General features: G+C 61.9%; 50 protein-coding genes and 1 tRNA gene (1 of these 51 running past the window's edge). 30 read left to right on the top strand and 21 right to left on the bottom strand.

Translation table 11 applies throughout. The features are described 5' to 3' along the window. Positions 1-267 precede the first annotated feature (267 nt). From LQK83_RS05540 to LQK83_RS05510, 7 genes are all read right to left on the bottom strand, one after another. A complete protein-coding gene (locus LQK83_RS05540; RefSeq protein WP_230836333.1) occupies positions 268-3,453 on the bottom strand; it encodes an efflux RND transporter permease subunit in 3,186 nt (1,061 codons plus the stop codon). A 95-nt stretch (positions 3,454-3,548) separates the two neighbouring features. After that, positions 3,549-4,517: an efflux RND transporter periplasmic adaptor subunit gene (locus LQK83_RS05535; RefSeq protein WP_230836231.1), complete on the bottom strand. Its 969-nt coding sequence runs from the start codon at positions 4,515-4,517 to the stop codon at positions 3,549-3,551. Between the two features lie 12 nt (positions 4,518-4,529). Beyond that, on the bottom strand, positions 4,530-4,730 hold the full coding sequence (locus LQK83_RS05530; protein ID WP_230836230.1) for a YgaP family membrane protein: 201 nt from the start codon (positions 4,728-4,730) through the stop codon (positions 4,530-4,532). 140 nt (positions 4,731-4,870) lie between these two features. Beyond that, positions 4,871-5,638: an SDR family NAD(P)-dependent oxidoreductase gene (locus tag LQK83_RS05525; RefSeq protein ID WP_230836228.1), complete on the bottom strand. Its 768-nt coding sequence runs from the start codon at positions 5,636-5,638 to the stop codon at positions 4,871-4,873. 116 nt (positions 5,639-5,754) lie between these two features. Beyond that, entirely contained in the window at positions 5,755-7,062 is a 1,308-nt protein-coding gene (purB, locus tag LQK83_RS05520) for an adenylosuccinate lyase (protein ID WP_230836227.1), read from the bottom strand. A 108-nt stretch (positions 7,063-7,170) separates the two neighbouring features. Continuing rightward, on the bottom strand, positions 7,171-7,845 hold the full coding sequence (gene rpe / locus LQK83_RS05515; RefSeq protein ID WP_230836226.1) for a ribulose-phosphate 3-epimerase: 675 nt from the start codon (positions 7,843-7,845) through the stop codon (positions 7,171-7,173). A 148-nt stretch (positions 7,846-7,993) separates the two neighbouring features. Then, a complete protein-coding gene (locus LQK83_RS05510; RefSeq protein ID WP_230836225.1) occupies positions 7,994-9,097 on the bottom strand; it encodes an ABC transporter substrate-binding protein in 1,104 nt (367 codons plus the stop codon). Positions 9,098-9,261: 164 nt separating this feature from the next. Between LQK83_RS05510 and LQK83_RS05505 the strand changes: the two genes are divergently transcribed. The 8 genes from LQK83_RS05505 (at position 9,262) to LQK83_RS05470 (ending at position 16,527) form a co-directional block, all read left to right on the top strand. Further along, the gene (locus tag LQK83_RS05505) at positions 9,262-9,756 is read left to right on the top strand and encodes a flavin reductase (RefSeq protein ID WP_230836224.1); all 495 of its coding nucleotides are present in this window, start codon (positions 9,262-9,264) and stop codon (positions 9,754-9,756) included. Positions 9,757-9,791: 35 nt separating this feature from the next. Continuing rightward, entirely contained in the window at positions 9,792-10,721 is a 930-nt protein-coding gene (locus tag LQK83_RS05500; RefSeq protein WP_230836223.1) for an AAA family ATPase, read from the top strand. Between the two features lie 4 nt (positions 10,722-10,725). Then, positions 10,726-11,964, top strand: coding sequence for a vWA domain-containing protein (locus tag LQK83_RS05495; RefSeq protein WP_230836222.1), 1,239 nt, complete (start codon positions 10,726-10,728; stop codon positions 11,962-11,964). 247 nt (positions 11,965-12,211) lie between these two features. Continuing rightward, complete coding sequence (locus LQK83_RS05490; RefSeq protein WP_230836221.1) at positions 12,212-12,541, top strand: XdhC family protein; 330 nt, start codon at positions 12,212-12,214, stop codon at positions 12,539-12,541. Beyond that, positions 12,541-13,236, top strand: a complete 696-nt coding sequence (locus LQK83_RS05485; RefSeq protein ID WP_230836220.1) for an XdhC family protein — start codon at positions 12,541-12,543, stop codon at positions 13,234-13,236. Before LQK83_RS05490 ends, LQK83_RS05485 begins: the two co-directional genes overlap by 1 nt. Next, complete coding sequence (locus LQK83_RS05480) at positions 13,233-14,846, top strand: NTP transferase domain-containing protein (protein ID WP_230836219.1); 1,614 nt, start codon at positions 13,233-13,235, stop codon at positions 14,844-14,846. Before LQK83_RS05485 ends, LQK83_RS05480 begins: the two co-directional genes overlap by 4 nt. Positions 14,847-14,850: 4 nt before the next feature. Continuing rightward, positions 14,851-15,171: a TfoX/Sxy family protein gene (locus LQK83_RS05475; RefSeq protein ID WP_230836218.1), complete on the top strand. Its 321-nt coding sequence runs from the start codon at positions 14,851-14,853 to the stop codon at positions 15,169-15,171. 135 nt (positions 15,172-15,306) lie between these two features. Next, positions 15,307-16,527 (top strand): MFS transporter, encoded by a 1,221-nt coding sequence (locus LQK83_RS05470; RefSeq protein ID WP_230836217.1) that lies wholly within the window; start codon positions 15,307-15,309, stop codon positions 16,525-16,527. On the opposite strand, the gene dgcA is transcribed toward LQK83_RS05470, so the two are convergent. Next, positions 16,479-17,462 carry an N-acetyl-D-Glu racemase DgcA gene (dgcA, locus tag LQK83_RS05465; RefSeq protein ID WP_230836216.1) on the bottom strand — a complete coding sequence of 328 codons (984 nt, stop codon included), beginning with the start codon at positions 17,460-17,462 and terminating at the stop codon, positions 16,479-16,481. The two genes, LQK83_RS05470 and dgcA, sit on opposite strands and share 49 nt — an antisense overlap. Before the next feature lie 150 nt (positions 17,463-17,612). On the opposite strand from dgcA, the gene LQK83_RS05460 reads away from it, so the two are divergent. The 4 genes from LQK83_RS05460 (at position 17,613) to LQK83_RS05445 (ending at position 21,590) form a co-directional block, all read left to right on the top strand. Further along, entirely contained in the window at positions 17,613-18,749 is a 1,137-nt protein-coding gene (locus tag LQK83_RS05460) for an MlaE family ABC transporter permease (protein WP_230836215.1), read from the top strand. A gap of 8 nt (positions 18,750-18,757) precedes the next feature. Beyond that, positions 18,758-19,555 carry an ABC transporter ATP-binding protein gene (locus LQK83_RS05455; protein WP_230836214.1) on the top strand — a complete coding sequence of 266 codons (798 nt, stop codon included), beginning with the start codon at positions 18,758-18,760 and terminating at the stop codon, positions 19,553-19,555. A gap of 37 nt (positions 19,556-19,592) precedes the next feature. Continuing rightward, the gene (locus tag LQK83_RS05450; protein WP_230836213.1) at positions 19,593-20,963 is read left to right on the top strand and encodes an MlaD family protein; all 1,371 of its coding nucleotides are present in this window, start codon (positions 19,593-19,595) and stop codon (positions 20,961-20,963) included. 72 nt (positions 20,964-21,035) lie between these two features. Next, complete coding sequence (locus LQK83_RS05445) at positions 21,036-21,590, top strand: ABC-type transport auxiliary lipoprotein family protein (RefSeq protein ID WP_230836212.1); 555 nt, start codon at positions 21,036-21,038, stop codon at positions 21,588-21,590. A gap of 38 nt (positions 21,591-21,628) precedes the next feature. Here the strand turns inward: LQK83_RS05445 and LQK83_RS05440 are convergent, their stop codons facing one another. Then, the gene (locus LQK83_RS05440; protein ID WP_230836211.1) at positions 21,629-22,864 is read right to left on the bottom strand and encodes a glycosyltransferase; all 1,236 of its coding nucleotides are present in this window, start codon (positions 22,862-22,864) and stop codon (positions 21,629-21,631) included. A gap of 244 nt (positions 22,865-23,108) precedes the next feature. Between LQK83_RS05440 and glyA the strand changes: the two genes are divergently transcribed. The 4 genes from glyA to LQK83_RS05420 are packed head-to-tail and all read left to right on the top strand — an operon-like array spanning position 23,109 to position 26,646. Beyond that, complete coding sequence (gene glyA, locus LQK83_RS05435) at positions 23,109-24,401, top strand: serine hydroxymethyltransferase (RefSeq protein ID WP_230836210.1); 1,293 nt, start codon at positions 23,109-23,111, stop codon at positions 24,399-24,401. A 60-nt stretch (positions 24,402-24,461) separates the two neighbouring features. Further along, entirely contained in the window at positions 24,462-24,938 is a 477-nt protein-coding gene (gene nrdR / locus LQK83_RS05430) for a transcriptional regulator NrdR (RefSeq protein WP_230836209.1), read from the top strand. A 3-nt stretch (positions 24,939-24,941) separates the two neighbouring features. Further along, positions 24,942-26,039 (top strand): bifunctional diaminohydroxyphosphoribosylaminopyrimidine deaminase/5-amino-6-(5-phosphoribosylamino)uracil reductase RibD, encoded by a 1,098-nt coding sequence (gene ribD, locus LQK83_RS05425; RefSeq protein ID WP_269065236.1) that lies wholly within the window; start codon positions 24,942-24,944, stop codon positions 26,037-26,039. A gap of 1 nt (position 26,040) precedes the next feature. Continuing rightward, positions 26,041-26,646 (top strand): riboflavin synthase, encoded by a 606-nt coding sequence (locus LQK83_RS05420; RefSeq protein WP_230836207.1) that lies wholly within the window; start codon positions 26,041-26,043, stop codon positions 26,644-26,646. Between the two features lie 84 nt (positions 26,647-26,730). On the opposite strand, the gene LQK83_RS05415 is transcribed toward LQK83_RS05420, so the two are convergent. Beyond that, positions 26,731-27,138, bottom strand: a complete 408-nt coding sequence (locus LQK83_RS05415) for a hypothetical protein (protein WP_230836206.1) — start codon at positions 27,136-27,138, stop codon at positions 26,731-26,733. A 433-nt stretch (positions 27,139-27,571) separates the two neighbouring features. On the opposite strand from LQK83_RS05415, the gene ribH reads away from it, so the two are divergent. From ribH to LQK83_RS05395, 4 genes are all read left to right on the top strand, one after another. Further along, the gene (gene ribH / locus LQK83_RS05410) at positions 27,572-28,027 is read left to right on the top strand and encodes a 6,7-dimethyl-8-ribityllumazine synthase (protein ID WP_230836205.1); all 456 of its coding nucleotides are present in this window, start codon (positions 27,572-27,574) and stop codon (positions 28,025-28,027) included. A 2-nt stretch (positions 28,028-28,029) separates the two neighbouring features. After that, positions 28,030-28,503: a transcription antitermination factor NusB gene (nusB, locus tag LQK83_RS05405; RefSeq protein ID WP_230836204.1), complete on the top strand. Its 474-nt coding sequence runs from the start codon at positions 28,030-28,032 to the stop codon at positions 28,501-28,503. 72 nt (positions 28,504-28,575) lie between these two features. Then, complete coding sequence (locus LQK83_RS05400) at positions 28,576-29,802, top strand: MFS transporter (RefSeq protein WP_230836203.1); 1,227 nt, start codon at positions 28,576-28,578, stop codon at positions 29,800-29,802. A gap of 206 nt (positions 29,803-30,008) precedes the next feature. Beyond that, positions 30,009-32,144: a sodium-translocating pyrophosphatase gene (locus LQK83_RS05395; protein ID WP_230836202.1), complete on the top strand. Its 2,136-nt coding sequence runs from the start codon at positions 30,009-30,011 to the stop codon at positions 32,142-32,144. A gap of 89 nt (positions 32,145-32,233) precedes the next feature. Here the strand turns inward: LQK83_RS05395 and LQK83_RS05390 are convergent, their stop codons facing one another. Continuing rightward, on the bottom strand, positions 32,234-32,686 hold the full coding sequence (locus tag LQK83_RS05390) for an outer membrane protein assembly factor BamE (protein ID WP_230836331.1): 453 nt from the start codon (positions 32,684-32,686) through the stop codon (positions 32,234-32,236). Positions 32,687-32,882: 196 nt separating this feature from the next. Between LQK83_RS05390 and LQK83_RS05385 the strand changes: the two genes are divergently transcribed. From LQK83_RS05385 to LQK83_RS05355, 7 genes are all read left to right on the top strand, one after another. Next, positions 32,883-33,431 (top strand): ubiquinol-cytochrome C chaperone family protein, encoded by a 549-nt coding sequence (locus LQK83_RS05385; RefSeq protein WP_230836201.1) that lies wholly within the window; start codon positions 32,883-32,885, stop codon positions 33,429-33,431. 2 nt (positions 33,432-33,433) lie between these two features. Further along, positions 33,434-33,997 (top strand): YceD family protein, encoded by a 564-nt coding sequence (locus LQK83_RS05380; protein ID WP_230836200.1) that lies wholly within the window; start codon positions 33,434-33,436, stop codon positions 33,995-33,997. A gap of 274 nt (positions 33,998-34,271) precedes the next feature. Beyond that, positions 34,272-35,327: a phosphate acyltransferase PlsX gene (plsX, locus tag LQK83_RS05375; RefSeq protein ID WP_230836199.1), complete on the top strand. Its 1,056-nt coding sequence runs from the start codon at positions 34,272-34,274 to the stop codon at positions 35,325-35,327. A gap of 5 nt (positions 35,328-35,332) precedes the next feature. Beyond that, on the top strand, positions 35,333-36,304 hold the full coding sequence (locus LQK83_RS05370; RefSeq protein ID WP_230836198.1) for a beta-ketoacyl-ACP synthase III: 972 nt from the start codon (positions 35,333-35,335) through the stop codon (positions 36,302-36,304). Positions 36,305-36,507: 203 nt separating this feature from the next. Further along, positions 36,508-36,846, top strand: coding sequence for an integration host factor subunit alpha (locus LQK83_RS05365; RefSeq protein ID WP_109857889.1), 339 nt, complete (start codon positions 36,508-36,510; stop codon positions 36,844-36,846). Between the two features lie 67 nt (positions 36,847-36,913). Continuing rightward, positions 36,914-37,444: a MerR family transcriptional regulator gene (locus tag LQK83_RS05360; RefSeq protein ID WP_230836197.1), complete on the top strand. Its 531-nt coding sequence runs from the start codon at positions 36,914-36,916 to the stop codon at positions 37,442-37,444. A 108-nt stretch (positions 37,445-37,552) separates the two neighbouring features. Beyond that, positions 37,553-37,629: transfer RNA gene (locus LQK83_RS05355), tRNA-Pro, on the top strand. 39 nt (positions 37,630-37,668) lie between these two features. Here LQK83_RS05355 and LQK83_RS05350 read toward each other — a convergent pair. The 5 genes from LQK83_RS05350 to LQK83_RS05330 form a co-directional block, all read right to left on the bottom strand. Then, complete coding sequence (locus tag LQK83_RS05350; protein ID WP_230836196.1) at positions 37,669-38,820, bottom strand: glycosyltransferase; 1,152 nt, start codon at positions 38,818-38,820, stop codon at positions 37,669-37,671. Next, complete coding sequence (locus tag LQK83_RS05345) at positions 38,813-40,078, bottom strand: O-antigen ligase family protein (protein WP_442966705.1); 1,266 nt, start codon at positions 40,076-40,078, stop codon at positions 38,813-38,815. The genes LQK83_RS05350 and LQK83_RS05345 overlap by 8 nt, the downstream gene beginning before the upstream one ends. Beyond that, on the bottom strand, positions 40,075-41,631 hold the full coding sequence (locus LQK83_RS05340; RefSeq protein WP_230836195.1) for an undecaprenyl-phosphate glucose phosphotransferase: 1,557 nt from the start codon (positions 41,629-41,631) through the stop codon (positions 40,075-40,077). The genes LQK83_RS05345 and LQK83_RS05340 overlap by 4 nt, the downstream gene beginning before the upstream one ends. 108 nt (positions 41,632-41,739) lie before the next feature. Further along, on the bottom strand, positions 41,740-42,891 hold the full coding sequence (locus LQK83_RS05335; protein WP_442966704.1) for a glycosyltransferase family 4 protein: 1,152 nt from the start codon (positions 42,889-42,891) through the stop codon (positions 41,740-41,742). A 3-nt stretch (positions 42,892-42,894) separates the two neighbouring features. Further along, positions 42,895-43,470, bottom strand: coding sequence for a polysaccharide biosynthesis/export family protein (locus LQK83_RS05330; protein WP_230836193.1), 576 nt, complete (start codon positions 43,468-43,470; stop codon positions 42,895-42,897). 213 nt (positions 43,471-43,683) lie between these two features. Here LQK83_RS05330 and LQK83_RS21730 point away from each other — a divergent pair, with 213 nt between their 5' ends. Then, entirely contained in the window at positions 43,684-46,290 is a 2,607-nt protein-coding gene (locus LQK83_RS21730) for an exopolysaccharide transport family protein (RefSeq protein ID WP_230836192.1), read from the top strand. A gap of 3 nt (positions 46,291-46,293) precedes the next feature. On the opposite strand, the gene LQK83_RS05320 is transcribed toward LQK83_RS21730, so the two are convergent. Next, positions 46,294-47,496 carry a GNAT family N-acetyltransferase gene (locus tag LQK83_RS05320; protein ID WP_230836191.1) on the bottom strand — a complete coding sequence of 401 codons (1,203 nt, stop codon included), beginning with the start codon at positions 47,494-47,496 and terminating at the stop codon, positions 46,294-46,296. Positions 47,497-47,670: 174 nt separating this feature from the next. Then, positions 47,671-47,889: a DUF2842 domain-containing protein gene (locus tag LQK83_RS05315; RefSeq protein ID WP_230836190.1), complete on the bottom strand. Its 219-nt coding sequence runs from the start codon at positions 47,887-47,889 to the stop codon at positions 47,671-47,673. A 138-nt stretch (positions 47,890-48,027) separates the two neighbouring features. Here LQK83_RS05315 and LQK83_RS05310 point away from each other — a divergent pair, with 138 nt between their 5' ends. Together LQK83_RS05310 and LQK83_RS21605 are read left to right on the top strand one after the other, a co-directional pair. Continuing rightward, positions 48,028-49,110 (top strand): COX15/CtaA family protein, encoded by a 1,083-nt coding sequence (locus LQK83_RS05310; protein ID WP_230836189.1) that lies wholly within the window; start codon positions 48,028-48,030, stop codon positions 49,108-49,110. Positions 49,111-49,496: 386 nt separating this feature from the next. Next, positions 49,497-49,622, top strand: coding sequence for a hypothetical protein (locus LQK83_RS21605; RefSeq protein ID WP_269065234.1), 126 nt, complete (start codon positions 49,497-49,499; stop codon positions 49,620-49,622). A gap of 34 nt (positions 49,623-49,656) precedes the next feature. Here LQK83_RS21605 and LQK83_RS05305 read toward each other — a convergent pair whose 3' ends face one another. From LQK83_RS05305 to argC, 3 genes are all read right to left on the bottom strand, one after another. Further along, positions 49,657-50,472 (bottom strand): DODA-type extradiol aromatic ring-opening family dioxygenase, encoded by an 816-nt coding sequence (locus tag LQK83_RS05305; protein WP_230836188.1) that lies wholly within the window; start codon positions 50,470-50,472, stop codon positions 49,657-49,659. Between the two features lie 196 nt (positions 50,473-50,668). Beyond that, positions 50,669-51,058, bottom strand: a complete 390-nt coding sequence (locus LQK83_RS05300) for a VOC family protein (RefSeq protein WP_230836187.1) — start codon at positions 51,056-51,058, stop codon at positions 50,669-50,671. 36 nt (positions 51,059-51,094) lie between these two features. Then, positions 51,095-51,874 carry the 3' portion of an N-acetyl-gamma-glutamyl-phosphate reductase gene (gene argC / locus LQK83_RS05295; RefSeq protein ID WP_230836186.1) on the bottom strand. The gene runs 153 nt beyond the window's last position, so only the last 780 of its 933 coding nucleotides appear in the window; its start codon lies beyond the right edge, outside the window — the gene reads right to left on this strand; the stop codon is at positions 51,095-51,097.

The following is a 51,874-nucleotide window of genomic DNA, read 5'->3' as shown; positions in this document are numbered from 1 at the left end:
CGCCTAGAAACACCCAAAGCCAACCCAAACGACCAAAAACCCGGCCAAAACAGAGGCCGGGCTCGATAAGGCACGTCTAACAATCTCCCAGCCGCGAAGACATCGCATTATGCAACGGTCCCCTTGAGGGGGAGATGTCAGCGAAGCTGACAGAGGGGGGTGCCATAGAGGAGAATGCCAATGGACGCAGAGACTGCTGCCGCGCCACACCCCCCTCTGCCCTGCCGGGCATCTCCCCCTCAAGGGGGGAGATTGAAGGAGGCACCCTCACGTCCTCAAAACCCGATAGATCGCCGGGATCACCAGCACCGTCAGCGCGGTCGAGGACGCCAGCCCGAACAGCAGCGAGATCGCCAGCCCCTGGAAGATCGGGTCGGTCAGGATCACGGCCGCGCCGATGATGGCGGCGAGAGCCGTGAGCAGGATCGGTTTGAAGCGGATTGCGCCAGCCTCGATCAGAACGTCGGTCATCGTTCGGCCCGTCATGTCGCTGTTGCGGATGAAATCCACCAGCAGGATCGAGTTGCGCACGATGATGCCGGCAAGCGCAATGAAGCCGATCATCGAGGTGGCCGAGAAGGGGGCGCCGAACATCCAGTGACCGGCGAGAATGCCGATGAAGGTCAGCGGCACCGGCGTCAGGATGACGAGCGGCAGCTTGAACGAGCCGAACTGCGCGACGACGAGGATGTAGATCCCGAGGAGAGCGATCATGAAGGCGGCCCCCATGTCGCGGAACGTGACCCAGGTCACCTCCCATTCGCCATCCCAGAGCAGGGTGGGATGACGCTCGTCCTCCGGCTGGCCATGCAGCGCGATGACCGGCTTCGGCAGGTCCTTCCAGTCCATCCTGTCGAGAGCATCCTGCACGGCGAGCATGCCGTAAAGCGGCGCCTCGAACTGGCCTGCAAGCTCCGCCGTCACCATCTCGGCGCTGCGGCCATTATGGCGGAAGACGGGATAGGAGGAGAGCTCGTTGGTGACCTTCACGACATCGCCCAGCTCGACCACGCCATTGCCGCCGGGAAGAACATTGGCCGGGATCGGCGTCGTGAGAAACGCTTCGCCCAGCGTCTGGTCGCCCTTGGCGCGCTGAACCCGGATCGGGATTGGCGTGCGGCCGTTGCCGCGATGCGAATAGCCGACCGTCTGCCCGCCGTTGAGGATCGAGATCGTGTTAAACACGTCGCTCTCTTCGACATGGAAGAATTCGGCCTTGTCGGTGTCCACTGTCATACGCATCCGCTGCGCCTGCGTCCCATACGAGTTGTCGATATCGACAATGTAGGGAACGCTGCGGAAGGCCTCCTCGACACGGGCCGCGACCTTGCGGCGCGTCTCCGCATCGGGACCGTAGATCTCGGCGAGCAGCGTCGCCATGACCGGCGGACCCGGCGGCGGCTCGACGACCTTCAGGCTTGTGCCGGCGGGCACGGCGAGCTTGGAGATGCGTTGCCGGATATCGAGCGCGATCTGATGCGAGGAACGGTCCCGCTCGCCCTTGCCGGTGAGGTTGACGGCGACGTCACCCATATAGGGCTGCGAGCGCATGTAGCTGTGGCGCACGAGCCCGTTGAAGTTGAAGGGCGCCGCCGTGCCGGCATGCGTCTGCACCGAGACGACTTCCGGCAGGCCGACGACGATGCGGGCGATGTCCTGCGCCACCCGGTCGGTCGCCTCGACGGAGGAACCTTCCGGCAGGTCGATGGTGACGGACAGCTCCGACTTGTTGTCGAAGGGCAGCAGCTTCACGGTCACATGCTTGGTGTAGAAGAGACTGAGCGAACCGAGCGTGAGTGCGCCGACGGCCAGAAGGAAGATCCAGCTGCGCGTCTTCGTCTTCAGGATCGGCCGGGCGACGGACGCATAGATCTGCCCGAGCCTGCCGCCATGCGCCTCGTCGTGATGAACGACCGGCGCCTTGCCGCTGACCTTCAACATCAGATAGGGCGTGACGATCACGGCGACGAAGAACGAGAAGATCATCGCGGCCGAGGCATTGGCCGGGATGGGGCTCATATAGGGCCCCATCATGCCGGAAACGAAGAGCATGGGGAGCAGGGCCGCCACCACGGTCAGCGTTGCAACGATGGTCGGATTGCCGACTTCCGCCACGGCCTCGATGGCCGCGCGGCGGCGCGATCGCCCGTCATGCATGCCCCAATGCCGCGCCGTGTTCTCGATGACGACGATGGCGTCGTCGACCAGAATGCCGATGGAGAAGATCAGCGCGAAGAGCGAGACGCGGTTCAGCGTGTAGCCCATGACATTCGAGGCGAAGAGCGTCAGCAGGATCGTCACCGGAATGACGATGGCGACCACCAGCGCCTCGCGCCGCCCGATGGCGAGCCAGACGAGGAGAATGATCGAAACGGTCGCCAGCCCCAGATGATAGAGCAGCTCGTTCGCCTTCTCGTTGGCCGTTTCGCCATAGTTGCGGGTGACTTCGAGATGCATGTCGCCGGGGATCAGGTCGCCCTTGAGCAATTCGACGCGCTTCATCACCGCTTCGGCCACAGTGACCGCGTTGGAGCCAGCACGCTTGGCCACCGCCAGCGTCACGGAGGGGACGCGCTCGATACCCTTGTCGGTCTTGGTGACGGTCGAAACCCGAAGGTCAGCCGTGTCGGTCGCCAGCGAAATATCAGCGACATCGCGGACATAGACCGGCCGGCCGTCGCGCGAGGTCAGCAGCAGATTGCCGATGGCAGCGGGCGTCGACAGCGTCTCGCCGGCAATCAGGCCGATCTCCTGGTTGTCCTTCCGGACTGTGCCGGCCGGGAAGGCGCTGTTGGCGCTCTGAACCTTGGCCGAAAGCTGCTGCAGCGTCACGCCATAGAGCGCGAGCTTGGCCGGATCGGGCGCGATGCGGATCTGCTCGCCCGTCTCGCCGACAAGATAGGTCAGGCCGACATTGTCGATCTTCGACACTTCGGTGCGCAGCTCCCGCATGATGCGGGTGAGGTCGTTGGGCGTGATGCGATCGGCGGCGTCCGGCTTGGGCGACAGCGTCAGCGAGACGATCGCGACATCGTCGATGCCGCGACCGACGATCATCGGTTGCGGAATGCCGAGTGGGATCTTGTCCATGTTCGCCATGACCTTGTCATGGACGCGCAGCACTGCCGCATCGGAGGAGGTGCCAACCTTGAAGCGGGCCGTGACCATGACATTGTCGTCACCGGACTGCGAATAGACATGCTCGACGCCGTCGATGCTCTTCACCACCGTTTCCAGCGGCTCGGTCACCAGCTTGACCGCATCCTCCGCCTTCAGGCCCGGCGCCTGGACGAGGATGTCGACCATAGGCACCGAGATCTGCGGCTCTTCCTCGCGCGGCAGGCTGATCAGCGCGACCAGACCGAAGGCGAAGGCGGCGAGCAGAAAGAGGGGGGTGAGCGGCGACTTGATGAAGGCCTTGGTGAGACGCCCGGCAATGCCGAGATCGGTCATGCCCGCGTCTTCGGTCGCCTCGTGATGGTGCTCGACCGGCCCTTGTCCGAGCTCGTCTTGGCCCGCGTTCGCCGGATTCTTGTTCTTCTCGTCAGTCATTTCGGTGTCACCACGGCATCGCCAGCCTTGAGGCCGGTCAGAACTTCGACCATGGGCGCATTGCCGTCTTCCAGCGTCTCGCCCAGAATCACGGCGCGCTCGACCGGCTTGCCGTCTTCCTCAACGGTGACGAAATCAATGCCGGAGCGGGTGGTGACTGCGGCCTGTGGCACGAGAAGCGCCTTGCGCGTCGCCACGGGGATTTCCACGAGGACGCGGGCATTGACGAAATCCGAATTCAACGTCGAAACCTCGACATCGGCGGCGACGCGGCCATTGGTGATCTCGGGGTAGATCTTGACCAGCTTGCCCGTCTCCTGTTTGCCGCCCGCAGAAATATGGATGCTCGCGCCCTGTTTCAGCGAAGCCGCATGCCGCTCCGGAATGGCAAGCCGCAGGAAGAAGCCTCCGCCGCCGATGGTCGCGACGGGTTCGCCGCCCATGATGACCGCGCCTCTGGTGACCGGCACCTGCAGCACGCGGCCACTGGCTGGCGCCAGCACATCGCCCTCCTTCTGCTGCTCGACCGAGACCGAGCGCTGTGCCTGAAGCGCTGCGATCTGACTGCCGAAAACGTCGACGCTGGTCTTGAGTTGATCGAGCTGCTGCTGAGTCGTAATGCCCTTGCCGACCAGCGTCATGCCGCGCGCAAGCTCGGATTGTGCATTGGCAAGCTGCGTCTCAAGCGCCTTCAGCTGGGCATCATAGGCGGCCAGCTGGAAGTCGATCTTGTCGTCACGGACGACGGCGATCTTCTGCCCGGCTTTCACAACATCGCCTTCGGTCACGGCAAGCTCGGTGATGACGCCGCCGATGCGGGCACGGGCCGGAACCGTGTCCTTCGCCTCGACCTGACCGTAGACGGCCTTCCACTCGGTCATGTCGGTCGGCTGCAGGGTAAGCGAACCGGCGAATGCCGGCTGGGCCACAGCCAGCAGGAGCGCGGCCGTCAATGTCTTGTGCATCGGATCAACCCTTCAGAACGCGCAACCGGCCTTGATGCCGAAACGCTTGAAGATCATCGCCGCCGGGCAGAAGCCGGTAAAGGCGGATTGCAGCAGGTTCGCGCCGATGAAGATGGTGAACCAGAGGAAGTAAGGTGAGACGAACATGGTCAGCAGGACCGAAAGAAGGGTCATGATGCCGGCAAAGGCGAATACGGCGCGATCAAGTGTCATGGCAAGGGCTCCAGTCTGATTTGAATTCAGACTATAATATATATTATGTTATATATGTTTCAAGCCCTGCGTTCTGATCACCGTCATTTTCCGGGCGCTCCGATCATGGTTCAGAGAAAAACGGGGCGCGTTGTCGCCGATCAAAGCGCCGTAAATCCGTTATCGACAAAGAGATGCGCGCCATTGACGAAGCTGGCATCGTCGGAGGCGAGGAAGAGGGCGGCCTTGGCCACTTCCTCCGGCTCGCAGATGCGCCCCTGCTGGGCGGCGAGCGCCGCTTCCGACACATCGACGCCGAGCGCCTGCAGATCTTTGACTTCCCGAAGCCCATGCGGCGTGCGCACGAAGCCGGGGCAGACGGCGTTGCAGCGGATGTTGCGGTCGCGGAATTCGACCGCGATGGCGCGGGCGAACATATGCACCGCGCCCTTCGTCGTGTCGTAGAGCACTTCCATCGGCGTTGCCGCGACGGCTGAGATGGAGGAGGTGCAGACGATCGAGCCGCCACCTGCCGCAATCATGCCCGGAAGGACCGCCTTGGTCATCAGATACATGGACTTCACGTTGACATCGTGCAGCCAGTCCCATTCCTCCTCTGTCGTTTCCAGGAACGGCTTGATGACGATCGTGCCGGCATGGTTGAACAGCACCGTCACAGGGCCAAACGCCGCCTCGATCGCCTTCACCGCGGCACTGACCTCATCGGTCTTCGACACATCCGCCTGCTGGAACATAGCCACGCCGCCGGCTGCTTCGATCTCCGCAACCTTGGCCGCACCGGCCTCCGCATTGCGGTCGATGATCGCGACCTTCGCGCCCTCCGCCGCAAACAGGCTGGACGAGGCCCCGCCCATGCCCGTGGCTCCGCCTGAAACGATTGCGACCTTGCCTGCGAGACGTCCTGCCATGTCAGTGACTCCGTCTTGAACTGAACGGCACGATAGGAAGTTCAGACGAGTCGTCAAACGAAAGAAGCCGGCAGCTTGGCGCTACCGGCTTCATATTCTAGCGTCGATGCAAGAGATTACGCTTCGCCGAAAACCCGGCGGAAGATCGTGTCCACATGCTTGGTGTGATAGCCGAGGTCGAACTTCTCGCGGATTTCTTCTTCCGACAGCGCCTTACGAACCTCTTCGTCACCGAGCAGTTCTTCCAGGAAGTCCGCACCCTTTTCCCAGACCTTCATGGCGTTGCGCTGAACGAGGCGATAGCTGTCCTCGCGCGAAACGCCGGCCTGGGTGAGGGCCAGAAGAACGCGCTGGCTCATGACCAGGCCCTTGAACTTGTTCATGTTCTTGAGCATGTTTTCCGGATAGATCACCAGCTTGTCGATGACGCCGGCGAGCCGGTTCAGGGCGAAGTCCAGCGTAATCGTCGTATCCGGGCCGATGCCGCGTTCGACGGAAGAGTGCGAGATGTCGCGCTCATGCCAGAGCGCCACGTTTTCCAGCGCCGGAACGACCGACATGCGCACGAGGCGGGCGAGACCCGTCAGGTTCTCGGTCAGCACCGGGTTGCGCTTGTGGGGCATGGCGGACGAACCCTTCTGGCCGGGCGAGAAGAACTCTTCCGCTTCCAGAACTTCCGTGCGCTGCATGTGGCGGATTTCAATGGCGACGTTTTCGATCGAAGAGGCAATGACGCCAAGCGTCGCGAAGAACATGGCATGACGGTCGCGCGGGATGACCTGCGTCGAGATCGGCTCCGGCTTGAGGCCGAGCTTCTCGCAGACATGTTCTTCCACGCTCGGATCGATATTGGCAAACGTGCCGACGGCGCCGGAGATCGCGCCGGTCGCGACTTCGGCGCGGGCGGCAACCAGGCGGTCGCGGTTGCGGCTCATCTCGGCATAGAAGCGGGCAAAGGTCAGGCCCATCGTCGTCGGTTCGGCATGAATGCCATGCGAGCGGCCGATGCGAACCGTGTCCTTGTGCTCGAAGGCGCGCTTCTTGAGTGCGGCGAGAACCTTGTCCATGTCGGCGATCAGGATGTCGGCGGCGCGCACGAGCTGTATGTTGAAAGTCGTGTCCAGCACGTCCGACGAGGTCATGCCCTGATGCACGAAGCGCGAGTCAGGGCCGATGAATTCGGCTAGATGGGTCAGGAAGGCGATGACGTCATGCTTGGTGACGGCCTCGATCTCGTCGATCTTGGCAACGTCGAATTCGGCGGCCGAACCCTTGTCCCAGATGTTCTGCGCGGCTTCCTTCGGGATCACGCCGAGGTCGGCGAGTGCGAAACAGGCATGCGCCTCGATCTCGAACCAGATGCGGAACTTGGTCTCCTGCGACCAGATGGACACCATTTCGGGGCGGGAATAGCGCGGGATCATCAGCCTTCGCCTTTGCGTGTTGGAAATTCGTTGGCCGCGCCATAGCAAACATGGCCGGCAATCTCAACGGATGCCGGCCGCTAGGCACAAACTATCGGTGTGGGACGCTTACGCGCGGCCCTTTTCTGCGGCTGCGCGGATGGCCGAAATGTTGGCGCGATAGCTCTCGACGCTGCCGCCCTTGAAGACGGCCGAGCCGGCGACGAAGGCGTTGACGCCGGCCGCTGCCACGGCCGGCGCCGTTTCCGGCGTGATACCGCCATCGACTTCCAGCTCGATCGGCCGGTTGCCGATCATGGCATGGATGCGCTTCGCCTTTTCGGTGACGGCAGGAATGTATTTCTGTCCGCCGAAGCCGGGGTTCACGCTCATCAGCAGGATGAGATCGACGTCGTCGAGAATGTATTCCAGCACGCTCTCATGCGTCGCCGGGTTGATCGAAACGCCGGCCTTCTTGCCGAGCGCCCGGATAGCCTGCAGCGAACGATGCAGATGCGGACCTGCCTCGGCATGCACGGTGATGTAATCGCAGCCGGCCTTGGCGAAGGCTTCGAGATAGGGATCGGCCGGCGAGATCATGAGGTGGCAGTCGAACACCGCATCCGTGTGCGGGCGCAGCGACTTGATGACATCCGGCCCGAAGGTGATGTTCGGGACGAAATGCCCGTCCATGACGTCGAGATGGATCCAGTCGGCACCTGCGGAAACGACGTCGCGCACTTCCTGCCCGAGCCTGGAAAAGTCTGAAGCCAGGATCGAAGGGGCGATACGAATGGGTTTCATGAGACTGCCTCCTGAAGCATGTCGCGCTACGCCGGGCGTAGTCGTGTTGCGAGACATGAGATAAAGTAACGTCGGTTGTCGCGCCCCTAACATCGCGCGGCAGGCGCGGCAATGGTACGCGGCAGGCCCCGGTCCGTTTAAACCGATATTATTGTGTCTTGCCGGATTTCGCGGCCGGTTGCCCCGCCGGAGGAACGGGCGGCTGAAACGCGCCGTTCCGCCATTCCATCAGCCGGTATGTGTCCTCGGCGCGGAAATGGTCCTTACCGAAGCTCACCGTTCCGACTGCCGTTTCGAAGGTCCCGCCGGCAATCGTGGCAGCCAGATCCTGCTTGTCATTGACTGCTGCTTCCGCCTTGTCGATGATCTGGGCGGCGGCATGCGCCGGAAGCACATATCCCTCTGCCACGATATCCTGTTCCGCCAGCGCATGGACCAGGCCGGATGCACCGGGCTGCTCGCGCCAGCTTTCCGGAAGCACGGCCAGAACGCCATCGGGCAGCGCCACGCCATCGTCGGAAGCCAGAAGCTGGTCGCTGCCCATCAGCGCTATGCCGGTTCCGGCCGCGTCGCGGGCAATGGTGGCGACATCGCTGCGCCCGCCGGCAATATAGACATTCGTAACGCCCGCCTTCTGCAGGCGCCGCACCAGGATTTTCTGATTGTCGAGGCCGGGGCGGAATGTGTCGGCCATGACGGGCTTGATGCCCTTTGTCTCCAGATCCAGGCGGATATTGGCGGCCAGTTCATGCGCATTGAGCGTGCCGTCATCCAGAAGCGCGATGGCCGAGCCAGGCCATATGCCCGCGATAAAGCCGGCCGTTGCGCTTGCCTCTTCGCCGGGGCGGGGGCTGAGCGAATAGATCGGCCAGCCATGCTTGGCCGCGTCTTCGAACAGAACCTTGGAGCGGGCGGAAAGCGTGATGACGGGAATGGCGGCCTCTTTCAGCGCCTGCGCGCTGCCGATCAGGGAATCGGCGCAGAGAAAGCCGATCGCCGCCGTTGCGCCGCCCGCGATCAGCCGGCTGGCCACATCGACGCCCGAGTCCGGTGCGCAGGATTCCGGCACTGGCAAAATCTTGTTGCCCGCTGCCTCCGCCTGCGCCTTCGCGCCCGCCATGACCTGCTTGCCGAGAATGGCGAAGGGCCCGTCAAGCGGCGCGACCACACCGATCGTCAGCCCCCGTGCCGCGGCAGGACCGGCCGTCAGCAGGCTCATGAGGGTGAGGGTCGTCAGGGCGATTGTTTTCATCCGGGGCGCGTTCCGTCTCGTATCGTCTTGAAAAGAATAGTGACCCATATCGTCTGCCTCAAACGGAATGTCGCGACAAGGCCGCAAATTGTCTGTTTGAGGGCGCGGAATTTTAACAATCGGCGATTATCTTGTCTTTTCAAGGAAGCACAACGGAGAATGAAGTGTTGAGCGCACCCGGGATCGATCCGAAGCTCTATCGCGACGCCATGGCGCGCTATGCCGGCCATGTGCAGATCGTCACGACGGCGCATGAGGGCGTGCGCCGCGGCGTGACCATTACCGCCGCCTGCTCGGTCTCCGACAATCCTGCCATGGTTCTCGTCTGCCTCAACCGGCATAACGAGAGCAACAATATCTTCCTCGAAAGCGGCGTCTTCGCCCTGAACACGCTGGCGGCGCATCACAAGGGGCTGGCCGATGCCTTCGCGGGATTCGCCAAGCTTCCAGTCGAAGAACGCTTTGCCATGGGCGAGTGGGACGAGCTGGTGACGGGCGCGCCGACGCTGAAGGACTCGATCGCCACCTACGACTGCCGCATCGTCGATACGAAGTCTGTCTCGACCCACAACATCTTCTTCGGCGAAGTCGTGGGGTTGCGTCTCGGCTCCAAAGATCAGTCTCTTGTTTATATGGACCGGAGCTATCACGCGATATAGACTTCTCCTCATGAGATGAGGAGACTCCAGAGTTTATGACCGGCATGACTGCGCGGCCGCTGCCGCAATCCATCGACGAGACCGCCAGCCTTCTCGAAAGCCACGACTATCTCGCCTCGCGCTCGCTCGCGACGGTGCTCTTCCTTGCGCTCAAGCTGAAGCGTCCGCTCTTCCTCGAAGGGGATGCCGGCGTCGGCAAGACCGAGGTGGCCAAGGTTCTGGCCAAGGCGCTCGACCGGCCGCTGATCCGCCTGCAATGCTATGAAGGCCTTGATATTTCCTCTGCGGTCTACGAGTGGAACTATCCCGCGCAGATGCTCGAAATCCGCCTGTCGGAAGCCTCTGGCGCGACGGATCGCGGCGAGATGGAAGCAGGCATCTTCTCCGAAAAACACCTGATACGCCGTCCGGTCCTGCAGGCGATTTCCGCACCCGCCGGTCGCGCGCCGGTTTTCCTGATCGACGAACTCGACCGGACCGACGAGGCCTTCGAGGCCTTCCTGCTCGAAGTGCTGTCCGATTTCCAGGTGACGATCCCCGAATACGGAACGATCCGCGCCGAAGAGCCGCCGATCGTCATCATCACGACGAACCGCACCCGCGAGGTGCATGATGCGCTCAAGCGCCGCTGCCTCTACCACTGGGTCGGCTATCCGGATTCGAAGCAGGAGCTGGAAATCGTCTCCCGCAAGGTGCCGGGCTGCAACGACACGCTGGCGCGCCAGGTTGTCGCCTATGTGCAGAAGCTGCGCGAGGTCGATCTCTTCAAGAACCCCGGCGTCGCCGAAACGATCGACTGGGCAACGGCGTTGACCGAACTCGACCGCGTCGCCCTCGACCCGGAGACGATCGCCGATACGCTCGGCACGCTGCTCAAATATCAGGACGACATTTCGCGCATTCAGGGCGGCGAGGGGACCAAGATCCTCTCCGAGGTGAAGGCCGAACTTCTGGCCGCAGGCTGACACGATGGATGTCTCGGGCGAAATTGCGGGCGGCGGAAGAGGTGACGGCAGGCTTGCCGACAACATTACCTATTTCGCCCGCGCGCTGCGCAAGGCGGGGCTGAAGATCGGCCCCGGCGCGGTGATCGATGCGGTGGAGGCCGTCGAGGCCATCGGCATTGGCTCGCGCGAGGAATTCTACACCGCGCTCTTCGCCGTCTTCGTCAAGCGCCACGAGGACAAGGCAGTCTTCGACGAGGCCTTCCGCCTGTTCTGGCGCTCGCGCGAGTTGATCGCCAAGATGATGCAGATGATGCTGCCCGGCACGCCCAACATCGGCCAGAAGGAGAAAAGCCGCGCTGGCCAGTCGCGCGCCGCAGACGCGCTGGTCGCCGAGAAGGATCGCCGCAGCGCCAAGCCGGAAGAACCCGAAATCGAGTTCGACGCGCGCTTCACGATGTCGGGCTCGGAAGTGCTGCGAAAGATGGATTTCGCCCAGATGTCGGCCAAGGAGCTGGCCATCGCCAAGGCGGAGATCGCCCGTATCCAGTTGCCCTTCGACGAGGTCCGCACCCGCCGTTTCCGCCCGTCCAACCGCCCGAAAATCTTCGACGCCCGCCAGACCATGCGCGCCAGCATGAAGACCGGCGGCGATCTGCTGCTGCCGAAATTCAGGGAGCAGCGGACGATCCATCCGCCGCTGGTCATCCTTGCCGATATTTCCGGCTCGATGAGCCAGTACACCCGCATCTTCCTGCATCTCCTCCACGCCATGACGGAAAAGCGCCGGCGGGTGCACACCTTCCTCTTCGGCACGCGGCTGACCAACGTCACCCGCCAGATGCGCCACAAGGACCCGGACGAAGCGCTCGACGCCTGCTCGGCGGCAGTCACCGACTGGTCGGGCGGCACCCGCATCGCTGAGACGCTGCGCGAGTTCAACCGCCTCTGGGCGCGTCGCGTGCTGGGGCAGGGCGCCAGCGTGCTGCTCATCACCGACGGGCTCGAGCGCGACAATATCGAGGAGCTGGAAACGGAGATGGACCGGCTGCACCGCTCCTGCCGCCGCTTGATTTGGCTCAATCCACTCCTACGTTTTGATGGGTTCGAGGCGAGAGCCCGCGGCGTGCGCGCCATGCTGCCCCATGTTGATGAGTTCCGGCCAGTGCATAATCTGGAAGCGATCGGGGATCTGGTGGCGGCGCTGTCGGGCGAGGGTGGTGGGCGCAAGGCCGATCCGCGGCGGTATCTCGGGCGGGTTTGATGCTGGCAGTACGTTCAACGCCGTCATGGTCGGGCCTGTCCCGACCATCTGCTACGTTGAGCCACCCGCTCGCTCAGTAGATCCTCGGGACAGGCCCGAGGATGACGGCCGGGAGAGGCAACGGCTCAGGCTCCAATCTCCCCTTTGGTGGGAGAGAAAGCAAAATCATGATCTTAGCCAAAGGCTAAGTCATAGATTTTGCAAGAGAGGGTGTGACGCCCCAATGATAAAATGAACGGAGGCACGCATGAACGACATGGCCGGTTTTGACGATCCGCTTCTCATCGCGGAAGGCTGGAAAAGCGAGGGCCGCGATGTGGCGTTGGCAACCGTGATCGAGACATGGGGCTCCGCGCCGCGTCCGGTCGGCAGCCACCTGGTGATCGACGGCGAGGGCAATTTCCATGGCTCCGTCTCCGGTGGCTGCGTCGAAGGCGCGGTGATCACCGAGGCGATGGACGTCATCGGTTCGGGCAGCGCGCGCATGCTGGAATTCGGCGTGGCGGACGAGACGGCCTGGCGCGTCGGCCTCTCCTGCGGCGGCCGCATCCGCGTCTATGTCGAGAAGGTTGACTGATGCGCTTAGAGATTCTGAAACAGCTGAACGACGCCAAGCGCGCCCGCCGCGCCGCCATCCTTGTGACCGATCTGGCAATCGGCGAGGACCGGCTGGCGCTGGAAGGCGATACGTTGGCAGGCGTTTCGCCGGAGACGCTCACCAGGGCCTTCCTTTCCGGGAAGTCCGGTCTGGTGGAGGAGGAGGGCAGGAGCCTCTTCCTCAATGTCCATGTCCCCCCGCCGCGCATTGTCGTGATCGGCGCGGTCCATATCAGCCAGGCGCTGGCCGCCATGGCCCCCGCCGCCGGCTTTGATCTGGAGATCATCGATCCGCGCACCGCATTCGCCACGCCCGAGCGCTTTGCAGGCGTGAAGCTGACTGCCGACTGGCCGGAGGACGTGCTGAAGGATGCACCGCTCGATGCCTTCACGGCGCTTGTCGCGGTGACTCACGATCCAAAGATCGACGACTATCCGCTTGTTTCGGCGCTGAAAACCGGCTGCTTCTATATCGGTGCACTGGGTAGCCGCAAGACACATGCGAAGCGCGTCGAGCGGCTCAAGGAGGCCGGCTGCACGGACGCGCAGATCGCCCGCATTTCCGCCCCGATCGGCTTGGACATCGGCGCATCCACGCCCGGCGAAATCGCCGTCGCGATCCTCGGCGACATCATCCAGGCGCTGCGAAAGCGCGTGATCGGGGCTGGCGTATGATCTTCGGCGCGGTCCCCGTTGCCGAGGCGAAGACTTGCGTGCTCGCCCACTCCGTGATGTTCGAGGGCGGGCGGCTGCCGAAGGGACATGTCGTAACGGAAGAGGATATCGTAACGTTAAGCAGCGCCGGTGTCGCCTCGGTGATCGCTGCGCGATTGGAGCCCGGCGATATCGGCGAGGACGAAGCCGCTGCGCTGATCGCGGGGGCGCTGGTTGCGGATGGCTTCCGCGCATCGCCCGCCGCCACCGGCCGCGTCAATTTCCATGCCGAGACGAACGGTCTCTTCCGCGCCGACCGCGCGCTGATCGACGCCTTCAACGCCATCCACCCTGCCTTGACGTTGGCCACGCTGGCCGACCGTGCTCCTGTCCGCAAAGGCGATCTGGTGGCGACCGTCAAGATCATCCCGCTCGCCGTGTCGGCCGAACTGGCGGAGAAGGGAAGGGCGCTGCTGGCATCGGGGTCTGCCTTTTCGGTCAAGCCCTTCGCAAGCCTGACTGCCGGCCTGATTGCAACCGTTTTGCCTTCGCTTAAGCCTTCCGTCATGGACAAGACGAGGCGTCTCACGGAGGATCGCCTGCGACCCAGCGGCAGCCGCATTGCCGAGGAGGCCCGCTGTCAGCACGATGCACAGGCTGTCGCAGCCCATATTGCTGATTTTGTACAGCGTTACGGCCTCGTCGTCGTTTTCGGCGCCTCCGCCATGACAGACGAAGGCGATGTCATCCCTGCCGCCATCCGCTTGGCCGGCGGGGAACTCGCGATTGCCGGCATGCCGGTCGATCCGGGCAATCTCCTTGTTCTCGGCTATGTCCACGGCGTTCCGGTCCTCGGCGCGCCAGGCTGCGCGCGAAGCCCAAAGGAAAACGGCTTCGACTGGATATTGAACCGCATTCTCGCCGGCGAGCGACCAACACAAAAGGATGCAGCGAGCCTGGGCGTCGGTGGACTTCTCATGGAAATTCCGCTTCGCCCGCTGCCGCGCGAAAAGGCAACGCAAGAGCCGCATCGCCCGAGGGTCGGCATTGCGGTTCTCGCCGCCGGTCGCGCCAGTCGCATGGGCGGAGAGAAGCACAAGCTTCTGGCCGAATTCTCAGGCGAGCCGCTGGTGCGTCGCAGTGTTGCCGAGGCTCTGTCAGCCGGAGCAGTGCAGGTCGCAGTCGTCACCGGTCACCGCGCCGAGGAGATCGAGCGGGCGCTGGCGGGGCTTGAGATCCGAACCATCCGCAATCCCGATTTCGCCTCGGGCATGGCATCCTCGATTCGCGTCGGGGTCGAGGCGCTGCACGAAACGGATGGCATCGTCATCGCGCTTGCCGACATGCCGGGCGTCACTGCGGAGGATTACACCAGGCTGATCGAGGCTTTCCTGCGCGAAGGCGGCAATGCCGTCGTCCGTGCCGTTTCCGCCGGCAAGCGCGGCAATCCGGTCATTCTGCCGAAGACGCTTTATCCCGCGCTCCTGCGTCTTGAGGGCGATGTCGGCGCGCGGCATATCATCGAGAAAAGCGGCTTGCCGGTCATCGATGTGGAGATCGGCGAGGCCGCCCATCTCGATGTCGACACGATCGAGGCGATCGAAGCGGCCGGCGGGGTTCTGAAAGGGTAGGGCGATGGACAACGAGCAGCTCGAGGAGATGTTTCAGGCCGTTGCCCCCATCTCCATCCGCCGCATGTTCGGCGGCAAGGGTATCTATAGCGATGGCGAAATCATCGCGATCTGGCTGCGCGACCGCATGTTGCTTAAGGGTGATGCGGAATGTTCGGCCCAGTACGAGGCGCAGGGCGGCGTGCAATGGACCTATCAGCACAACAAGACCGGCAAGGACGTCAAGATGCCCTATTGGTCGATGCCCGAGATCGGCTGGGACGACCCGGATGAGATGGCGTCACTCGCCCGCACCGCGCTCGGCGCCGCACTCAGAAGTCGATAAAAAAGTCACACAGGCAACCGTGTTTTCACGGAATTGATCAGCCCATTAAAAAGGCTGATTGGCGTACCTCATAAGAGCGTGATAGCAATCTGTGAGTCCCGGCATTTTCCGCGGACACTCGCCCCCAGGTAGACAATGACCACTGTTCTTTCGGATGCCCAGTTCGGGCAAGCGCCGTTCTATTACAGAACGCGGGCCGCGATGACGTTCTGCGCGCCCATGATCACCAATGCTTTGCTGATGCCGTATTTTCCGGTCTGGCTTCAGTCGCTGCATCTGGCCGACTGGCAGATCGGTCTGATCACGGGTGTTCCCCTGATCGTGCGGGTGATCGTCGCGCCGGTGGTTTCGGCGCTTTCGGACCAGATCGGCGAGCGCGCCACGGTGCTCTTCTGGTCGGGGCTCACCTCGCTCATCACCTGCTGCGCCATGTTCTATTCGGTCGCCTTCTGGCCGGTTCTGCTGATCTATGGCCTGTTGGGCGCGTTCTACTCCCCGTATTCACCGGTTGCCGAATCACTGCTGATGACCGGCGCGCGACGCTGGGGTTACCAGTATGGCCACATGCGCATGTGGGGCTCCATCCTCTTCATCGTCGCCACACTGGCGGGTGGCTATCTGGTCGGCGCGCATGGTGCATCCTCGGTTCTGCCTGCCATCACGTTTGGCTTTTTCCTGACCGTCGTCGGCGGCCTGATTGCGCCGAAGACGGGTGTGAGCCGGCTGAAGCCGATCACGGAGCCCACGGTGGTCCCCGAAGAGCGCGTCTTCCGCAAGCCGGACTTCCTGTTCGTCCTGATCGGCGTGACGCTATCTGGCTCCAGCCATGCCATGCTCTACACGTTCTCGTCGCTCTATTGGGAGCAGATCGGGATTCCCGGGTCGCAGATCGGTCTTCTCTGGGGCGCGGGTGTCGCTGCGGAAGTCTGCGTCTTCCTGTGGTCGAGCTGGCTGCTGCGCCGCTTCTCGATCTGGCAGCTCATCTTTGCAGGAACGCTGATGTCGATCGTGCGCTGGGCGGCGTTTCCGCTGGCGAGCGATTTCTACAGCTTCATTCCACTGCAGATCCTCCACGCCTTCACCTTCGCCACGGCCCATCTTGGCCTGCAGCGGCTGATCACGCAGCGCGTGCCGGGCCATCAGGAGGCGACGGCGCAGGGGCTGTATTTCTTCTACAGCAACGTCTTCCTGGCTGTGTCGACCTTCTTTTGCGGCTTCGTCTTCAACCGTTTCGGCGGCGTCAGCTTCCTGTTCATGTGCGTACTCGCCATTGCCGGCACGCTCTCCGTTCTCGCCGGCTGGCTGTCTCAGCCCCACAGGGCCGGCGCTGGCGGCAGGACGAACGAGGCGTCGTAGACGAGGCCCGGGGTCCGGTCGCGGGCGAGCAGGAGAGGGCCGTCCAGGTCGACGAAATCGGCGTCCTGCGCCAGAAGCACGGCGGGCGCCATGGCGAGCGACGTTCCGACCATGCAGCCGATCATCACCTCATAGCCAAGCTCGCGGGCGCGGTTCTTCATTTTCAGCGCTTCAGTCAGCCCGCCCGCCTTGTCGAGCTTGATGTTGATCGCATCGTAGCGGTCGCGCAGCAGTTCCAGCCCCTCCGCCTCATGCGCGCTTTCGTCAGCACAGATCGGCACGGGATGCGGGATGCGCGCCAGCAAGTCGTCCTGACCGGCGGGAAGCGGCTGCTCGATCAGGCCGATGCCGCATTCGGCAGCGACATTCAGATGATGCGTCAGATTGTCGGCGGTCCAGCCTTCATTGGCATCGATCACGATCGCGCTATCAGGGGCCGCAGCCCGCACCGCCCGTATGCGTGATTCGTCGTCTTCCGTGCCGACCTTGACCTTGAGGAGCTTGCGATGCGCCCATTTCGCCGTCTGTGCCGCCATCTCTTCTGCAGAGCCGAGCGAAATCGTGTAGGCGGTCACAAGCGGCCGGGCGATGCTCAGGCCCATGCCCTCCATGACCGTCAGCCCGCGCTTCTTCGCTTCCAGATCCCACAGCGCACAATCGACCGCATTGCGGGCCGCGCCCGGCTTCATCAGCGACTGCAGAACGCTGCGATCCATCCCTTCGACCACCATCGGCAGGATGGCGTTGATCTCGGCCATGACGCTCTCGATCGTCTCTCCGTACCGGCGATAGGGAACACATTCGCCCCGTCCCGCGTTACCGCCCTCGCGAATGGTGCAGACAACAACATCAGCCGAGGTTTTGGAGCCGCGAGAAATGGTAAAGCTGCCGGCAATCGGAAAGCTCTCGATTGTGGCTTCGGCGTAACGGATCATGATTTTGCCTCGCTCGAAAGAAGTGAATGGTGTGGCAGGACTGTCGACGGCGGGAGCCTGGTCTATATAAGAGTAATTTGCAGGACGCCAGAACTGTGGCGTCCGTTGAAAATTTGTCCCGCAAGGGAAGCGTTCATAAGGGTGATGTTCTTGTCGGCAGATCAGGCCGCATTTGAGGTCGAACAGCGTGACTCCGGTTCCCAGCGCGTCCTGACGTTGTCGGGCGACTGGCGGCAGGCGTCGTTGCGTCGTGCCGGCGAGCAGATGATGGCGCTGGAGCGCGAGCCCTTTTCCGGCCGCACCACCATCGATATGGAGGCCGTCGCCGGCCTCGATACCTCGGGCGCCTGGCTCATCCGCCGGCTGATCACCGCCGCTGAGGGCGATACCGAAATCGTCAATGCCGGCCAGACCCATCTCGACCTCATCAGTTCGCTGCCGGAACGGCTCAAGGAAGATCAGACCCCGAAACGCCCGCGCGATTCGCTTTTCGCGAGGCTTTTCGCGCCGGTGGGCGTCATCATGGTCGATCTCTGGAAGGATGTGCTGCTCGCCATGCACATTCTGGGCTCTGCCGTCAGCGGCGCGCAGTTGAAGCTTGGTCGCACGTCAGGCGTATCGCCGGCCTCGATCGTTAACCAGATCGACCGCATGGGCGTCGGCGCGGTGCCGATCATGCTGCTCATGAGCTTTCTCATCGGCGCGATCATCGCCCAGCAGGGGGCGTTCCAGTTGCGCTATTTCGGCGCGGAAATCTTCGTGGTCGATCTTGTCGGCATCCTGCAACTGCGTGAGATCGGCGTTCTTCTGACCGCCATCATGATCGCCGGCCGCTCGGGCAGCGCCATCACGGCGGAAGTCGGCTCGATGAAGATGCGCGAGGAAATCGACGCGCTGACGGTGATGGGGCTCAACCCGGTCGGCGTACTCATTCTGCCCCGGCTTATCGCGCTCGTCATATCGCTGCCGCTGCTGACCATTATCGCCAATTTTGCGGCGCTTGCCGGGGCTGCGGTCGTCACATGGGCCTATTCGGGCATCACGTTCGAAGTCTTCCTGTCGCGCCTGCGGCATGCAATCGATTATTCCACCATCATTGCCGGCTTGCTGAAGGCGCCTTTCATGGCGCTGATCATCGGCGTTGTGGCTGCGGTGGAGGGTTTGAAGGTCGGCGGCAGCGCCGAATCGCTCGGCAAGCACGTCACGGCTTCGGTCGTGCGGGCCATCTTCGTCGTCATCCTCGTGGACGGGCTCTTCGCCATGTTCTACGCGGCCATAAAGTTTTGAGGTCGGGGATGGCGGACGAAACGAAAAACGACGACATCATCCTCTCGGTCAAGGGCGTGACCGTGGCCTTTGGCGACAAGGTCGTGCTCGACAATCTCGATCTCGACGTGCGGCGCGGCGAAATCCTGGGCTTCGTCGGCGCGTCCGGCACCGGCAAGTCGGTGCTCATGCGCACGATCCTGAAGCTGGTGCCGCGCAAGTCGGGCACGATCTCGATCCTCGGCCACGATTACGACACGCTCGATGCCAAGGAACGCGTCGAGATGGATACGCGGCTTGGCGTCCTCTTCCAGCACGGCGCGCTCTTCTCGGCGCTGACGGTGAAGGAGAATATCCAGCTGCCGATGCGCGAATATCTCGATCTTCCGCAGTCGATGATGGATGAATTCGCCAGGCTGAAGATCGAGCTGGTGGGCTTGCAGCCCGATGCGGCGGACAAGTTTCCCTCGGAACTGTCGGGCGGCATGATCAAGCGCGCGGCGCTGGCGCGTGCACTCGCGCTCGACCCGGACCTCGTCTTCCTCGACGAGCCGACATCCGGTCTCGACCCGATCGGTGCAGCTGAATTCGACGAGCTGATCGCACGTCTGCGCGATACGCTCGGCCTGACCGTCTACATGGTGACGCACGATCTCGATAGTCTGTTTTCGGTCTGCGACCGTATAGCGGTGCTGGGGCAGAAACGCGTCATGGTGACGGGCACGGTCGAAGATATGCTCGCCTTCGATGACGAATGGGTACAGGCCTATTTCCGGGGAAAAAGGGCAAGAACGATTGTGAAGCCTGCCGCAAGCGGGCATGGATGAAATTTGAAACGGGCTTCAACGCCCGATTGGCCGGACAATGGAAACCAAAGCGAACTATGCAATAGTCGGATTCTTCACGGTGGCAGTCGTCGCCGCGGCGTTTGCCTTCGTCTTCTGGATGTCACAATATGGGCGTCAGGGGCCGATGTCGGACCTGATCATCCGTATTCCCGGCTCTGCCAACGGCCTGTCCGTTGGCTCTGCGGTGCGGTTCAACGGTATTCAGATCGGATCGGTGAAAACGCTCGCAATCGATGCCACCGACCCCAACTATTCTGTCGCCTTCACCCAGGTCAACGCCGACGCCCCGATCTATGAATCGACCAAGGCCGTGCTCGGCATCCAGGGTCTGACGGGTGCTGCCTATATCGAGCTGTCCGGCGGCAAGCCCGGCGGCGTGAACCTCCTCGAAGAAGCTCGCAAGACAGGTCGTGCGCCGATGCTGCTGGCAGATCAGTCGAGCGTGACGAACCTTCTGGCAACCGCCGACAAGATCCTGAAACGCGCCGACGAGGCTGTCGCTCAGATCCAGACCTTCGCCAACGACTCGCGCGCGCCGCTGACGAACACGGTCAGGAACGCCGAGACCTTCAGCAAGGCGCTGGCCGACAATGCCGACGGCATCAACAAATTCCTCGCCAGCGTCGGCAAGCTGTCCGACACGGTCAACGGTCTCTCCGGCCGCCTCGATGGCACGCTGGCTTCTGTCGACTCGCTGATCAAGGCGGTGGATCCGAAGAAGATCGACAGCATCCTGGCCAATGCGAATACCGTAAGCGCGAATTTTGCCGCGAGCTCCGGCGAGATCAAGGTCTCGCTTGAGAAGTTCAACAAGGCCGCCGACAATATCGCAACGCTCGCAGCCTCCGCCAATTCCACGGTGGCAAAGGCTGACAAGCTGATCGCGGCCATCGATCCTGACAAGATCCAGGGATCGGTCGAGGATATCTCCCAGACGGTCGCCAATGCGCGGTCTGCCGTGCAGGATATCAAGTCCATCACCAACGATATCAACAACCGACGCCAGCAGATCGATCAGGCCATCAACGACGCCACCGAGCTTGCCTCCAAGTTGAACAAGGCTTCGAACCGCGTTGACGGCATTCTGGCCAAGGTGGACAACATGCTGGGCTCCGGCGACAGTTCGTCGTTGATGGCGCAGGCCAAGGAAACGCTGGCCGCCTACAAGGAGGTCGCCGTTACGATCAACGCGAGGATCGGCCCGATCGCCGACAATCTGTCGCGTTTCTCCTCGCAAGGCCTCGGCGGCATTCAGGCGCTGGTGGGCGACATGCGTCAGGCGGTCGATAATCTCAACCGCACGATCACCAATTTCGACAGCGATCCGCAGCGGCTGATTTTCGGCGGCGATCAGGTGAAGACGTTTGACGGACGCACCCGTCGCTGAAAGCAAGAGTGAGGTAGAGTTGTGCAGGCTTTGACGACAAGAAATCGGGCTACGAAATCCGCGACGGCTTTCATGATGGCTGCAACCCTGGCGCTGTCGGCCTGTGCGACCTCGGCGCCGAAGGATCTGTTCGGGCTGTCCGCAGTCTCGAGTGCGCCCGGGCCGGTACGCAAGGGCCGTCAGGTGCTGATCGCAAACCCGGTGGCAACCCAGATGCTCGACAGCCAGAATGTCGTGGTCCGCGTTTCCGGCCAAGAATATCAGTTCCTCGGCGACAGCCAATGGTCGGACCGGCTCCCGAAACTGGTGCAGTTGAAGCTGGCGCAGGCCTTCCAGAACTCCGGCAAGGTCGGCGGTGCCGGTCTTCCGGGCGAGGGACTTGCCATCGATGAGCAGATCCAGACGACGATCAACACATTCGAGATCTCCGCCTCGGAGAATATGGCGGTTGTCGACATCACGGCGCGGCTTCTGAACGACCGCAACGGTCAGGTGCGCGCCTCGAAGAACTTCCGCGCTGCCGTGCCGGTTTCCGGTTCCGGCAACAAGGCCTATATCGCGGCGCTCAACGCCGCCTTCGGTCAGGTTTCGGGCGCGCTGGTCGCCTGGGCGCTTGGAACGATGTGAGGCAAGGCTTTGCCGCCTTCGGCAGAACCCTGGCGGTTTCAGGTCCGCCCCTGTTCGAGGTAGCGCTCGAAAATTGCGACTGTTTCGTAGACGGCCCGATTTTCCGGGACGTTGCTGCGAATATTGTCCTGCAAATGCTTCAGGTTCGCCAGCACCTGCCTGGCTGCGTTGCCGGTGTCCTTCTTGAAGCTTGAAATCACCACGCCGACGCCCTTGTCGCGCACCCATTCCGGATTGGGCCGCTCCTGCGGCATCGTGTTGCTATTCTGCTCGACGATCACTGGCAGGCCCATATGGATCGCTTCCGCCACGCTGCCGGGACCGGGTTTGCCGATAAAGAAATCCGCAAGCCGCATATAGTCGGCGACATTGTTGACGAAGCCGACCGGGCGGCAGCCGGGACGGCCCTCCAGCGTCTTCAGAAGGGCTGCGTTGCGCCCGCACATCACGATCGATTCGATGCCAAGCGCGGTCTTGTCCAGCTGGTTCAGGATGTAGTTCGTCGCGCTTGAGGCGCCATTGCCCCCAAACATGATGAGGGCGACCGGGCCACTGTCGGAAAGCCCGAGGCTCTGGCGGGTCGGTGCGTCCGCCGGCGGCGGCGTGTAGAAGTTTTCCTTCAGGATCATGCCCGAAACGAGATGGATGTCGTGCGGCCTGTAGAACCCGGTCGCCACCGCCTGCCGATAGGCCATGTCCGTGCCGCAGATGACGATCTGGTCCTGATCCTCCATCCAGAAATGCGGCGGGCAATCCGCAAAGTCGGTGATGACGGTGGCATAGGGAACATTCGGCAACGCACGCCGGAGCGCGCCATAGAGAACCCAGTTGAAGTTCGGAATGACCGAAACGACGAGATCGGGGCGAGGGGTGGCCGGATCCTTCCAGCGCTTCGCCAGCAGCGGCTCGATCTCGGTGGCATAGCGGGCGATGAAGCGCTGCAGTACCGGCAGGATCGCGCCCATGCCGGTCGTCACCCCGCGTTTGAGCGCGCTGTTGTAGATGTCCTGCGCCTGCCATGGCTCGATGGCGCTCAGGCCGGGTGCCACGGGGCGCAGCAGCCTCTTCAGGGAGCCTGTGACCCGTCGTGTCAGCTTGTAGACGGGATCGATGGGCTCGAGAAGCGCTTGCAGATCGACGGGCGTCACCTGCCAGCCGGGCTTTTCCTTCTCGATCAGCCGCGTCAGCGCCGTCATGGCATTGCGATGTCCGCCGCCGGCGTCGAAATAGAAGATTTCCAGTCGGGCGTCAGGCATTCCGGGGAGAGGGGGCAAGGCGTCACCTTTTAGAGCGCAGTTCTGACGAAGCGCAGTTCCGAATGCGCCATTCCAACCGCGATTGCGGTCACGAGGCCCGAATATTACGATTGAAAGAAAGTTTTGTGACAATCTTGGGGCTTGGCGCGCCCCTGACGCGCTCTTGACAGGCGGTGGCGCAATCCCGACTTGCCCTGAGGCGCCAAGGGCTTTAAGAGACTGGCCTTCAACGATTTCCGCTGCTTTAATCGAGAGGCTGCTCATGAGCGCGACTGCTGGCTTTTTCACCAAGACCCTTGCTGAAACCGATCCGGATATTTTCGGCGCCATCGAGAAGGAACTCGGTCGTCAGCGTCACGAGATCGAACTGATCGCATCCGAAAACATCGTTTCCCGCGCCGTTCTGGAAGCGCAGGGCTCGATCATGACGAACAAGTATGCCGAAGGCTATCCGGGCAAGCGCTATTACGGCGGCTGCCAGTTCGTCGATATCGCCGAAGAACTGGCGATCGAACGCGCCAAGAAGCTCTTCGGCGTCAACTTCGCCAACGTCCAGCCGAACTCCGGTTCGCAGATGAACCAGGCCGTGTTCCTCGCGCTCTTGCAGCCGGGCGACACGTTCATGGGCCTCGACCTGAACTCGGGCGGTCACCTGACGCACGGCTCGCCGGTCAACATGTCCGGCAAGTGGTTTAACGTCGTTTCCTACGGCGTGCGTGAAGACGACCACCAGCTCGACATGGACGACGTCGCCGAAAAGGCCCGCAAGTTCAAGCCGAAGCTGATCATCGCGGGCGGCACGGCTTATTCCCGCATCTGGGACTGGAAGCGCTTCCGGGAGATCGCTGACGAAGTCGGCGCCTACCTCATGGTCGACATGGCCCACATCGCCGGCCTCGTTGCCGGTGGCCAGCATCCGTCGCCGTTCCCGCACTGCCATGTCGCCACCTCCACGACGCACAAGTCGCTCCGCGGCCCGCGCGGCGGCATGATCCTCACGAACGACGAGGATCTGGCGAAGAAGTTCAACTCGGCCGTCTTCCCCGGCCTGCAGGGCGGCCCGCTCATGCACGTCATCGCCGCCAAGGCCGTTGCCTTCGGCGAAGCGCTGCAGCCGGAGTTCAAGGACTATGCTGCACAGGTCGTCAAGAACGCCAAGGCGCTCGCCGAGACGCTGATCAGTCATAATCTCGACATCGTCTCCGGCGGCACCGACAACCACCTGATGCTCGTCGACCTGCGCAAGAAGAACGCGACCGGCAAGCGTGCGGAAGCGGGTCTCGGCCGCGCCTATATCACCTGCAACAAGAACGGCATCCCGTTCGACCCCGAAAAGCCCTTCGTCACCTCCGGCGTCCGTCTCGGCACGCCGGCCGGCACGACGCGCGGTTTCAAGGAAGCCGAATTCAAGGAAATCGGCAACCTGATCGTCGAAGTCCTCGACGGCCTGAAGGTCGCCAATTCCGACGAAGGCAATGCCACGGTCGAAGCCGGTGTGCGTTCCAAGGTGGTTGAACTGACGAACCGCTTCCCCATGTATCCCTACATGGCGTAATAGAATGGCTCCGCGCCTGATTCTGGCGCGGAGCCATTTCAATTTTCGAGGAGCCGCCCTATGCGATGCCCCTATTGCGGATCGCTGGACAGCCAGGTGAAGGACTCGCGGCCGGCGGAGGATTCCTCCGCCATTCGCCGCCGCCGTATCTGCCCCGATTGCGGCGGACGGTTCACGACATTCGAGCGCGTTCAGCTGCGCGAACTCATGGTCATCAAGAAGACCGGCCGCAAGGTTCCCTTCGACCGCGAGAAGCTGGTCCGCTCCTTCGAGATCGCGCTGCGCAAGCGCCCCGTCGATCGCGACCGCATCGAGCGTGCCGTCTCCGGCATCGTCCGCCGGCTTGAAAGCTCCGGCGACACCGAAATCCCATCTGAAGAAATCGGCCTGCAGGTGCTGGAATCGCTGAAGTCGCTCGATGACGTGGGCTTCATCCGCTACGCCTCGGTCTATCGCGACTTCACCCATATCGAGGATTTCACGCAGGTTCTCTCGGAGGTGAACGCCAAGATCGCACGCGATCCCGGGGACCATTGACGGATGTCTCAATGCCATTCCGCTGATGAGGAGTTCATGGCGGAGGCGATTGCCTTGGCCGCGACCCATATAGGCCAGACCGGCACAAATCCCTCCGTCGGCTGTGTGATCGTCCGCGACGGCGCGATTGTCGGGCGTGGCGTGACCGCCAGATCCGGTCGGCCCCATGCCGAACCGCAGGCGCTGGCCGAAGCCGGAGACCTGGCGCGGAGCGCAACCGCTTATGTCACGCTCGAACCCTGTTCCCATTTCGGCAAGACGCCCCCTTGCGTCAACGCGCTGATGGCCGCCGGCGTCGCCCGCGTAGTCGTCGCCGTCACCGATCCAGATCCGCGCGTCAGCGGCAACGGCATCCGCATGTTGCGTGAAGGCGGAGTGACGGTCGAAACCGGGCTGATGGAAGAGGCCGCCCGGCGCGGCCTCGCCGCCTATCTCACGCGGCAGATCGAGGGCAGGGCGCATGTCACCCTCAAGCTCGCGGTCTCCAGCGACGGCATGCTCGGACGACGCGGCGAAGGGCAGGTGCGCATCACCGGGGCGCAGTCGCGGGAGGCGGTCCAGCACCTGCGCGCCGAAAGTGACGCGATCCTCGTCGGCATCGGCACGGCGCTGGCCGACGACCCGGAGCTCACCTGCCGTCTGCCCGGGCTGGAGGAGCGCTCGCCGCTCCGGCTGGTGCTCGACCGCGCACTGCAATTGCCCTCGTCATCGAAGCTCGTCCAGAGCGCCCGGAAGGTGCCGGTGATGGCGGTAACGTCCAAGGATGAAACGGCGCGGGATGAGGCGTGGCAGGCCCGCCGCGCATCGCTGTCGCAGGCCGGCGTGGAGATTGTCGAGACCGATTCTCCTCTCGATCTGCTGCGCCAGCTCGCAGGCCGCGGATTGAGCTCTGTGATGGTGGAGGGCGGCGCCCGCGTCGCCGACGATTTCCTCAAGGCCGGACTTGTGGACCGGATCTGGCTGTTTGAAGGCCCGAACGCCGTGGGCGAAGCGGGGATCCCTTCGCCGCTGAAGCCGGCAGGTCCGCCCGACGGCTTTACCCTTGTCTCCAGCGAGGCGATCGGCGAGGATCGGCTGGAAATTTTTGAAAGGACGCAATGAGATGTTCACGGGTATCGTCACGGATGTCGGCAAGGTAGACAGGATCACGCCCCTTGCCGAAGGGATCAGGCTGCGGGTTGCCACCGCCTACGATCCGAAGACGATCGATATCGGCGCCTCGATTTCGCATTCCGGCGTCTGTCTCACTGTGGTGACATTGCCCGAAGCCGGCTCGAACGAGCGATGGTACGAGGTGGAAGCCTGGGAAGAAGCCCTGCGCCTGACAACCATCAGCAGCTGGAAGGAAGGCGCGCGCGTCAATCTGGAGCGAGCCCTCAAGATCGGCGACGAACTCGGCGGCCATATCGTCTCCGGGCATGTCGATGGCATGGCGGAGATCGTGGCGATCGAGCTCGAGGGCGATGCGACCCGCTTCCGGCTGCGCGTGCCCGAGGCGTTCGCACGGTTCGTTGCGCCGAAGGGCTCCGTTGCGCTCGACGGAACGTCTTTGACGGTCAACGCCGTCTCCGGCTGCGACTTCGACATCCTCCTGATCCGTCACACGCTCGAAGTCACCACCTGGGGTGAGCGAAAGGTCGGCGACAAGGTCAATTTCGAGATCGATACGATGGCGCGCTACGCCGCGCGCCTTGCCGAGTTCAAATAGGCCCTCAAAAACAAAAATCCCCCCGTGCTGGAGTCACGGGAGGATTTTGCGTCCTGTCCGGCGGGCGGGCCGGACAGGAGACGATTACATCGTGTAGAACACCAGGCTGCCGTCAGCGGCCTTCGTCGCGCCGGTGATTTCCTTGATTTCGATGTTCTGGCCGGTGATCTTGGAGGCAAGAGCCGGGTTGGCGCTGATGGCGGCACGGATGCCCTGAAGCTCGCTTGCCGAGGTGGTCGACTTGATATCGGCCGAAAGACCGGAGGACAGCTGAGCCTGCGAGACGATGGCAAAGTCCGAACCGTTCGAGGCGCGAATGGCCTCGTCGATGGCATTGTCACCAGCCGGCGGTGCCTGTTCGGTTACGGTGGCCGCAGCCGCCTTCTGCTTGTGCGGCTGAGCGTTTGCAGCACCGGCGACGCCGAAGGCGGTCGTGCCGGCCAGAAGAGCTGCGAAGGCAAGCGTACCGATATTCTTGAGCTTGGTATTCATGGTCGATCTCCATAATGCACTGGCGTTTCGCCGCCCGCTGCGGCGCTCGCCGGGACTGGTTCCGCGCTACACCTCCCCATGAGGCGCATTTGGACGTGAACCTGTCCGTGAAAGGCGATCTCTTTGTTTTCTGTCGCCTTTCATGCGTCGAAACTATGTCTCGATCGTGCCCCGTTCAACTTAAATGCCTGTAATTAAGTGGCTGAATATGTTAAACTTATTTCACCTTGATCAACACAATTCCGCCCCAATTCAGGGCGTTGCAGGCCGCGCGCGTGTTTCGCGCATAGCGGTAGTGCCAGCCCGGCTTGGGCGGTTCCGATCCTTGGGCTGAAGGGGGCAGGTCGAAAATTTCCCGAATTCGCTTGCCAAGAGAGGCGCGGCATGGTTTGACCGGCCATAATTCACCGAAATATTCAGATTGGATAGCCCCATGACCGAGGATATCACGCCTCATCTCCTCATCGTCGAGGCACGCTTTTACGACGATCTTTCCAACGCGCTTCTGGAAGGCGCGACGTCAGCGCTGAAAGAAGCAGGCGCGACGTTTGACGTGGTGACCGTTCCCGGTGCGCTGGAAATTCCGGCAGCCATCGCCATGGCGCTGGATGGCGGCGATTCGGGCGGGGTTGTCTATGACGGCTTCGTCGCGCTCGGCATCGTGATCCGCGGCGAGACCTATCATTTCGACGTCGTCTCGAACGAGTCTTCCCGTGCGCTCATGGACCTCGCTGTCAGCGAGTCCCTGCCGCTCGGCAACGGCATCCTGACGGTCGAGAACGATGAACAGGCCTGGGCGCGGGTTCGCAAGTCCGAACTCGACAAGGGCGGCTTTGCAGCGCGCGCGGCATTGACCATGATCGCGCTGAAGGAAAAATTCGGCGGTTGACCATGACGAACGACAGTTCCGCAAAATCCGTTAAACCGGCAAATCAGCGTGGCGCAGCGCGTCTGGCGGCCGTTCAGGCACTTTATCAGATGGATGTCGGCGGCTCCGGCGTGCTCGAAGTGGTCTCGGAATACGAGACCTACAGGCTCGGCCAGGAAATCGACGGCGACCAGTATCTCAAGGCCGATCCCTCGTGGTTCCGCTCGATCGTCTCCGGCGTCGTGCGCGATCAGCTGAAGCTCGATCCCATGATCACGAAGGCCCTGCAGGAAGGCTGGACGCTCTCGCGTCTCGACAGCACCGTGCGGGCCATTCTGCGTTCCGGCACGTTCGAATTGATCGAGCGCAAGGACGTACCGATCGCCGTCATCGTCAATGAGTATGTCGAGATTGCGCAGGCTTTCTTCGAAGAGGAAGAGCCGCGCCTCGTCAACGCGGTGCTCGATCGGATCGCCAAGCAGGTGAGGCCGAACTGAGGAAGCATTGACGGCAGCCGCTTTCTCGTCCGGAAATGCTTGAAGGCAGGCAAGGGGTCGGGAGGGGGCTGCATGGATGCCGCGGTTGACAGTCTGGAAAAAGCGCTTGCGTCCGCAAGGCGCAATGTCGCGATCCTGACGGTCGCGCAGGCGATTCAGGGTGCCGTTTCTCCCATCTCGATTTCGCTGGCGGCGCTGGCCGGCTATCAATTGCTGGCCACCGACAAGTCTCTGGCAACCGCGCCCGCCACGGGTTTCAACGTGGGCACCGCGGTGGGGGCGGCACTGATTGCCCTCGTATCGCGCTATGCGGGCCGCAAGATGAGTTTCATCCTCGGCGGCATAATCGCATCGACCGGCGCGTTGCTGGCTGCGACGGCGTTGATCAGGGGCAGCTTCTGGCTTTTCGCCGCAGCGCTTCTCCTGCTCGGCATGTCCGCCGGCTTCGTTCAGAAGTTCCGCTTTGCGGCCGCCGATGTCTCGCCTTCCTTCTACAAACCCAAGGCCATTTCCTGGATCCTCGTCGGCGGCGTCGTTTCAGCCGTCATTGGACCGCAGATCGTCATCTGGCTGCGCGACAGCCTGCCGGGCATTCCCTTCGCCGGCGCGTTCCTTGCCATCATTCCTCTGGCGCTCGCCAGCATCGCCGTCCTGACCATGCTGCGATTGCCGAATACCGGCCAGAAACACGCCGACAGCAAGCCGGCCAGGCCGCTGACGGAAATCATCGGCACCCAGCGCTTCATCACCGGCATGCTCTGCGGCATCGGCTCCTACGCGCTGATGACCTTCATGATGACGGGTGCGCCGCTCGCCATGGTCGTCGGCTGCGGCTACTCGCCCGAGGTCTCGACGCTGGGCATCCAGTGGCATGTGCTGGCGATGTTCGGCCCGAGCTTTTTCACGGGCCACCTGATCACCCGCTTGGGCGTCGAGAAGGTCGTTGCCACTGGTCTTGTCATCCTGATGGCCTGCGCCGTTGTGGCCGCGGCGGGCACGGCGATCTGGAATTTCTGGGGTTCGCTGATCCTTCTGGGCATCGGCTGGAATTTCGGCTTCATCGGCTCCACCGCCATTGTCGCCTCCAGCTATCGTCCGGAAGAGGCCGACAAGGTGCAGGGCTTCCATGATATCTTCCTGTTCACCGTGGTCGCGCTGGCCTCGCTCTCGTCGGGCAAGGTTTTCAACAGCGAGGGCTGGACGGTGATGGCCTATACGATTTGGCCCGTCTGCCTGATCTGCCTTGTCGCCCTCGCCATGCTGGTGCGCAAGACGCCGCCGCGGACCCGCGCCGAATAACCGCCCTTCACGGCATTCCCGGTTTCAGGGCAAAAGGTTTTCCGGGCGCTTGATCGACCTCAAGGCGGGTTTTCTCCAAGCTGCAAAATTAAGCGCGCGCTCATTCGGGCGGGCCTTGACGCATCCTGTCGCACCGCGCACTCTCGACGTGCAACAATGCGAGGGCGCGACGTTGGGAGGCGAAGCGCTGAAGGAGGAACTTGCGAATGACGATACTATTCGGCGTGATTGCATGTGGTTTGTTGTCTGTGGTCTATGCGATATGGGCCACCCAATCGGTTCTGGCTGCTGACCAGGGCAATGAAAGAATGCGCGAAATCGCGGGCTACATCCGCGAAGGGGCGCAAGCCTATCTGACACGGCAGTACAAGACGATCGCCATTGTGGGCGTCATTGTGTTCATTGCGGCCTGGTTGCTCCTGTCTGGGGCGGCCGCCATCGGGTTCCTCATCGGCGCGGTGCTTTCGGGCGCGGCCGGCTTCATCGGCATGCATGTGTCCGTGCGCGCCAATGTGCGCACCGCCCAGGCCTCGTCGAGAAGCCTTGCCGGCGGTCTCGACATCGCCTTCAAGTCGGGCGCCATCACCGGCATGCTGGTGGCCGGCCTCGCACTTCTCGGCGTCTCGGTCTATTACTACATCCTGACCGGCCCGATGCATTACGAGCCGGGCTCGCGCAACGTCATCGATGCGCTTGTCGCACTCGGCTTCGGAGCGTCGCTCATCTCCATCTTCGCGCGCCTCGGCGGCGGCATATTCACCAAGGGAGCAGACGTCGGCGGCGATCTCGTCGGCAAGGTCGAGGCCGGCATTCCGGAAGACGATCCGCGCAACCCGGCCACCATTGCCGACAACGTCGGCGACAATGTCGGCGACTGCGCCGGCATGGCGGCCGATCTCTTCGAGACCTATGCGGTCTCGGTCGTGGCAACCATGGTGCTCGCTGCGATCTTCTTTGCCGGAAGCCAGATGCTCGCCACCGCGATGATCTATCCGCTGGCTATCTGCGCCGGCTCGATCATCACCTCGATCGTCGGGACCTTCTTCGTGAAGCTCGGCTCCAGCAATTCGATCATGGGCGCTCTCTACAAGGGGCTGATCGTGACCGGCATTCTCTCGATCATCAGCCTCGGTGCAGCAACCTCGCTCACCATCGGCTGGGGCGAACTCGGCACCGTCAACGGCGTCGTGATCACGGGCAAGAACCTGTTCATCTCGGGCCTCGTCGGGCTTGTGGTGACAGCTTTGATCGTGGTCATAACCGAATACTATACCGGCACCAACAAGCGCCCGGTCAACTCGATCTCGCAGGCCTCCGTGACCGGTCACGGCACCAACGTGATCCAGGGCCTTGCGGTATCGCTGGAATCCACCGCGCTGCCGGCCATCGTCATCGTCGGCGGCATCATCGCCACCTACCAGCTTGGCGGCCTTTTCGGCACCGGCATCGCCGTCACCGCCATGCTCGGCCTTGCCGGCATGATCGTGGCGCTCGACGCCTTCGGGCCTGTCACTGACAATGCCGGCGGGATTGCTGAAATGTCCGAACTGCCGCCTGAGGTGCGCAAGGTGACGGACGCGCTCGATGCCGTCGGCAACACGACCAAGGCGGTCACCAAGGGCTATGCCATTGGGTCGGCCGGTCTCGGCGCGCTGGTTCTCTTCGCGGCCTATTCCAATGACCTGCAATATTTCGCAAGCCATGCGGACAAGTATCCCTACTTTGCCGATGTCGGGAAAATCTCGTTCGATCTCTCCAACCCTTACGTCGTGGCCGGCCTGATCTTCGGCGGTCTGATCCCCTATCTCTTCGGCGGGATTGCGATGACAGCCGTGGGGCGTGCCGCAGGCTCGATTGTCGAGGAGGTGCGCAGCCAGTTCAAGGCAAAGCCGGGCATTATGGCGGGAACTGAGAAGCCCGACTACGGACGCGCGGTCGACATCCTGACCAAGGCGGCCATCCGCGAGATGATCGTGCCCTCGCTTCTGCCGGTTCTGGCGCCGCTTGTGGTCTATTTCGGCGTCTTGCTGATTTCGGGCTCCAAGGCCTCGGCCTTTGCCGCGCTCGGCGCTTCGCTTCTCGGCGTGATCGTCAACGGCCTCTTCGTCGCCATCTCGATGACGTCGGGCGGTGGCGCATGGGACAATGCCAAGAAGTCCTTCGAAGACGGTTTCGTCGACAAGGATGGCGTTCGCCACCTCAAGGGGTCGGAAGCCCACAAGGCCTCCGTCACCGGCGACACGGTCGGCGATCCTTACAAGGATACGGCAGGTCCCGCCGTCAACCCGGCGATCAAGATCACCAATATCGTGGCGCTGCTGCTGCTCGCCGTGCTGGCCTGACAGATCCGAAACGAAAACGCCCGCGGACAATGCGCCGCGGGCGTTTTCTTGAGTTCCGTGTACCCGGTCTGTGTCCGGGCCGCTGGCGATCAGTATTTGTTGCCGCCGCCCAGCAGGCTCTTGGCGGCTGCTGCGCCCGATGCGCCGCCGGAGAGAATGCGCTGGAGGAAGGTGAGTTCCGTGCCGCCCGTCGGGGTCGTGCGCGAAATCATGTCGACAACCTTGCCATCCTGCATCGAATAGTTCGACAGCTTGGCCACCGTGCCGTTCTTGTCAAAATAAACAGCCAGTACGCTCTGCGAAACGAGCGTCGGCTTCATGAATTCGAACGTCCGCTCACGCTTCTGGGAGATGTAGTAGAAGACTTCACGATCGAAGGTCGCGGTTGCCGATGGTGTGCCGAGCGACAGCAAAACCTGCTCGCGGCTGGAACCGACCGGAACCAGCTTCAGCGTCTGCTCATCGGCGATGAAACCGTTGTTGATGACTTCCTTTGTGCCCATGCTCATGCAGCCGGACGTGATGATCGTGGTCGCAGCCATGGCTGCAAGCAGTGACGACCGCGCGATGTTGAGTTTTGACACGATAGCCAAAGTAATTCCTTTCCCGTGAAGCGCGGGGCAAATACGCGTTGCAATTCGTGCCTGCTTGGGTAAACCAGCTTTAGCGATGATGCAACATGGTCCGCGGCGGGACCGCGCTTCCAGCGTGGACAAATAATCAATACCGGGCTTTTTCATGATATTCGGGCTGTTCAGGAAAAAAAATAACAATCAAGCCATCGTCACCCGGCAATACGAGCATCTGACTCAGGCGGCGCGCCGGCCGCTTTTCTATTCCGACATGGGCGTTCCAGATACGGTGCTTGGCCGTTTCGAGATGCTGACCATCGTATTGATTCTCTACTTCCGCCGCACCGCCGGCTCTGATCGGAGCGGCCAGGAAATTGCGCAGGAGATCATCGATTACTTTTTCGAGGATATCGATCACTCGATCCGCGAACTGGGCGTGGGCGATACCGGCGTGCCGAAACGCGTGAAGAAGTTTGCCCGCATGTATTACGGCCGGCTGGAATCCTATGCGGGGGCGCTTGACCGGGGCGACGAAGAGGCGCTGCGCAACGCGCTCCGCCGCAACATCCGCCCCGACGAGGCCGATGCGCCTGATATGGCCGCGCTTGCGCACTATATGATGCACACAGAGACGGCGTTGAAGTCGATATCGGAAGATGAGATTGCGGTGGGGGCGCTCGCGATGCCTCAGCCGCAGCCAATTGGAAGGACATGACGATGCAGCCCATCAAAGAAAAAGAAGACGCGCCTTTCTCCTATAAGGTCAAGGTCGGGCATATTTCGGCAAACCCGGTCACGGTGAAGCTTTCGGCGGATCCTGCGGAGCTTGTCGGGCTCGCCAGGCTCTGGAAGGTCGAGGCCGTGAAGCGGCTCGACAGCGAGTTGCAGGTCGCGCGCTGGAAAAAGGACGGTGTGCGTATCCGCGGCCATGTGGAGGCGGACATTGTCCAGTCCTGCGTGGTGACGCTGGAGCCCGTCGAGACCGCCATTTCCGAAGAGATCGACCGGATCTATGTGCCTGAAGGATCGCGTCTTGCGCGTCTGGTTCTCGACGACCGTGGCGAAATGGTGCTCGATCCCGAAGGCGAGGATATTCCCGAACAGTTCAGCGGCGACACGATCGACGCGGGCGATGCGGTCTGCGAGGCGGTGGCGCTGGCGATCGATCCTTATCCGCGCAAACCGGGCGTGGAGTTCGCCGATCATGTCGAGTCCACGGAGGCGGATGACCGCAAGCCGTCGCCTTTCGCCGTCCTGAAGGACTGGAAAAAACCTGAATGATCTTGGCCGCCGCGCCAAATTTGCCTTTTTTCTATGTGCCTTGAGCCGCGGATCGGTGCGGACGGCGGAATTGATTTCCCCAACGCATGATACGCAGATTGAAGGTTCCGGAGCGTCTCTTGTGCATTGTGAAATATGCACGTCGCTCCGGCCGGTAGGCAAATCCGTTTGAAAATCCGCAATGGCAGTTGTACGCGGTTCGAAAACGGGTATTTTGACCGCAATTTCGCCGGCCCGCAGAAATGCGGAAGCGAACAGCAGGACAGGGTATCGCGTGGTAACAATTTCACTTGATGCAATGGGCGGCGACTTCGGTCCCAGCGTCGCCATTCCCGGAGCGGCGCGCGCGCTGGAGCGGCATCCGGACATGCGCTTCGCCATCTATGGCATCGAGGCCGACTGCCTTCCGATTCTGAACAAATATCCGGCGCTCAAGGCGAAGTCCGAGTTTCATGCCGTTGATATCGCCATCAGCATGGAAGAAAAGCCGAGCCAGGCCTTGCGCCGTGGCCGCTACAAATCCTCGATGTGGAAGGCCATTGAGGCCGTGAAGCTCAAGGAGGCCGATGTTGCGGTCTCCGCTGGAAATACCGGCGCGCTGATGGCGATGGCGCTGTTTTGCCTGCGCACCATGGCCAATATCGAACGTCCGGCGCTGGCCGGCATCTGGCCCACGCTGAAAGGTGAAAGCATCGTTCTCGACGTTGGCGCAACCATCGGTGCGGATGCCCAGCAGCTCGTCGATTTCGCCCTCATGGGCGGCGCGATGGCGCGCGCGCTCTTCGAGTTGAAGCGCCCCTCCGTCGGCCTGCTCAATGTGGGCGTCGAAGAGGTGAAGGGCCAGGAAGAGGTCAAGGAAGCGGGCCGCATCCTGCGCGAATCCAATTTCGAATCGATCCAGTACTCCGGCTTCGTCGAAGGCGACGATCTGGGCAAGGGAACGGTGGATGTCGTCGTCAGCGAGGGCTTTACCGGCAATATCGCGCTCAAGGCCGCCGAGGGCACGGCGCGGCAGCTGGCGACCTATCTCCGCACGGCCATGTCGCGTACGCTGCTTGCCAAGATCGGCTATCTGTTCGCCAAGAGCGCCTTCGACATGCTGCGTGACAAGATGGACCCGCGCAAGGTCAACGGGGCGGTGTTCCTGGGCCTCAACGGCATCGTGATCAAGAGCCATGGCGGCACCGATGCGGAAGGCTTCGCGGCGGCTGTTGAAGTGGGCTATGACATGGCCCGCAACAAATTGAACGAGAAGATCGAAAACGATCTGAAGAATTTTCATTCCAGGCGTCTTCCTGCAAAGGTCGATGCGGATGACGACGGGGTTTGACATTTATGATCCGTTCCGTGGTGAGAGGCTTTGGAGCCTCGCTGCCGGCTCGCGTGGTGACCAACCGCGAGCTCGAAGGCCAGGTTGAGACTTCTGACGAGTGGATCGTTCAGCGGACAGGGATTCGTCAGCGCTATATCGCAGGCGAGGGGGAGACGACTGCTTCGCTCGGCGCCGCCGCCGCGCAGGCCGCGCTCGACCGCGCCGGGCTGACGCCCGATGACATCGACCTCATCATTCTGGCAACCTCGACGCCGAACAACACCTTCCCGGCGACCGCAGTCGAAATCCAGCATCGTCTTGGCATGAACCATGGCGCTGCATTCGACATGCAGGCCGTGTGCACCGGTTTCGTTTACGCCATGGCTACCGCCGACGCCTATCTGCGCGGCGGATTGGCCAAGCGCGCCATCGTCATCGGCGCCGAAACGTTCTCGCGGCTGCTCGACTGGGAAGACCGGACGACCTGCGTTCTCTTCGGCGATGGCGCCGGCGCTGTCGTTCTGGAGGCCGTCGAAGGCAAGGGCGATATATCCGATCGCGGCATTCTGACCGCGCATCTGCGCTCCGACGGTTCGCACAAGGAAAAGCTCTTTGTGGATGGCGGACCTTCCACGACCGGCACGGTCGGGCATCTGCGCATGCAGGGCAGGGAAGTCTTCAAGCACGCCGTGGGCATGATCACCGACGTGATCGTTGCCGCCTTCGACGCCACGAAGCTTTCGATCGAAGATCTCGATTGGCTCGTGCCCCATCAGGCCAATATCCGCATCATCGAAGGCTCGGCCAAGAAGCTCGGCATTCCGATGGAAAAGGTCGTCGTCACGGTCGATCGGCATGGCAACACGTCGGCTGCTTCGATCCCGCTGGCGCTGGCGCAGGCGGCCGGCGACGGGCGGATCAAGGAAGGCGACCTCGTCCTGCTGGAAGCCATGGGCGGCGGGTTTACCTGGGGTTCGGTGCTCCTGCGCTGGTAGGACCGTCTCAGTTTGAAATCTAATTTTCTTTGCTTTTCAACGCTTGACCGTTAACGGCAAGGGAAATAGTCTCGTTTTGCTTGAGTTGCGCGATGCTGGCTGTGAGGAGTATGGGCAGGCGACGCGTTGCTTGAGAAACGTCTGAACGAGGCGCCCGTTCGTGGAGCCCGGATCAACAACAAGCTTTGATAAGAGCGGGGAAAATGACAGGGAAAACTGTGACACGCGCCGATCTTGCTGAGTCGGTCTTCCGCAAGGTGGGGCTATCGCGCGCTGAGTCTGCCGAGCTTGTCGAAACGATTATCGATGAAATCTGCAATGCGATCGTCCGCGGCGAGAGCGTCAAGCTGTCGTCCTTCGCCACCTTCCAGGTCCGCGACAAGAACGAGCGTATCGGCCGCAACCCCAAGACGGGTGAGGAAGTGCCGATTTCGCCGCGCCGCGTCATGACCTTCAAGGCGTCCAATGTGCTCAAGCAGCGTATCCTGAAGTCACATCAGCAGCGTAAGGCCAAGCAGAAGCCGGCCGCTCCGGCATCCTGATCACGCCGACGCAGGCAGGACAGGGCGGACGGTGTGGCCGTGATCGAGGCTTGCAGGAAGACTTAAGATGGAAAAGAGCCCAGACGCATTCCGGACGATCAGCGAGGTCGCAGACGATCTCGATCTTCCGCAGCATGTGCTGAGGTTCTGGGAAACGCGTTTCCCGCAGATCAAGCCGATGAAACGTGGCGGCGGTCGCCGCTACTATCGCCCGGAAGATGTCGATCTTCTCAAGGGCATCCGGCATCTTCTTTATGACCATGGCTACACGATCAAGGGCGTTCAGAAGCTCCTGAAATCGAACGGCAACAAATTCGTCATCGCCATCGGCGCCGGCGACATGGACGCCGTCGAGGCCCTGTCGCAGGCCGCGGCCGCGGAACAGGCTGCCGCGAAGGTCCAGCCGCCGTCTCTGGAAGAGGACCAGATCGTCGGCAAGGCCAAGCCGCCGTCGACGCGCCGCTTCTTCGGCTTTGGAGCCACGAATCAGGAGCCCGAAATGGATGCCGCCGGCGTCGGCAAGGAAGATCGCGCCTTGCTGCAGGAAGCGCTTTACGATCTTCTGGAATGCAAGCGGCTGCTGGATCAGGTTCGCTGACATCATTTAGCCGGGACCGGCGCTCTCTTCCTGCCGATTTATTCCGCCTGCCTCTTGCGCTTGCCATGCGACGCGGCTATGGAGTGCGTGCTTTCAATGAAGGCAGGTCGGAGCGTAGCGCAGCCCGGTAGCGCACTTGACTGGGGGTCAAGGGGTCGTGGGTTCGAATCCCGCCGCTCCGACCATTTATTCCCCTGAATTTCCAAAGATTTATCGAGTGCTCTTTAACGCAGGATAACGTTACGGTAGACGTTCATGGTCTGGTCGATCATGACGTCCAGGCTGTAGCGGTCGGCGCGTGTGGCCGCGCACTCGGCATAGCGCCGTGCCCGAACCGGATCCGCGAACTCGTTCATGGCGGCGGCCAATGGGCTTGTTTCATCGGAATTTTTGACCAGCCGGCCGTTTGCTCCGTCCTCGACCACGGTCGATGCGCCGCCAACCTCCGTGAGAACCATCGGTTTTGCAGCGGCAGCCGCTTCCAGCATCGCGTAGGCCATAGCCTCATAGCGGCTCGGCATCACCAGTGCGTCCATGGCCTGTATGGCTTCCGGTCCGGTGATGTCGGAGGTCAGGACGATCTTCCCGCTCATGCCGAGATCGTTGATCTGTCCGCGGGTCGCCGCCTCCAGTTCACCGAAGCCGATCATCAACAGCCGCGCGGACGGAAAACCCGCAGCGATGGCGGCAAAGGCGGAGACAAGCCGTTCGGGAGCCTTCTGCAAGGAGAGCCGGCCGATGAAGCCGAAGACGAAATTGTCGGCGGCAAAGCCAAGCTGGCGGCGCAGGGCGTCGCGTCGGTCGCCCGGGGGTGTCGCGACCCCGTTCACGACCGTTGCGAGCCTGCTCTCGGGGAGGTGCAGGGCGCGCAGCGCGTGGCGGTGCTCGTCCTTCGACACGCAGATGATCTTGTCCGACATCGCGCGGCCCAGTAAAGCCTCGACCGTTCCGAAGACCGCCTTGCCCGCAAGACCGAGTGTCGGATCCATGGTGCGGAAGGCATGTGGGGTGTAGATGCGGGGAATGTGCGGCAGACCGGGCATGGGCAGGCGAATGAGATAGCCGGCCTTGCTCGAATGCCCGTGGATGATATCGAAAGGCCCGCCCTTGCGGACGATGCGCCGGATCGCGAAAAGAGCTGACAGGTCGGTGGGGTGGGGTGCGCGCCGCATCGCAACGCTGTGCACGGCCTCCAGCCTCAGCGCCTGCAGCTCGGCAACGAAGCGCGGCTCGGCTCGCAGGGGCGAATAGACGGCCGTGACGCGGTGGCCGCGTGCCGCAAGCCCGGCGCAAAGGTCGATGAAATGCCGGCCCGACCCGCCACCGCTGGGCTCCAGAACCTGCAGGATGCGCAGGCGCCGATGGTCGTCACGCATGCGTTGCCACTGCGTCCGGCGCTTGCTCCGGGACCTTCTGCCTTTGGTAGTTCATTTCCAGCGCGCGACATGCCCAGATGATGCCGAGGATCAGGTAGAAGTGGCGCCAGTGGTCCGTATCGATGACGTTGCCGATGCCGACATGTCCAAGAAGCATGATCCAGGCGATCATCAGATAGGGCTGCCAGGGCCTGTTGCGCAAAAGAATGCGGAAGCCTGCCGCAATCGTCCAGGCCATCAGCGTGACGTAGCTGACAAAGCCGAGCCATCCGTAGCTGGTCAGCATCTTCAGCCAGATGTTGTGCTCGTCTTCAGGAAAGATCGTGCTGAACACCATGGGCCCGATCCCGAGCGGTTTTTCCATGGACATGAGGAAACCGAGCCGGTGCCGTTCGAAGCGGCCGAGATGGCCGCCGTCGTAGGACTGGACGAGCTGCGAGCGCGTCGAAAAGAGGTCCGCGACCTTCTGAAACTGAAGCGCAATCATCACGGCTGCAATCAGTAGTGCCGCCCCCGCAATCGCGATGATCAGGATTTTCAGCCGGAAGGCAGACGTACGTTCCTTCAACAGCATGATGAAGACCAGCGCCATGGCGGCGAAGATGTAAAGCCCCCAGGCCGCGCGCGAGAAAGACAGCAGTTCGCCAAGCGTGATGACCAGCAGCGCCAGAACCCGGATTGGCAGGTGATAGGTCTTCCCCGTGAGGATCCCGTGGATCAGATAGAGGGCGGGGCCGACGATGTAGGGTCCAAAAACGTTCGGGTCCTTGAAGGCACCCATGGCGCGGTCGTAGCGCGTGAAGACTTCCGAGCCCGGGAAGGCGTGGAAATAGCCGAGAATGCCCAGAAGCGACGTAATAACGGCAGCGGCGGTCCAGGCTTTGAACACCAGCCCCATCCGGTCGTACCGATCTTCAAAGATCGCCGCGTAGAAGATGGCCGTCAAAGCCAGGAATGCGCTCACGCCGAAATAGGACAAGCCTGTTTCCAGGTTCGCCATCTGCGTCAGCGACAGAAGGCAACCGGTCTCGACGGCGACGAGCAGAATGGCGAGCGGGCCGGTTCCGCGCGTTACCTTCAGTCCGAGAATGAACCAGATGCCGAGCAGCAGCGCGATGACGGCGTCCGTCGGCGCTGGTTCATGGATGACGAAACCGGTCAGGAAAACCCCAAGCGCCAGAGCGGACGAACCGATAAGCCGGAACGTCGCGATCTGCGGGCGAAAGGTCCCGCCTTGCATGGCGTCAAACGTGGTCAATAGGCGTTTTCCATATTCAGGAGACGAATGGGCGTCAGGAACAGGATCTTGAGATCGAGCCAGAGCGACCAGTTCTCGATATAGTAAAGATCGGCCGCGATACGGCCACGTATCTTGTCGTCGGTGTCGATCTCGCCGCGCCAGCCATTGATCTGGGCCCAGCCGGTGACGCCGGGCTTGACGCGATGGCGGGCGAAATAACTGTCCACAACCTCTGCATAGACGCGGTTCTTCGTTTGCGCCGTCACTGCATGCGGGCGCGGACCAACAAGCGACAGGCGTCCTTGCAGCACGTTGAACAACTGCGGCAATTCGTCAATGGATGTCTTGCGGATGAAACGGCCGACCGGCGTCACGCGCGGATCGTTCTTGGTCACGGCCTTGCGCGCCGTCGGATCGCTCATCTCGGCATACATCGAGCGGAACTTGTAGATCTCGACGATCTCGTTGTTGAAGCCGTGCCGCTGCTGCCGGAAAATGATCGGTCCCTTGGAGGTGAGTTTTACGGCAAGTGCGGCTCCCAGCATGATCGGCCACAGGAGTGCAATCGCAAGGAGCGAGAAAAAGATATCGAAGGCGCGCTTGGCCACCGAGTCCCAGTCGGCGATCGGCTTGTCGAAGACGTCAAGCATGGACACCTTGCCGATCCGTGAATAGGCGCGCGGGCGGAAACGCAGTTTGCTGGAATGCGCCGCGATGCGGATATCCAGAGGCAGGACCCAGAGCTTGCGCAGCAGGTCGAGGATGCGCGCTTCCGCGGAGAGGGGCAGGGCGATGATCAGGATGTCGATGCGCGCAGCGCGGGCGAATTCCACCAGCTCATCGAAAGTGCCGAGCTTGGGGTAGCCGGCGACAACCTCCGGCGAGCGGCGGTCGTCGCGATCGTCGAAAATCCCGCAGATCCGAATGTCGTTATCGCTGATGCTTTCCATCTCGCGGATCAGGTCGCGCGCCGGTGCGCCGCCGCCGATAATCACGGCGCGCCGCTCCATGAAGCCGTTGCGCGCCCAGCGGCGGATGGCGTGGGCGACAAGCATGCGCTCAAGCGTGACAATCGCTGTCATCGAGAGCACACCGATCATGCCGCTCGCCAGAAGTGCCATCGCGCTGCCGCCCCGAAAGATAACGATGAGACAGAAGAGCAATACTGCGCCTGCGAAGGCGCCGGTCACGCGCGGCAACCCGCGGCGCGGCGACCGCAAAATCGGGAAAAGATAGCCGTCGCAGACCTGGATGATGAGCGTCGCCAGAAAGCCCGCGAGCAGGGGAAGTATGATGATGCCGGGGATGCGGAGCGCATGCGCCTCAGGCGTGGCGGCATAAATGCCCAGACACGTGGCGGCGACCAGCAGGGCTTCGCCGATCCGGATCAGGCCGGCAACGATGCTGGGCTTGTTGCTATCGAGCGCGAACTGCTTGGCGATCTGGGCTGCATAGGGGTTCAGCGGCTTCGACAGGGCGGCCGATGGCGTCTCGGCCACGTGGTTCACGTCCGAAATCTGTTTGCGGATCTTGTCGATGTCGAAGTGATCGGAACGCTCGATCTGGTTCATGACTGCCACCCATCACCGGGATTTTCAAAAATCATAACACCACCATTGAAATTATTGTTTACGCGCTAATGCAACCGGCGGATTTTAACATGTATGGTCAACGGGCCGTTAATGACGGCCGCAAACTTCGTCTTGAATGGAATGGTAAAGTTCGATCATGCGCTGGCCCATGGCGCGGCTGGAAAATGTGCTTTCGAACGTATCCATGTCGGGCTGTGTCGTTTTGAACCAGTCGGGCTCCGTTGCGGCGCGCGCCATTACCTGGGCTAGGCTCTCCCAGTCGTCAGGCGGCGTGAGTGCCGGATTTCTGGCGCCCAAGGCCTCGGGAATGCCGCCAACACGCGTCGCGATGATGGGCTTTCCAGCGGCCACGGCTTCCAGAACGACATAGGGCATGGCCTCCGCTCGAGAGGGCACGACCAGCGTCCGCGCCATACGGAAAGCCTCGCGCTGCTTCATCGCCGGAAGCATGGTAATGCGCTTTCCCAGGCCCAGCTGCACCATCAGGTCGGCATACTTGTGCTGATCGGGTCCATCCCCGATCATCAGCGCCGACATCGGGTGGCCGACGATGCGTTCGGCCTCCGCGAAGGCGCGGATAAAAAGATCGCCGCCCTTCAGATCGCGCATCATGCCGATATATTCGAAGTCGCGGGGCTCCTCCACCAGACCCGGCGAAATGAACTCGGCACTATCGATGCCATTGTAGTTGACGACTGTTCTTCTTGCCGGGCGGCCGATCTTTTCCAGATAGGCGTTGCGTTCGAATTCGCAGACAAAGACGGTGGCGTCACCCATGCGCTCCAGAATGCGCTCCAGCATGAAGACCGTGGAGCCCGGAACGCCCGGCCGGAAATGCAGACTGCCGCCATGGGGGGAATAAATGCGGGCTACGCAATACCTGTTGACCCGCAACAATGAGCCGATGACCCGGGCAATCGCGCCACCTTTGGCGCCGTGCCCGTGCAAGACATCCGGCTGCAAACTCCTGATTTGTTGATAGCTCTTCATGAAAGCGCCAAAGTCGGATGGACTGATGGCGCGATTGATGGGAATGCGTGTCAGACCGAGAGCGAGATAGGGGCGAATCTGGTCGAAAAGCGCATCCTCGTAGGCGCCACCCGTTATGCTGTCGCAAACGATGCCAACCTCATGTCCCGCCCTGCTGTGCTCGACCGCAAGATCACGCACATGCCGGAATATCCCGCCGACAGGCGAGCGGAAACAATGAATGATGCGCATCTTGTCGGTCCTGACCATGCATCAGAACAGACGTTCACGGACATAGATCGTGTCGCCGGCAAGGATCGCATCGGTGATTGCCACGCGACCCGTTACGACCTGGCCGTTGATCTTGCGGCTGATATCCGCACCCGTCTGCAGCGCGCGCGGCGTGAAACCACCGGCCGCAGCAATAGCGCTCTGTACGGTCATGCCGGGTGCGTAGGAATATTGTCCCGGCTGCCCGACTTCACCCATCAGATAGATCGGGCGATAGCGATCGACTTCGACGGTGACATCCGGGTCGCGGAGATAGCCTTTGCGCAGCTGGCTCGCTATGGCGACCTCAAGCTCCTTGAGCGTCTTGCCGCGCGCCATCACAGAGCCGATCAGCGGGAAGGCGAGATAGCCGGACTGATCGACATTGTAGGTGTTGGTGAGGCTGGGCTGATCGAAAACGGTGATGCGAAGGCGATCACCCGAATCGAGCCTGTAGGGAGCTGAAAGGGATTGAATGAAAATGCCGGAGGCGGGCGGTGTCGTGCTGCATGCAGCCAGCGGAACCGCCAGAGCCAGGGATGTGAAGATGAATTTGCGTCTATTGAGGTCGAGAGGCATCCCGGGGATAGCTCCGATAAGATTGAGGTTGCAAATCTTATCGGTCGATTAGGGTTAATACCGGGTAAACCGGAGGCATTGCCTTCGCGTTTTTTCTCAATCCTAAGTGCAGGTACGGGATGGGCTGCTGATTGCGGAAAAATCCCCGATTAACGAAAGAGTTACCATACCCGTTTACGCTTCGGCGCAATTGATACATCTATGGAGTGTGATATGTCGGGCGCGAAGCCAGGTCAGGACGTGGATATTGATCTCGGTCGATTGTTCCGGGCCCTGTGGGAACGGCGGCTGAGATTGGCTGCCGTCACGGCCGGCGTTGCGGTTGTGGCATTCATTGGCACACGCATGGTTGCGCCCGAATACAAGGGTGAGGCGCAGGTTCTGATCGAGCTGCGGACGCCTGACTTTTCCGAACGCACCCAGCCAGCCAACACCAATGCGGACCCTATCCTCGATGATCTCGGCATCGCCAGTCAGGTTCAGGTGCTGCAATCGACCGACCTGATCAAGCAGGTCGCGAAGGACCTCAAGCTGTCGGAGCGACAGGAATTCGATCCCGCCGTCAATACGTCGTTCTTCAAGCGCCTCCTGATTTCCTTCGGTATTGTCAAGAATCCTCTCGACGTTTCGCCCGAGGAGCGGGTGTTGAAGACCTTCCGCGAGAAGCTGCAGGTCTATCAGGTCGACAAATCCCGCGTCATCGGCGTCAATTTCACCTCCGAAGATCCCAAGCTCGCAGCAGCGATCCCCAACAAGATCGCGGCGGTCTATCTCGCCATGCAGAGCGGTGCGAAGCTGGACACCGATTCGGAGGCCGCGCGCTGGCTTGAGCCTGAAATTGCGTCGCTGCGCGAGAAGGTGAGCGAGGCTGAAAAGAAGGTCGCTGATTATCGCGCCTCGACGGACCTTCTGCGCACCGGCCAGGATCAGACCTTTGCCGCGCAGCAGCTGAACAATGTCTCGACGGAGCTTGCTCGCGTTCAGGCCGAGTTCGGCAACGCCAACGCGCGGGCCGAAGCCGTTCGGCAGGCGCTGAAGTCCGGCGGTCCGGTCGATACAATTTCCGATGTGATCGCTTCGCCGACCATTCAGCAGTTGAAAACGCAGGAAGCGCAGATCCAGAATCAGATCGCCGATCTGTCCATGACGCTGCTTGATGGCCATCCGCGCCTCAAGGGACTGCGCGCCCAGCTCGCCGGTGTTCGCGAACAGATCAATGTCGAGACCCGCAAGATTCTCAAGAGCCTGGAAAACGAGGCGGAAGTCGCCAAGCTTCGGCAGAGCCAGCTTATGGCGCAGCTGAACAAGGCCAAGTCCGCCTCCTCGAAGGCCGACGAACAGCAGGTCGGCCTGAATGCGCTCGAGCGCGAAGCCGCAGCGCAGCGTGACCTTCTGCAGACCTATCTCGCGCGCTACCGCGAGGCATCTTCGCGCGCCGGCAAGAATGCCGCACCCGCCGATGCACGCATCATTTCGAGCGCCATCGTTCCGACGGAAATCTACTTCCCGAAGGTTGTGCCGATCGTCTCCGTCGCCGCCTTTGCCGCATTCCTGCTGAGTGCCGCTTTCATCATGCTCGCCGAGCTTTTCAGCGGCCGCGCCTGGAAGACGATCGATCCCGCCTATGCGCCGGAGGCTGAAGCCTCGTTTGCCGATCATCGGCAGCCTGAGGCGCGCCCGGCGCGTCTGCTGCGGTCCTTCCGCTCGCGGCGGGTTAAGGCAAGGCAGGTCGAAAACGCCACACCGGCCCTGCCGGCGACGTCCGTCGTCGCAACAGCGGCCGTTGCCGCAGCGTCCGCAGAAGCGCTCCGGGATGAAGCGGCCACCGCCGAAACCTCCGCAACTGCAACGCTGCATGATGAGCACCACACCGGGACGAACGAGGTTGAGGCAGAGCCGCTGGCAAACGCCGAAACGGCGCACAGCGAAACCGCCGCGGGCGAACCGTCCGCACAGGAAGCTGTCAAGCCACAGCATTCGGAAGCCCCCGCCGAGGCTCTCTCGGAAAAGCCGGTCGAGGAGATGCCTGCCTTTGCAAGCCGCATCATGGCCCGTCTGGAGCAGGCCCGCACAGGCGCTGCAGAAGATGGCCAGCAGGGCCAGCCCTCAACTGAACATCCTGCATCGCCCGTCGAGCCGGCCGAACCGGTCGAGGCCGCTGCAGAAGCCGCCATTGACGGATATGATGGTGCGGCAATTCCCTCGCTCGATGAAGAGGCCGACGGCAACGATTTTTCCGTCGCCTCGGTTGCACGCTACCTCGCGACCTCCGACAAGCGCATCGTCGCCTGCATATCTCCGACCGGTGACGATGGCTCGACAGCCTCCGTTGAGCTGGTGCGCCGGATATCCGGCCTCGGCTTCCGCGCCATCATCATCGACATGACGGGTTCCGCGCTTCCCTCGCGCCTCATGGGCGACAGCGCCAATCTCCAGGGGATTACGGATATCCTCGCAGGCAAGTCATCGATTGCCAGCTGCATCCATGGCGACAAATATTCGGAGGCGCATTTCATTCCGCATGGCACGGCCGATCCGGCGCGGGCGATGCGCGGCGCGGACCGTCTGACCATGATTGTCGGTGCTTTGAGCGAAGCCTACGAAAAGGTACTGATCGAATGTGGTCCGATCGACGGCCGCAGCGCCGAACGCCTGACCCGCAACGACAACGCGGAAATCGTGCTGTCCATGCCGGGCGCCAGCGAGGAGAAGATCGCCCGCATTCTCGCGTCCTTCGAAGCCACGGGTCGCGATGAGGTGATCCTTATGAGCAACAATCCGTTGCCGCCGGCCGGGAATGGCGACAGCCAGGTCGCCTGAAGGTCAATCAGTCTCTGACGACGGGGCGGGCGAGCTTTGCTTGTCCGCCCTGAGTTTTTGGATCAGCGCATAAAGCGGCCGGTTACGCTTGATGGCTGCCTTCAGGCGCGTTGCCGCCGAGATCGCGAATGCGCCGACGCGGCCGCGCAGGCTGACAGGAACCAGTACATCATAGTGCTGCGTCTCCACCGGGCACCAGTTCTTCTTGTAAAGCTGGTAGCCGATGCCGAAATCGAAAAGGGCCACCCGGCTCTCGCAGGCTTGTTCGATCATGAGATAGAAGAGAAATTCGCCGGGGCTTGCGCCGCGTACGCTATCGCTTTCGACCGACCCGAACTGGCAGATGATGTGATCGCCCTTGCGCGACAGGCCGGCAATGGCGGCAATCGTCCGCTTTTCGTCGTTCAGCCTCAACGCATGCAGGCTGAGCGCGACATTGGGCGCCTCCTGCGCCGAAAGGGCGGCGTCGCGGAAAAAGCTTCTGGTCGCCTCATCGCGAAACGGGTTCGGCAGGTGCATCGCCTGCAGTCTCTCGGCCTTTTGCCGGAAGAACAGCGACAGAAGCGCGTCCTTTTCCTCCGGTGTTTGCGCCACGATATGCTCGTAGCCGCCGGCCTCCTCGAATTGGCGGATCGATCTGCGGTAGAGCTTGCGTTTCCGCTTGGCGTGAACCTGCTCCAGCGTCTTGTCCATCGTGGCCCGGATCGGCAGCTGATAGGCCTTGTTCTGATTCTCGATCGCGCCGGCAAGGAGCCAGGGAACGGAGACACCGCGCCAGCTTTGGGGCATGTTGGTGAACTGGATGAGGTCAGCGCGGCCAGCCAGCTGTCGCCGAATCGCGGCGAAAATCGCCTTCAGGTCCGCCGCGCTGAGGCTGAGCGCAAAGCTTTCATTGAAGAGCCCGGTATTGAGATTGGAGTGGCGCGCGCCGATGAAGCGGGCGATCCGGCCAAGATCGGTCGACAGGATTTCCAGAGGCAGAATGAAGACGGTGCGCCCACGCACGCGGCCTACCACGATGGCGAGCTCCGGGTTCATGTTCTTCGCCCAGGCTCTGCACCAGGCAAGCGAATGGTGCAGCGAAACGTGACGGCCAGCCTCCAGCATGGACCATTCGCGTTCGACCGGTTCGAAGCTGTGATAGACGCAGATATCCGGCGCGAGGCGCGCTTTGGATGCCGCAACTTCCATCGTGATGGCATTCATGCGCGTCGGGGCGTCCTTGTTCGCGGTCGGGCAGGGAAGGCGTCGGAATGGGCTCGAAACACGTCGCCCTCCTGCTCTTCTCGGCAGTTCAGTCGATGATGCAGGGCCGCCACCAAGGATTGGTTTATTTTGAAACCGCTGCGGGTGGATTTTCCGTATTGGGTTAGCGCAGTCTTAACGACGTCCGTCGTCGACCGGCCGCTCCATCCATTTGATGATGGCCATGGCCGGCGGAACCCAGAGAAGACCGCCAACGGCAAAAAAGATGAGGTGAGACCACCACGGCGCATCTGCAAATCGCACCGAGGCAACCGAAAGAACGATGACGATATAGACGCCGATGAAGACGATCAACGCGATCATGCCGATCAGTTTTCTCAGTCTCAGGGGCATCTGCTTCCTCGTTTCAAGCGTTCCTCCCACACGGAGCGACGGCAGGCTTGGAGAACCGGCGTCCATGCGACCCTTTGGCGCTTGTAATGCACCGCCTTTACAGGCAAATCAACTCTGGTTTCATAAAGGTGATGATCGATGGCGCATGTCACGGCGATACGACAGGAAACGATGAAATCCGGGAGAGACGACCGGCGGCCGTTGCGGATTTGGCTGGGCCTCGTCGTCCTGGCTCTTTTCGCGCTGGTCATGGTCGGCGGCGCAACACGGCTCACCCAGTCTGGCCTTTCAATCACCGAATGGAAACCGATCCATGGCGTCGTTCCGCCGCTGAACGAGCAACAGTGGCAGGAAGAGTTCGACCTCTACAAGCGCATCCCGCAATATCAGAAGATGAATTCGGACATGACGCTGGAGGGCTTCAAGAACATCTACTGGTGGGAATGGGCGCACCGGCTGCTTGCCCGCTCCATCGGCATCCTGTTCTTCCTGCCGTTTCTCTATTTCCTGGCGAAGGGCAAAATCGAGAAGCGCCTGCGCCTGCCGCTGCTGGGCATCTTCCTTCTCGGTGGCCTTCAGGGGGCGATCGGCTGGTGGATGGTCGCTTCCGGACTCACGGAGCTGACCAGCGTGAGTCAATACCGGCTGGCCGTGCATCTGGTCATGGCCTGTCTGATCTTCTCGTCGACGATCTGGATCATGCGCGGCCTGACCCCGCATTCCTCTGACGAGGCACCAGGGGGAGGGGCGCTCTTCGCGGGCGTGATCGCGTTCCTGGCGCTCTTCCAGATCTATCTCGGCGCGCTTGTCGCCGGTCTCCATGCGGGCATGAGCTACAATACCTGGCCGCTGATGGATGGCGCACTCGTCCCCGGCGATCTCTTCATCCAGAAGCCGTGGTGGATCAACCTCTTCGAAAATCCGAAGACGGTGCAGTTCGTCCATCGCTGCGGCGCCTATGTGCTTTTTGCCGCGGCATTGATCCAGGCCATCTGGCTCTTCCGCGTTGCGCGGGGTTCTACCCATTGCCGGCGCGGGATCGTTTTCCTCCTGCTGGTCACCATACAGGCCGGCCTTGGCATCGCAACCCTTCTGACCCAGGTTGATCTGCATGCGGCACTCACCCATCAGATCGGCGCGCTGATCGTGCTTGGCTTCGCCATCGCCCATTGGCGCGGCTTTGTGGGGGAATATCCTCGAGAGATTCCAGCGAAAGTCTAAAAGGGTTTTGCGTCCAGAGTTGCGTAAAGACGAGACGATAGAGCGTATTAGCGCTTCCTTTGAAGCTTGGAACGTTTCCCGACGCGGCAAGCAACGCAAGTGTATCCTTCTGAAAAACGCTGATCGCGTGACGGTTGTATCGGGCTGTGCTATGGGAAGGCCATGAGCCTGATCCGAAACGAACGCACAAAACTCCTCGCCAACGCGCTGGACCGCGCATCCACTGCCTGTGCAGCTGCGGGATTTATCGCGCCGGCTGTCGCGGCATCCGTCGGAAGTGCGAGCGTTCACGTTTCGATGCTTGCGATATTCGCGACGATCGCTTGGCTTTTTGCTGCTGTCGCATTACATTTCGGAGCTAGACACGTTCTAGGAAGGTTGCAATCATGAGCGACACTATCGTGTTCTATCTCTATATATTGCCTTTTTTGATCGCAGCTTTGGGATGGGGCATCGTTTTATTGAACGATTGGAATGATCGTCGCCATCGCCGAATGCACCCGGGCGAATAAACGCCCGGGTCCTCAAATGGGCTTGGCGTGCGGCTCAGCCCCAGCGGTATCCCGAATAGGGCTTCTCCAGCACGATCCCCTGGAAGACCTGATGACCCGGTTCGCCATTACCGGCGCCGGCTGCGACCATGACCGGCAGGAAATGCTCCGGCGTCGGGAAGTGGCAGGCGCGGGCGTCGGGATTGTCCCACCAGTGCGCGAGGCGCTTGTCGCGTTCGGCCGTGTCTGCAGTTTCCAGTGTTTCCTTCAGCCAGCCGTCGAATGCCTTTGCCTGAGCGACATGACCGGGCTCGGTCGAGCCGAACCCCCGCATGTTGTGGTAGGAGAGACCGCTGCCGACGATCAGAATGCCCTCGTCACGAAGCGGTGCCAGTGCACGGCCCAGCGCAATATGGAAAGCCGGGTCGAGATCTTTCCGGATCGACATCTGGATGACGGGGATTTCGGCCTCGGGAAAGGCCACCATCAGCGGCACGAAAGTGCCGTGGTCATAGCCGCGCACCGAATCCGTTTCTGTTGGAATGCCCGCATCGGCCAGAACCTTGCGCACATGTTCCGCAATGTCCGGCGCGCCCGGGGCCGGGTACTTGATCTCATAGGTATGCGGCGGGAAGCCGTAATAGTCGTAATACATGCCGGGCTTTTCGGCCGTCGAAATGGTGACGGTGCCGACATCATCCCAATGCGCCGTGATGGCGAGAATGGCCTTCGGCTTTTCCGGAAGCTCGCCCTGAACCGATTCGAGAAACGCCCGAAGATCGGCCCAATTGCCGAAGCGTGTGTTTCCGTCCATCACGTGCCAGGGGCCACCGCCATGGGGAATGAAATATACCGGCTGCTTCTGAGACATCGTAGCACCTCTCAAGCAATTCCAGCGAAAGTGGAAAACGGTTTCGCGTCAGGAATTGCGTTAAAAAATCAGCGGTCGGGCGTAATCGGCCACTGCCGAATACGCCTGACCCCTCTGTTGAGATCAATATAGGGATTTCGATTGTCTTCGCTACGGAGATTTATTGGATGGATCGTTCGAAGATTGCGTACAATCTTCATTCGGGGCGATGGCAGACCGCCTCGATATTATGGCCATCCGGATCAAGCACGAAGGCGCCGTAGTAGTTCGGGTGATAATGCGCGCGAATGCCGGGCGGCCCATTGTCCGTCGCGCCGGCCTTGATGGCTGCCTCATAAAAGGCGTTCACAGAGGCACGATCATTCGCCGTGAAGGCGACGTGCAGCCGGCCCTGAAGCGCGCCACCAATGCCGATCCAGAAGGACGGTTTGCCACCGACGCCATAGCCGGCGCCTTCATAGGTGCCGCCGGTCTGCTCCGCCGTCACGTCCATGCAGCGGGCTGCCCCGAGCGTCGGCATGACGGCGTCATAAAAGGCCTTCGACGTCGCGAAGTCGGACACGGATATTCCCATATGATCGATCATCGAGGCGCCCCTCCCAAGATGCCTATTCCGCCGCGATCAGGCCGCGAGCATCAGATCCATGTTCTGCACGGCGGCACCCGAGGCGCCTTTGCCAAGATTGTCGAGCAGCGCCACGAGGTTGACATGCGGCTGGCCTGGCGTTCCGAAAACAAAGAGCTTCATCGTGTCCTTGCCGGCGAGCTCGACCGCATCGACGCGCGGCAGCTTGGAGGAGACCTCAAGCGGAACGACCTCAACGATCGACTGGCCGGCATAGTGTTCGACGAGAACCTTGTGGATCGTCTCGACCGTCTGGCCGCCCTTCAGGTCTTCGAGGAACAGCGGAACCTGCACGATCATGCCCTGTGGGAAACGTCCAACGGAGGGCGAGAACAGCGGCGGGCGGTCAAGCAGGCCATGAACCTTCATTTCCGGCACATGCTTGTGCTTCAGCGTCAGGCCATAGACGAAGTTTGGCGAGGCGATGTGATCTTCGCGCGAAGCGTCTTCCATCTGCGCGATCATCGCCTTGCCGCCGCCGGTATAACCGGAAACAGCGTTCACGCTGACCGGATAGCCGTCGGGAAGGATGCCCGCAGCGCGCAGCGGACGGATGAGCCCGATGGCGCCCGTCGGATAGCAGCCGGGATTGGAGACATGCCGCGCCGTCTTGATCTTGTCGGCCTGCGCCTTGTCCATTTCGGCAAAGCCATAGGCCCAGGCCGGATCGACGCGGAAGGCGGTCGAGGCATCGAGAAGCCGCACGCTGTTATTGCCCTCGGTCATCTTCGCAGCCTCAATGGAGGCATCGTCGGGCAGGCAGAGGATTGCGATGTC

Source organism: Rhizobium sp. C1, from assembly GCF_021026335.1.
Classification (GTDB): Bacteria; Pseudomonadota; Alphaproteobacteria; order Rhizobiales; family Rhizobiaceae; genus Ensifer_A.
The sequence above is the reverse complement of the archived record's forward strand: the minus strand, read 5'-3'. Positions and strand labels throughout refer to the sequence as shown.

Excerpts from the sequence above, each read along its gene's own strand:
- LQK83_RS05540 (WP_230836333.1), bottom strand. The coding sequence starts at position 3,453 with ATGACCGATCTCGGCATTGCCGGGCGTCTCACCAAGGCCTTCATCAAG.
- LQK83_RS05535 (WP_230836231.1), bottom strand. The coding sequence starts at position 4,517 with ATGCACAAGACATTGACGGCCGCGCTCCTGCTGGCTGTGGCCCAGCCG.
- LQK83_RS05530 (WP_230836230.1), bottom strand. The coding sequence starts at position 4,730 with ATGACACTTGATCGCGCCGTATTCGCCTTTGCCGGCATCATGACCCTT.
- LQK83_RS05525 (WP_230836228.1), bottom strand. The coding sequence starts at position 5,638 with ATGGCAGGACGTCTCGCAGGCAAGGTCGCAATCGTTTCAGGCGGAGCC.
- purB (WP_230836227.1), bottom strand. The coding sequence starts at position 7,062 with ATGATCCCGCGCTATTCCCGCCCCGAAATGGTGTCCATCTGGTCGCAG.
- rpe (WP_230836226.1), bottom strand. The coding sequence starts at position 7,845 with ATGAAACCCATTCGTATCGCCCCTTCGATCCTGGCTTCAGACTTTTCC.
- LQK83_RS05510 (WP_230836225.1), bottom strand. The coding sequence starts at position 9,097 with ATGAAAACAATCGCCCTGACGACCCTCACCCTCATGAGCCTGCTGACG.
- LQK83_RS05500 (WP_230836223.1), top strand. The coding sequence starts at position 9,792 with ATGACCGGCATGACTGCGCGGCCGCTGCCGCAATCCATCGACGAGACC.
- LQK83_RS05495 (WP_230836222.1), top strand. The coding sequence starts at position 10,726 with ATGGATGTCTCGGGCGAAATTGCGGGCGGCGGAAGAGGTGACGGCAGG.
- LQK83_RS05490 (WP_230836221.1), top strand. The coding sequence starts at position 12,212 with ATGAACGACATGGCCGGTTTTGACGATCCGCTTCTCATCGCGGAAGGC.
- LQK83_RS05485 (WP_230836220.1), top strand. The coding sequence starts at position 12,541 with ATGCGCTTAGAGATTCTGAAACAGCTGAACGACGCCAAGCGCGCCCGC.
- LQK83_RS05480 (WP_230836219.1), top strand. The coding sequence starts at position 13,233 with ATGATCTTCGGCGCGGTCCCCGTTGCCGAGGCGAAGACTTGCGTGCTC.
- LQK83_RS05475 (WP_230836218.1), top strand. The coding sequence starts at position 14,851 with ATGGACAACGAGCAGCTCGAGGAGATGTTTCAGGCCGTTGCCCCCATC.
- LQK83_RS05470 (WP_230836217.1), top strand. The coding sequence starts at position 15,307 with ATGACCACTGTTCTTTCGGATGCCCAGTTCGGGCAAGCGCCGTTCTAT.
- dgcA (WP_230836216.1), bottom strand. The coding sequence starts at position 17,462 with ATGATCCGTTACGCCGAAGCCACAATCGAGAGCTTTCCGATTGCCGGC.
- LQK83_RS05455 (WP_230836214.1), top strand. The coding sequence starts at position 18,758 with ATGGCGGACGAAACGAAAAACGACGACATCATCCTCTCGGTCAAGGGC.
- LQK83_RS05450 (WP_230836213.1), top strand. The coding sequence starts at position 19,593 with ATGGAAACCAAAGCGAACTATGCAATAGTCGGATTCTTCACGGTGGCA.
- LQK83_RS05445 (WP_230836212.1), top strand. The coding sequence starts at position 21,036 with ATGATGGCTGCAACCCTGGCGCTGTCGGCCTGTGCGACCTCGGCGCCG.
- glyA (WP_230836210.1), top strand. The coding sequence starts at position 23,109 with ATGAGCGCGACTGCTGGCTTTTTCACCAAGACCCTTGCTGAAACCGAT.
- nrdR (WP_230836209.1), top strand. The coding sequence starts at position 24,462 with ATGCGATGCCCCTATTGCGGATCGCTGGACAGCCAGGTGAAGGACTCG.
- ribD (WP_269065236.1), top strand. The coding sequence starts at position 24,942 with ATGTCTCAATGCCATTCCGCTGATGAGGAGTTCATGGCGGAGGCGATT.
- LQK83_RS05420 (WP_230836207.1), top strand. The coding sequence starts at position 26,041 with ATGTTCACGGGTATCGTCACGGATGTCGGCAAGGTAGACAGGATCACG.
- LQK83_RS05415 (WP_230836206.1), bottom strand. The coding sequence starts at position 27,138 with ATGAATACCAAGCTCAAGAATATCGGTACGCTTGCCTTCGCAGCTCTT.
- ribH (WP_230836205.1), top strand. The coding sequence starts at position 27,572 with ATGACCGAGGATATCACGCCTCATCTCCTCATCGTCGAGGCACGCTTT.
- nusB (WP_230836204.1), top strand. The coding sequence starts at position 28,030 with ATGACGAACGACAGTTCCGCAAAATCCGTTAAACCGGCAAATCAGCGT.
- LQK83_RS05400 (WP_230836203.1), top strand. The coding sequence starts at position 28,576 with ATGGATGCCGCGGTTGACAGTCTGGAAAAAGCGCTTGCGTCCGCAAGG.
- LQK83_RS05395 (WP_230836202.1), top strand. The coding sequence starts at position 30,009 with ATGACGATACTATTCGGCGTGATTGCATGTGGTTTGTTGTCTGTGGTC.
- LQK83_RS05390 (WP_230836331.1), bottom strand. The coding sequence starts at position 32,686 with ATGGCTGCGACCACGATCATCACGTCCGGCTGCATGAGCATGGGCACA.
- LQK83_RS05385 (WP_230836201.1), top strand. The coding sequence starts at position 32,883 with ATGATATTCGGGCTGTTCAGGAAAAAAAATAACAATCAAGCCATCGTC.
- LQK83_RS05380 (WP_230836200.1), top strand. The coding sequence starts at position 33,434 with ATGCAGCCCATCAAAGAAAAAGAAGACGCGCCTTTCTCCTATAAGGTC.
- LQK83_RS05370 (WP_230836198.1), top strand. The coding sequence starts at position 35,333 with ATGATCCGTTCCGTGGTGAGAGGCTTTGGAGCCTCGCTGCCGGCTCGC.
- LQK83_RS05365 (WP_109857889.1), top strand. The coding sequence starts at position 36,508 with ATGACAGGGAAAACTGTGACACGCGCCGATCTTGCTGAGTCGGTCTTC.
- LQK83_RS05360 (WP_230836197.1), top strand. The coding sequence starts at position 36,914 with ATGGAAAAGAGCCCAGACGCATTCCGGACGATCAGCGAGGTCGCAGAC.
- LQK83_RS05350 (WP_230836196.1), bottom strand. The coding sequence starts at position 38,820 with ATGCGTGACGACCATCGGCGCCTGCGCATCCTGCAGGTTCTGGAGCCC.
- LQK83_RS05340 (WP_230836195.1), bottom strand. The coding sequence starts at position 41,631 with ATGAACCAGATCGAGCGTTCCGATCACTTCGACATCGACAAGATCCGC.
- LQK83_RS05335 (WP_442966704.1), bottom strand. The coding sequence starts at position 42,891 with ATGGTCAGGACCGACAAGATGCGCATCATTCATTGTTTCCGCTCGCCT.
- LQK83_RS05330 (WP_230836193.1), bottom strand. The coding sequence starts at position 43,470 with ATGCCTCTCGACCTCAATAGACGCAAATTCATCTTCACATCCCTGGCT.
- LQK83_RS21730 (WP_230836192.1), top strand. The coding sequence starts at position 43,684 with ATGTCGGGCGCGAAGCCAGGTCAGGACGTGGATATTGATCTCGGTCGA.
- LQK83_RS05320 (WP_230836191.1), bottom strand. The coding sequence starts at position 47,496 with ATGAATGCCATCACGATGGAAGTTGCGGCATCCAAAGCGCGCCTCGCG.
- LQK83_RS05315 (WP_230836190.1), bottom strand. The coding sequence starts at position 47,889 with ATGCCCCTGAGACTGAGAAAACTGATCGGCATGATCGCGTTGATCGTC.
- LQK83_RS05310 (WP_230836189.1), top strand. The coding sequence starts at position 48,028 with ATGGCGCATGTCACGGCGATACGACAGGAAACGATGAAATCCGGGAGA.
- LQK83_RS21605 (WP_269065234.1), top strand. The coding sequence starts at position 49,497 with ATGAGCGACACTATCGTGTTCTATCTCTATATATTGCCTTTTTTGATC.
- LQK83_RS05305 (WP_230836188.1), bottom strand. The coding sequence starts at position 50,472 with ATGTCTCAGAAGCAGCCGGTATATTTCATTCCCCATGGCGGTGGCCCC.
- LQK83_RS05300 (WP_230836187.1), bottom strand. The coding sequence starts at position 51,058 with ATGATCGATCATATGGGAATATCCGTGTCCGACTTCGCGACGTCGAAG.